This is a genomic window from Psychrobacter sp. T6-6 (assembly GCF_052258185.1).
Classification (GTDB): Bacteria; Pseudomonadota; Gammaproteobacteria; order Pseudomonadales; family Moraxellaceae; genus Psychrobacter.
Window position 1 is genome coordinate 1 of sequence record NZ_JBQQEX010000002.1, and the last position, 57,671, is coordinate 57,671.

At 41.9% G+C, this 57,671-nt stretch carries 47 protein-coding genes, 1 tRNA gene, 1 rRNA gene and 2 pseudogenes (1 of these 51 running past the window's edge); 33 read left to right on the plus strand and 18 right to left on the minus strand.

What is annotated here, in order from left to right; genetic code table 11:
* Positions 1–285: ribosomal RNA gene (locus ACTXGL_RS03200) — 16S ribosomal RNA — on the minus strand; the annotation flags it as partial.
* A gap of 1,160 nt (positions 286–1,445) precedes the next feature.
* On the opposite strand from ACTXGL_RS03200, the gene thrS reads away from it, so the two are divergent.
* The 4 genes from thrS to rnr all read left to right on the plus strand — a co-directional run bounded on the left by thrS (position 1,446) and on the right by rnr (position 7,917).
* Positions 1,446–3,380, plus strand: a complete 1,935-nt coding sequence (gene thrS, locus ACTXGL_RS03205; protein WP_443524851.1) for a threonine--tRNA ligase — start codon at positions 1,446–1,448, stop codon at positions 3,378–3,380.
* A gap of 23 nt (positions 3,381–3,403) precedes the next feature.
* Complete coding sequence (gene infC, locus ACTXGL_RS03210) at positions 3,404–3,907, plus strand: translation initiation factor IF-3 (RefSeq protein WP_057762155.1); 504 nt, start codon at positions 3,404–3,406, stop codon at positions 3,905–3,907.
* A gap of 350 nt (positions 3,908–4,257) precedes the next feature.
* Positions 4,258–5,502, plus strand: coding sequence for a toxic anion resistance protein (locus ACTXGL_RS03215; protein ID WP_443524853.1), 1,245 nt, complete (start codon positions 4,258–4,260; stop codon positions 5,500–5,502).
* A 138-nt stretch (positions 5,503–5,640) separates the two neighbouring features.
* A complete protein-coding gene (gene rnr, locus ACTXGL_RS03220) occupies positions 5,641–7,917 on the plus strand; it encodes a ribonuclease R (protein ID WP_443524855.1) in 2,277 nt (758 codons plus the stop codon).
* 97 nt (positions 7,918–8,014) lie between these two features.
* Here the strand turns inward: rnr and ACTXGL_RS03225 are convergent, their stop codons facing one another.
* Positions 8,015–8,302 carry a hypothetical protein gene (locus ACTXGL_RS03225; RefSeq protein ID WP_443524856.1) on the minus strand — a complete coding sequence of 96 codons (288 nt, stop codon included), beginning with the start codon at positions 8,300–8,302 and terminating at the stop codon, positions 8,015–8,017.
* A 294-nt stretch (positions 8,303–8,596) separates the two neighbouring features.
* On the opposite strand from ACTXGL_RS03225, the gene ACTXGL_RS03230 reads away from it, so the two are divergent.
* A complete protein-coding gene (locus ACTXGL_RS03230) occupies positions 8,597–9,097 on the plus strand; it encodes a 2-thiouracil desulfurase family protein (protein WP_443524857.1) in 501 nt (166 codons plus the stop codon).
* A gap of 22 nt (positions 9,098–9,119) precedes the next feature.
* Here ACTXGL_RS03230 and ACTXGL_RS03235 read toward each other — a convergent pair whose 3' ends face one another.
* Positions 9,120–10,730 carry a mechanosensitive ion channel domain-containing protein gene (locus ACTXGL_RS03235; protein WP_443524858.1) on the minus strand — a complete coding sequence of 537 codons (1,611 nt, stop codon included), beginning with the start codon at positions 10,728–10,730 and terminating at the stop codon, positions 9,120–9,122.
* A gap of 56 nt (positions 10,731–10,786) precedes the next feature.
* Positions 10,787–11,524, minus strand: coding sequence for a 1-(5-phosphoribosyl)-5-[(5-phosphoribosylamino)methylideneamino]imidazole-4-carboxamide isomerase (gene hisA, locus ACTXGL_RS03240; RefSeq protein ID WP_201547583.1), 738 nt, complete (start codon positions 11,522–11,524; stop codon positions 10,787–10,789).
* Positions 11,525–12,601: 1,077 nt separating this feature from the next.
* Here hisA and ACTXGL_RS03245 point away from each other — a divergent pair.
* The 14 genes from ACTXGL_RS03245 (at position 12,602) to ACTXGL_RS03310 (ending at position 27,402) form a co-directional block, all read left to right on the plus strand.
* The gene (locus ACTXGL_RS03245) at positions 12,602–13,954 is read left to right on the plus strand and encodes a Na(+)-translocating NADH-quinone reductase subunit A (RefSeq protein WP_443524859.1); all 1,353 of its coding nucleotides are present in this window, start codon (positions 12,602–12,604) and stop codon (positions 13,952–13,954) included.
* A 5-nt stretch (positions 13,955–13,959) separates the two neighbouring features.
* Complete coding sequence (locus tag ACTXGL_RS03250; protein WP_443524861.1) at positions 13,960–15,195, plus strand: NADH:ubiquinone reductase (Na(+)-transporting) subunit B; 1,236 nt, start codon at positions 13,960–13,962, stop codon at positions 15,193–15,195.
* Positions 15,176–16,078 carry a Na(+)-translocating NADH-quinone reductase subunit C gene (locus tag ACTXGL_RS03255; RefSeq protein WP_443524862.1) on the plus strand — a complete coding sequence of 301 codons (903 nt, stop codon included), beginning with the start codon at positions 15,176–15,178 and terminating at the stop codon, positions 16,076–16,078. Before ACTXGL_RS03250 ends, ACTXGL_RS03255 begins: the two co-directional genes overlap by 20 nt.
* A 1-nt stretch (position 16,079) precedes the next feature.
* Complete coding sequence (locus tag ACTXGL_RS03260) at positions 16,080–16,751, plus strand: NADH:ubiquinone reductase (Na(+)-transporting) subunit D (protein ID WP_201602231.1); 672 nt, start codon at positions 16,080–16,082, stop codon at positions 16,749–16,751.
* Positions 16,751–17,359 carry an NADH:ubiquinone reductase (Na(+)-transporting) subunit E gene (nqrE, locus tag ACTXGL_RS03265; protein ID WP_075107228.1) on the plus strand — a complete coding sequence of 203 codons (609 nt, stop codon included), beginning with the start codon at positions 16,751–16,753 and terminating at the stop codon, positions 17,357–17,359. The genes ACTXGL_RS03260 and nqrE overlap by 1 nt, the downstream gene beginning before the upstream one ends.
* Positions 17,360–17,481: 122 nt before the next feature.
* Positions 17,482–18,717, plus strand: coding sequence for an NADH:ubiquinone reductase (Na(+)-transporting) subunit F (gene nqrF, locus ACTXGL_RS03270; protein WP_443524864.1), 1,236 nt, complete (start codon positions 17,482–17,484; stop codon positions 18,715–18,717).
* A gap of 147 nt (positions 18,718–18,864) precedes the next feature.
* Complete coding sequence (locus ACTXGL_RS03275; protein WP_443524865.1) at positions 18,865–19,665, plus strand: SDR family NAD(P)-dependent oxidoreductase; 801 nt, start codon at positions 18,865–18,867, stop codon at positions 19,663–19,665.
* A 122-nt stretch (positions 19,666–19,787) separates the two neighbouring features.
* Positions 19,788–20,954: an FAD:protein FMN transferase gene (locus tag ACTXGL_RS03280; RefSeq protein WP_443525524.1), complete on the plus strand. Its 1,167-nt coding sequence runs from the start codon at positions 19,788–19,790 to the stop codon at positions 20,952–20,954.
* Positions 20,955–21,136: 182 nt separating this feature from the next.
* The gene (gene nqrM / locus ACTXGL_RS03285; RefSeq protein ID WP_443524867.1) at positions 21,137–21,382 is read left to right on the plus strand and encodes a (Na+)-NQR maturation NqrM; all 246 of its coding nucleotides are present in this window, start codon (positions 21,137–21,139) and stop codon (positions 21,380–21,382) included.
* A 344-nt stretch (positions 21,383–21,726) separates the two neighbouring features.
* A complete protein-coding gene (locus ACTXGL_RS03290) occupies positions 21,727–22,941 on the plus strand; it encodes an MFS transporter (RefSeq protein ID WP_443524869.1) in 1,215 nt (404 codons plus the stop codon).
* A 150-nt stretch (positions 22,942–23,091) separates the two neighbouring features.
* Positions 23,092–23,880 (plus strand): arylesterase, encoded by a 789-nt coding sequence (locus ACTXGL_RS03295; RefSeq protein WP_443524871.1) that lies wholly within the window; start codon positions 23,092–23,094, stop codon positions 23,878–23,880.
* Positions 23,881–23,931: 51 nt separating this feature from the next.
* Positions 23,932–24,645, plus strand: coding sequence for an ABC transporter ATP-binding protein (locus tag ACTXGL_RS03300; protein ID WP_443524873.1), 714 nt, complete (start codon positions 23,932–23,934; stop codon positions 24,643–24,645).
* A complete protein-coding gene (locus ACTXGL_RS03305; protein ID WP_443524874.1) occupies positions 24,645–27,239 on the plus strand; it encodes an ABC transporter permease in 2,595 nt (864 codons plus the stop codon). The genes ACTXGL_RS03300 and ACTXGL_RS03305 overlap by 1 nt, the downstream gene beginning before the upstream one ends.
* Positions 27,240–27,249: 10 nt before the next feature.
* On the plus strand, positions 27,250–27,402 hold the full coding sequence (locus ACTXGL_RS03310) for a hypothetical protein (RefSeq protein WP_443524876.1): 153 nt from the start codon (positions 27,250–27,252) through the stop codon (positions 27,400–27,402).
* Between the two features lie 336 nt (positions 27,403–27,738).
* On the opposite strand, the gene ACTXGL_RS03315 is transcribed toward ACTXGL_RS03310, so the two are convergent.
* Complete coding sequence (locus tag ACTXGL_RS03315; RefSeq protein ID WP_443524877.1) at positions 27,739–28,599, minus strand: DUF4760 domain-containing protein; 861 nt, start codon at positions 28,597–28,599, stop codon at positions 27,739–27,741.
* 491 nt (positions 28,600–29,090) lie between these two features.
* On the opposite strand from ACTXGL_RS03315, the gene ACTXGL_RS03320 reads away from it, so the two are divergent.
* Positions 29,091–30,416, plus strand: coding sequence for a valine--pyruvate transaminase (locus ACTXGL_RS03320; protein WP_443524878.1), 1,326 nt, complete (start codon positions 29,091–29,093; stop codon positions 30,414–30,416).
* Between the two features lie 103 nt (positions 30,417–30,519).
* Here ACTXGL_RS03320 and hchA read toward each other — a convergent pair whose 3' ends face one another.
* The 4 genes from hchA to hisB form a co-directional block, all read right to left on the minus strand.
* On the minus strand, positions 30,520–31,425 hold the full coding sequence (gene hchA, locus ACTXGL_RS03325) for a glyoxalase III HchA (RefSeq protein WP_443524879.1): 906 nt from the start codon (positions 31,423–31,425) through the stop codon (positions 30,520–30,522).
* A gap of 406 nt (positions 31,426–31,831) precedes the next feature.
* Positions 31,832–32,221, minus strand: coding sequence for a hypothetical protein (locus ACTXGL_RS03330; protein WP_443524880.1), 390 nt, complete (start codon positions 32,219–32,221; stop codon positions 31,832–31,834).
* Positions 32,222–32,392: 171 nt separating this feature from the next.
* Entirely contained in the window at positions 32,393–33,028 is a 636-nt protein-coding gene (gene hisH / locus ACTXGL_RS03335) for an imidazole glycerol phosphate synthase subunit HisH (RefSeq protein WP_443525526.1), read from the minus strand.
* Between the two features lie 8 nt (positions 33,029–33,036).
* Entirely contained in the window at positions 33,037–33,684 is a 648-nt protein-coding gene (gene hisB, locus ACTXGL_RS03340; RefSeq protein WP_443524882.1) for an imidazoleglycerol-phosphate dehydratase HisB, read from the minus strand.
* A 413-nt stretch (positions 33,685–34,097) separates the two neighbouring features.
* On the opposite strand from hisB, the gene ACTXGL_RS03345 reads away from it, so the two are divergent.
* The 4 genes from ACTXGL_RS03345 to ACTXGL_RS03360 all read left to right on the plus strand — a co-directional run bounded on the left by ACTXGL_RS03345 (position 34,098) and on the right by ACTXGL_RS03360 (position 36,162).
* Positions 34,098–34,520, plus strand: a complete 423-nt coding sequence (locus ACTXGL_RS03345; RefSeq protein ID WP_319050843.1) for a hypothetical protein — start codon at positions 34,098–34,100, stop codon at positions 34,518–34,520.
* Between the two features lie 123 nt (positions 34,521–34,643).
* Positions 34,644–34,719, plus strand: a tRNA-Phe gene (locus ACTXGL_RS03350).
* A gap of 192 nt (positions 34,720–34,911) precedes the next feature.
* Positions 34,912–35,412, plus strand: a complete 501-nt coding sequence (locus tag ACTXGL_RS03355) for a DUF4385 domain-containing protein (RefSeq protein WP_443524884.1) — start codon at positions 34,912–34,914, stop codon at positions 35,410–35,412.
* Positions 35,413–35,454: 42 nt separating this feature from the next.
* The gene (locus ACTXGL_RS03360) at positions 35,455–36,162 is read left to right on the plus strand and encodes a phosphoglycolate phosphatase (RefSeq protein WP_443524886.1); all 708 of its coding nucleotides are present in this window, start codon (positions 35,455–35,457) and stop codon (positions 36,160–36,162) included.
* A 61-nt stretch (positions 36,163–36,223) separates the two neighbouring features.
* Here ACTXGL_RS03360 and ACTXGL_RS03365 read toward each other — a convergent pair.
* Positions 36,224–36,670, minus strand: a pseudogene (locus tag ACTXGL_RS03365) (magnesium chelatase subunit ChlI family protein); the annotation flags it as partial.
* A 140-nt stretch (positions 36,671–36,810) separates the two neighbouring features.
* Here ACTXGL_RS03365 and ACTXGL_RS03370 point away from each other — a divergent pair.
* The 6 genes from ACTXGL_RS03370 to ACTXGL_RS03395 are packed head-to-tail and all read left to right on the plus strand — an operon-like array spanning position 36,811 to position 42,599.
* Positions 36,811–37,455, plus strand: a complete 645-nt coding sequence (locus ACTXGL_RS03370; RefSeq protein WP_443524888.1) for a TnsA endonuclease N-terminal domain-containing protein — start codon at positions 36,811–36,813, stop codon at positions 37,453–37,455.
* The gene (locus ACTXGL_RS03375; protein WP_443524890.1) at positions 37,448–39,601 is read left to right on the plus strand and encodes a Mu transposase C-terminal domain-containing protein; all 2,154 of its coding nucleotides are present in this window, start codon (positions 37,448–37,450) and stop codon (positions 39,599–39,601) included. Before ACTXGL_RS03370 ends, ACTXGL_RS03375 begins: the two co-directional genes overlap by 8 nt.
* Positions 39,601–40,500, plus strand: coding sequence for a TniB family NTP-binding protein (locus ACTXGL_RS03380; RefSeq protein WP_443524892.1), 900 nt, complete (start codon positions 39,601–39,603; stop codon positions 40,498–40,500). The genes ACTXGL_RS03375 and ACTXGL_RS03380 overlap by 1 nt, the downstream gene beginning before the upstream one ends.
* Positions 40,500–41,663: a TniQ family protein gene (locus ACTXGL_RS03385; RefSeq protein ID WP_443524893.1), complete on the plus strand. Its 1,164-nt coding sequence runs from the start codon at positions 40,500–40,502 to the stop codon at positions 41,661–41,663. Before ACTXGL_RS03380 ends, ACTXGL_RS03385 begins: the two co-directional genes overlap by 1 nt.
* Positions 41,614–42,495, plus strand: coding sequence for a hypothetical protein (locus ACTXGL_RS03390; RefSeq protein WP_443524895.1), 882 nt, complete (start codon positions 41,614–41,616; stop codon positions 42,493–42,495). The genes ACTXGL_RS03385 and ACTXGL_RS03390 overlap by 50 nt, the downstream gene beginning before the upstream one ends.
* 26 nt (positions 42,496–42,521) lie before the next feature.
* On the plus strand, positions 42,522–42,599 hold the full coding sequence (locus ACTXGL_RS03395) for an IS3 family transposase (protein ID WP_443525528.1): 78 nt from the start codon (positions 42,522–42,524) through the stop codon (positions 42,597–42,599).
* 126 nt (positions 42,600–42,725) lie between these two features.
* Here the strand turns inward: ACTXGL_RS03395 and ACTXGL_RS03400 are convergent, their stop codons facing one another.
* Complete coding sequence (locus ACTXGL_RS03400) at positions 42,726–44,183, minus strand: L-lactate permease (RefSeq protein ID WP_443524896.1); 1,458 nt, start codon at positions 44,181–44,183, stop codon at positions 42,726–42,728.
* Between the two features lie 1,665 nt (positions 44,184–45,848).
* On the opposite strand from ACTXGL_RS03400, the gene ACTXGL_RS03405 reads away from it, so the two are divergent.
* The gene (locus ACTXGL_RS03405) at positions 45,849–46,502 is read left to right on the plus strand and encodes a LysE family translocator (RefSeq protein ID WP_443524898.1); all 654 of its coding nucleotides are present in this window, start codon (positions 45,849–45,851) and stop codon (positions 46,500–46,502) included.
* 5 nt (positions 46,503–46,507) lie between these two features.
* Here the strand turns inward: ACTXGL_RS03405 and ACTXGL_RS03410 are convergent, their stop codons facing one another.
* The 3 genes and pseudogenes from ACTXGL_RS03410 to ACTXGL_RS03420 form a co-directional block, all read right to left on the minus strand.
* The gene (locus ACTXGL_RS03410; protein ID WP_443524899.1) at positions 46,508–47,056 is read right to left on the minus strand and encodes a TetR/AcrR family transcriptional regulator; all 549 of its coding nucleotides are present in this window, start codon (positions 47,054–47,056) and stop codon (positions 46,508–46,510) included.
* 689 nt (positions 47,057–47,745) lie between these two features.
* Positions 47,746–49,536: a hypothetical protein gene (locus tag ACTXGL_RS03415; RefSeq protein ID WP_443524900.1), complete on the minus strand. Its 1,791-nt coding sequence runs from the start codon at positions 49,534–49,536 to the stop codon at positions 47,746–47,748.
* A gap of 78 nt (positions 49,537–49,614) precedes the next feature.
* A pseudogene (locus ACTXGL_RS03420) lies at positions 49,615–50,313 on the minus strand (magnesium chelatase domain-containing protein); the annotation flags it as partial.
* Between the two features lie 315 nt (positions 50,314–50,628).
* Here ACTXGL_RS03420 and ACTXGL_RS03425 point away from each other — a divergent pair.
* Positions 50,629–53,079 (plus strand): penicillin acylase family protein, encoded by a 2,451-nt coding sequence (locus ACTXGL_RS03425; protein WP_443524901.1) that lies wholly within the window; start codon positions 50,629–50,631, stop codon positions 53,077–53,079.
* A gap of 396 nt (positions 53,080–53,475) precedes the next feature.
* Positions 53,476–54,954, plus strand: a complete 1,479-nt coding sequence (gene hemN / locus ACTXGL_RS03430) for an oxygen-independent coproporphyrinogen III oxidase (protein ID WP_443525530.1) — start codon at positions 53,476–53,478, stop codon at positions 54,952–54,954.
* 73 nt (positions 54,955–55,027) lie between these two features.
* On the opposite strand, the gene ACTXGL_RS03435 is transcribed toward hemN, so the two are convergent.
* The 4 genes from ACTXGL_RS03435 to ACTXGL_RS03450 all read right to left on the minus strand — a co-directional run.
* On the minus strand, positions 55,028–55,909 hold the full coding sequence (locus tag ACTXGL_RS03435) for an SPFH domain-containing protein (RefSeq protein ID WP_319050837.1): 882 nt from the start codon (positions 55,907–55,909) through the stop codon (positions 55,028–55,030).
* A 90-nt stretch (positions 55,910–55,999) separates the two neighbouring features.
* Complete coding sequence (locus ACTXGL_RS03440; RefSeq protein ID WP_443524903.1) at positions 56,000–56,596, minus strand: NfeD family protein; 597 nt, start codon at positions 56,594–56,596, stop codon at positions 56,000–56,002.
* A gap of 196 nt (positions 56,597–56,792) precedes the next feature.
* Positions 56,793–57,344 carry an outer membrane protein gene (locus tag ACTXGL_RS03445; RefSeq protein WP_443524904.1) on the minus strand — a complete coding sequence of 184 codons (552 nt, stop codon included), beginning with the start codon at positions 57,342–57,344 and terminating at the stop codon, positions 56,793–56,795.
* A 219-nt stretch (positions 57,345–57,563) separates the two neighbouring features.
* A protein-coding gene (locus tag ACTXGL_RS03450; RefSeq protein WP_443524905.1) for a porin family protein crosses the window boundary here: on the minus strand, positions 57,564–57,671 show its end. Its footprint extends 429 nt past the window's final position; the window shows 108 of its 537 coding nt (coding positions 430–537); the start codon falls outside the window, past its right edge; the stop codon is at positions 57,564–57,566.

Genomic DNA, 57,671 nt, shown 5'->3' on the forward strand with positions numbered 1-57,671 from the left:
CTACAGATCGTCGCCATGGTAGGCCTTTACCCCACCATCTAGCTAATCCGACTTAGGCTCATCTAATAGCGAGAGCAACAAGTTGCCCCCTTTCTCCCGTAGGACGTATGCGGTATTAATACGAGTTTCCCCGTGCTATCCCCCACTACTAGGTAGATTCCTAAGTATTACTCACCCGTCCGCCGCTCGACGCCTGATAGCAAGCTACCATCGTTTCCGCTCGACTTGCATGTGTTAAGCCTGCCGCCAGCGTTCAATCTGAGCCATGATCAAACTCTTCAGTTTAATCTTGCTATGAAGCTCTTTAAAGAAGCTTCTAAACTTGGCTCATCTAATCTGGCAAAATCGCTAAAAATTATGTTCGTAATGAATTAACTTTGAGTTTTTCTGCTGTCTTAAATGATAATTTTTATAGTTAATAATCTTTCCGAAAAGAAAAGATAGTCAACTTTATTTTTTAGCATTCTGAATCAGCAAAAATCCACACAAGTTGTTCTTTAGTTATGCTTTTAAATAGTCTCAATCACTGTCGTCCAGTCATCGATATATAAGGTATTTCTTTTGCCATCTAGCTAATCCGTCTCCGGTTAAGCTATCTAGCGAGCCGACTATCTTATCATAGTGATATGAATTGTCAAGACTTTTTATAATTTGTTTCACCAGGTTAACTGCGTTATTAATATGTAATTTACATATTAGCTGCCGCTAGTCCGTCCGATGAGGGCGTATTATAGAGAGTTTAATAACTGTGTCAACCAATTTTATACATGTTTTTAAACTTATTTTACAGCTATTAAAAATAATAAATAGTTTCAATAGGTTATGAATTGGTCGATTGGTTGATGTAGTAGAGGAATAGGTACGTTCTCCAATAAGCGAGCTTTTATGGCTACTTTTGGCTTTTATTAGTATAGATAATATTTGGGTTTTCTACCTATCTAATATTCGCTCTACTTGAGCACTTTATCGATTCTACCTTTTATATTGATATTTTCACAAATGATACTATACAGGAGAACCACGATAATCATTTATAGAGTACTAGCGATACTTTGACCCACAGAACTGGATTTATAGAATTGCGTGTTCAAAACCGTTTCTTCTTATCTATTAGCTTTTGTACCTCTTTCTAACTACCTCTCTATCCTTTGATATCTAGTGTTGTTAGAGGGTTTTTGCTATAATCGTCGGTCTATTGCATTATTTGTTTTTGCGCCGCACTAGCATTGCTCTGACAACGAAGTATTACTTACTGTATTAATAGTGGTGAATCTCCTTGAAGAATAATTGAGCTTCGCAATATGCAGTATTGGACAGCTTATAGAATAATGTATACCTCCCACTACATATCACAATGATTAGATATAATTGATGCGGTCTCACGGTTACATGATTGATGGTTGCAGTCATCACTGCCAACGGACCCAATAACAGGCGAATAGATTATGGTAGCGATTACTTTACCCGATGGTAGCGTAAAAGATTTCGAAGGTAATACAACAGTCATGGAAGTGGCGCAGAGTATTGGGACGGGACTCGCTAAAGCGACGGTTGCTGGACGTGTAAATGGTCAATTAGTCGATGCGCACGACCCTATCATCGCTGACGCCAATGTCGAAATCGTAACGCCGAAAGATGATGATGGTGTCGATATTATTCGTCATTCATGTGCTCATCTATTAGGGCATGCGGTTAAGCAGCTTTATCCTGACGTCAAAATGGTAATTGGTCCTGTTATTGACGATGGCTTTTATTATGACATTTTTAGTGAGACACCGTTCACACCTGAGCATATGGAAGCGATTGAAAAGCGCATGATGGCGCTGATCAAGCAGGACTATGACGTTATCAAAAAGATGACGCCACGTGCTGAAGCGATCGAGATATTCGAGTCACGCAATGAAGACTATAAGTTAAAGCTGATCAATGATATGCCAGGCGAAGAAGCATTTGGTTTGTATCATCATCAAGAATATGTCGATATGTGCCGTGGGCCGCACGTGCCGAACACGCGATTTTTGAAAGTATTTAAATTGACTAAAATGTCAGGTGCTTATTGGCGCGGTGATGCGAAAAACGAACAGCTACAGCGTATCTACGGTACGGCTTGGGCAGATAAGAAACAGCTAAAAGCTTATATACAGCGTATTGAGGAAGCTGAAAAACGTGACCATCGTAAAATCGGTAAAGCGTTAAATTTATTCCATATGCAAGAGCAAGCGCCAGGTATGGTGTTCTGGCATGCGAATGGCTGGACAATTTACCAAGTACTTGAGCAATATATGCGTAAAGTGCAATACGATAACGGCTATGAAGAGATCAAAACGCCACAAATTGTTGATCGTAGTCTGTGGGAACGCTCGGGCCATTGGGGCAATTATGCAACCAATATGTTCACGACTGCTAGTGAAAACCGTGATTATGCGGTAAAACCGATGAATTGCCCTTGCCACGTGCAGGTCTTTAACCAAGGTCTAAAGTCTTACCGTGACTTGCCACTACGTATGGCTGAGTTTGGTTCTTGCCATCGCAATGAGCCATCAGGTTCATTACATGGTTTGATGCGCGTACGCGGTTTTACGCAAGATGATGCACATATTTTCTGTACTCAGGCACAGATTCAGCAAGAAGTGGCTGACTTTATTAAGCTAACGCTCGCTGTTTATGAAGATTTCGGCTTTGATAATATTATTATGAAGCTCTCTACCCGTCCTGAAAAACGTGTTGGTAGTGATGAGTCTTGGGATTTTGCAGAAAAGGCTTTAGCAGATGCGCTTGATAGCTCAGGGCTAGACTGGGATTACCTACCTGGTGAAGGTGCATTCTATGGTCCAAAGATTGAGTTTAGTCTAAAGGATTCATTAGGTCGTATTTGGCAGTGCGGCACCATTCAGGTTGATCCAAACATGCCTGAGCGTCTCGATGCAGAGTTCGTCAATGAGCAAAATGATCGTGAAGTCCCTATTATGTTGCACCGTGCAATCTTAGGTTCGTTTGAGCGTTTCATTGGTATTTTGATCGAAAACTATGCCGGTTGGATGCCAGTATGGTTAGCACCGCAACAAGTTGTGGTGATGAATATCACTGATAAACAAGCTGATGCCTGTGAAAGCGTCGTTAGCGAGCTCAAAAATGCAGGTTTGCGCGCTATTAGCGACTTGCGTAACGAAAAGATTGGATTTAAGATACGAGAGAAAACATTAGAACGTATTCCCTATATGCTAGTATTAGGGGATAAAGAAGTCGAATCGGGCAGCGTTAACGTCCGAACTCGCGAAGGTGAGAACCTTGGCGTCATGAGTATTTCTGAATTTATTACATTAGTACAGACCGCTGTCAGTAAAAAAGGCCGACAGCCCCCAAAAACAGATGAGGAGTAATACCTATTAAACAGTCAAACCGTTTGAACATCAACGAAGATATCAACGTCAAAGAAGTCCGCCTCGTCAAAGAAGATGGCGAGCAAATGGGCGTGGTTGATATCGCAACCGCGATGAAAGCGGCACGTGATGAAAACCTAGATTTGGTTGAACTAGTTCCTGAAGCTAAGCCACCAGTATGTAAGATTATGGATTATAAGCATTTCCTCTATGATCAAAAACAAAAGGCTAAAGAAGCTAAGAAAAACCAAAAGCAGACTCAGCTAAAAGAGATGAAGCTACGTCCTAGTACCGAAGAAGCTGATTATCAGGTTAAACTGAGAAAAATCGTAAGCTTCTTGGAAGATCAAGACAAAGTTAAAATTAGCATCCGTTTCCGCGGACGTGAAATGGCGCACCAAGATATTGGTCGCAAACAACTTGATCGTATCATTGAAGATACTGCTGATATCTCAAACGTCGAACAATACCCTAAGATGGAAGGTCGTCAAATGGGTATGCTGCTCGGACCTACTAAGAAAAAGTAATCTGTTTGTAGGACTACTTTGAGTAGTGGCTGTTAGTCGATATAGCTATTTATAACTCTGACCATCAATATGCTGCGGGATATTGATGGTTTTTTATTACCTATGCTGATGCAGACCTCCTTGAAATGATGGCAGGGAAATGTGTGTAGCCAGATATAATTGGCTGACGCTATTTTACAAAACCCACCTTCTCAACTATTTGATTACGCGGTAATCTAAAGGTCTGTTTTATATTTGCTAATCAGCATTTATTCGAACGTTTTAGGTAAGTGTATAAAAATAACGTACATCATGACCATCAGAGTCATTGACAACAAACACTACTTTTATCAGACATCAAAGGAAATTTCATGCAAGAATTGACACCGCCAGAAAACGCCGCAACTCCTACTATATCTCTCACAGCGCCTGAGCCTGTCAAAGAAATACAGAAAAGTGAAGCCGATCAGATGGTCAAGTTGGATGAAAGCCAAATTCCAGAACTCGATGCCAAAGTTGATGCATTTGTCGATCATGTGATTACCAATTCAGTGCATAGTCCAGAGTTTCAGCAAAACGTTCAATCTATTCATAATCTAGGGACAAAAGAGATTCGTGAATCGGCACAAGTCTCTAATCGTATGCTGGATCTACCAGCAAAAAGTCTTAATGACAGTTTGTTTGATAACTCCCCTATTGCAAAGTCTTTAACTGAGCTACGCGGTATTGTGGAAGATTTAGACCCAAGTAAAAAAGAGCTGACTAACTCACGTAAGCTATTCGGTCTGATTCCATTCGGTAATAAAGTACAGGACTATTTCCGTCAGTATGAGTCCGCCCAGTCTCACATTAATGCTGTTGTGACCAGTCTATACAATGGCAAAGACGAGCTGCTCAAAGACAATGCGATGATTGAGCAAGAAAAAGTCAATATGTGGGAGCTGATGCAATCTATTCGTCAATATGTCTATGTTGGCAAAAAAATTGATGAACAGTTGGAGCAAAAGGTCTACGCGATAGAAGCAACAGATCCAGAAAAAGCGCGCATCATTAAAGAAGAGATGCTGTTTTATGTCCGTCAAAAAAACACCGACTTTTTGACCCAGTTAGCAGTGAATGTACAAGGCTATCTGGCACTGGATACCATTCGCCGTAATAATCTAGAACTAATTAAAGGCGTTGATCGTGCAACCACGACCACCGTTTCAGCGCTGCGTACGGCTGTTGTCGTTGCCCAAGCAATGACCAATCAAAAACTGGTACTAGATCAAATCACAGCATTGAACAAGACAACCAGTAGCTTGATTGAGTCAACCTCGGCGATGCTCAAGCGTCAGTCAGGCGAGATCCATGAGCAAGCGACCAGCAGTAGTATTGAACTTGATAAACTGCAAAACGCCTTCAATAATGTCTATGACACTATGGACATGATCAGTAACTATAAAATTGAAGCGCTAGAAAATATGAAGCAAACGGTCAATACCTTGACCACTGAAGTAGATAAAGCACAAAAATATTTGGATAAATCAAATCAAACTACGGTGCTCGAAGTTTCAAAAGAGCTGGATAGCAAAAAAATCACTAACCAATCAAACAGTGTCGATATTGATATTTGATTTATCTATATAGCAGTCACTAAAAGTTGGCTGCTTCCTGCTATCGAATACACATAAGAAAATTGACGCAAGATATTGCGCCGTCGTTCGTGTTAAGATAGCCCCTATTAATAGTCTTAAAAATAGATACGGTAATTTATGAGTTGGAATGATCCAAACGCCTCGAGTGAGGCAAAAAAATACGACAACCCGATTCCTAGTCGCGAACTGATACTCAGTACGATTAATGAACATGGGGAAGTCACACATCAACAATTGGCAAAAGCCTTTAATATTGATGATCCCGACCAATTCGATGCTCTAGGCAATCGCCTAAAAGCAATGGCACGTGATGGACAAGTAAACCGTGAAGGCCGTCCTTATCGCTATCGCACAGTCACTAAGCAAGATATCGTCACAGGTATGGTGTCTGCACATCCAAAGGGTTTTGGGTTTGTGGTATTGAGTGATATGCCAGATTTGTTTTTGCATGAAAAGCAAATGCGCTGGGTATTCAATGGCGATACGGTAGCAGCAGTCGGTACATCAACAGACAATCGTGGTCGCACTGAAGGTCGCATCGTCGATGTGGTTAAACGTCGCCAAAACAACTTCATTGGAACGCTTGCACGTGATGAAGACGGCTACTGCGTGGAGCTTGGTAGTCCAAACAACCATCAGCCAATTACCGTTACTGATGAAAATGTACAAGCGCTAAATGCTAAGCAAGGCGCACCTGTCAAAGTCGATATTATTGACTGGCCAAACCAGCATGAGTTTGGTACAGGTAAAATCACTGAAGTCCTATCTGACGATAATGATCGTGAACTGATCATCGAAACAACCCTTCTTAACTATGATATTCCATCAGAGTTTAGTGAGGCGGCTCTTAAGCAAGCTGGTGACTATCAAGAACCAACTGAAAATGATATCAAAGGTCGTAAAGACTTGCGCCATCTACCGCTTGTCACTATCGATGGCGAAGATGCTCGTGATTTCGATGATGCTGTATTTGCCGAGAAGCGCTCAGGTGGTAACTACCGTGTGGTGGTTGCAATTGCTGATGTTAGCTACTATGTCACGCCAAATTCACCACTAGACCAAGATGCTTATGAGCGCGGTACGTCCGTATACTTCCCACATCGCGTGATTCCGATGCTACCTGAAGTGCTCTCTAATGGTCTGTGTTCACTGAATCCTAATCTAGATCGTCTATGTATGGTCGCTGATATTAAGATATCGCGTGCTGGTAAAGTGACCGGATATGAGTTTTATCCATCAGTCATGCATTCACAAGCCCGTCTAACCTATAATCAAGTGAACGATTATTTGGTGAACCCGAATGATAAGAGACTACCTAAATCGTTAACGGGTAATAAAGACGTTAAAAAGTCTGTTGATACCCTACATCAGTTGTATGAACTACTGCTCAAAAAGCGTGAAGAACGTCATGCAATGGAATTTGAAACGGTTGAAACGTACATCAAGTTCAACGAAAAAGGTGGCATCGAAGCGATTTTGCCACGCACTCGTGGTGACTCTCAAAAGCTAATCGAAGAGTGCATGCTCCTTGCTAACACCTGTGCGGCTAACTTTGCGCTTAAACACGAGTTACCAGTCTTATATCGTAACCATGATAAGCCTGATAACGAGAAGTCGATGCGTATCCATGAATATGCAAAAAACTTCGGTTTACCTTTCCCAGAAGAGAACCCAACGCAAGCGGATTATCAGCGGATTATTGAAGCGACCAAAGACAGACCAGATGCAATCAGTATTCATAGCATGCTACTACGTTCGATGATGCAAGCAAGCTATGCACCTGACAATATTGGTCACTTTGGCTTGGCTTATGACGAATATAGCCACTTTACTTCGCCTATCCGCCGTTACCCAGATCTGATGCTGCATCGTGGTATCAAAGCACAAGTAACGAACAGCAAGCAGCCTTTTATGGACTTCTCGCTTGAAGGTGCTGGTACGCAGACCTCAGACACAGAACGCCGTGCAGAAAAGGCGTCACGATTTGTAGAGTCATGGCTCAAGTGTCATTACATGACTGACCATGTTGGTGAAGAGTTTGAAGGTGTAGTGACTACGGTTACTAGTTTTGGTCTGTTTGTTACATTGACTGACTTATACATCGATGGTTTGGTACATATCTCAAACGTCGGTGATGACTTCTTTGTCTATGATGAGCAGCAGCAACAGCTTATCGGTAAAGACAAAGGTACATTATTTGGGCTTGGTGACTCGGTCAAAGTACAAGTTGCTGGCGTGAACATGGACCTACTGCAAATTGATTTTGATCTAAAAGAAAAGTTGCAGTCGAGTGCCATGAACCAGTCAAAGAAACAGCCTGCTAAAAAAGATCAGCCTAAAAAGAGTCCTGCGAAAAGAAGTAATAATCGCAGAGGGTCTAGCAAAAAAAGCTAATCCGTAACTGAGATTGCAATACTACAAATAAAAAGGGCTAACGTTATCGTTGGCCCTTTTTATTTATGTGCACTTCAACTATAAGATAAGTCGATGATTACTGTGTATTATTCATTTGATCCAAACGATCTTGCTCAGATTGCTGCGCTTGATTGATTTTATTAGTGGCATCGTCTAGCATAACTTTTGGCTGTTCGCCAAGTGGCTTACTAGTAATAGCTGCCGCGTTGTCCTGAGTACTATCTGCATCAGTAGCTGAATCAGTAGCGACAGTACTGACGGCAACCTCCCTATTTTTCTCGCGACTGTTACCGTTTATGATATTAAAGCCCAACAGTGCGACTATGCCAATCACTGCAAATATAATGACATGTTTCATTTCCATAAAAAACCCCGTGTTTGACTCACCATCAAATACGGGTTTCGTTGCACTTTTTGTGCCTATCTTGTGAAGCAGTAGCTGAATATCAGTAATAGTAAATAAAATGAAAAACAACATGCAGATCGCCATAGTTACTTATGCGGACGAAAGCTTAATAGATATCGCTTGTTAAACAACATGTTAGAGCAGTAACCTCAAAATGTGATAAACACAAATAACATTAATAAGAGTGGTCTGATACTATCAATCAACGCCTCTCAAAAAACAAAGCAACTGAAAATGAGATAAGGAACATTTATGGAAAAGGTACTGGTCAGCGCTTGTCTGTTGGGCAAACCTGTACAATATAATGGCAAGGGATTAGCAGCAGCCAGTGACATTCTGACACGGTGGCAAATAGAAGGACGACTGGTTTTAGTGTGTCCAGAGGTCGACGCAGGTATGAGCATACCAAGAGCGCCTGCAGAGATCGTACGCGGTGATGGTACTGATGTCTGGCTGGGTAAATCGGAGGTTATAGAAGAGACAGGCACTGATGTAAGCGTGTATTTCAAAAAAAGGGCTCAGTTGGCATTGGCACTGTGTCAAAAACATCATATTAAAGTAGCAGTGCTGACTGAAAGCAGCCCTTCTTGTGGTAGTAATACCATATACAACGGCCATTTTAGCAATAATAAGATAGCAGGTATGGGCGTGACGGCAGCGCTACTGAGAAAGCATGGTATTGAGGTTTTTAGTCAATATGATCTTGTTGCTGCTGATAGCGCATTACAGTCCGTCATGCCCACAGGGGATTAGACTGTCTACTATCTAATAGGGTTTACTCTTGCGGACTATTGTTATTGAGTAAATCCGTCTCATCTGAGCTCTGGGCAATCTCCTGCTCGACTTTTTCCATTAGCTTGTCATCAGGGCGAGCATCGAGAACATCATTAGCGCTCTGACCTTGTAAAATAACTTTGGCTCGTGCTTTTGCCTGCTTCTTATCCTTATCATCAATATCACGCTCATCATTTGCTGGTGCATCAGGCATAGTAGGCGTAATTGTCAGGTCAGATTTGTCACTACTCGCACCACTCTGCATATGCTCAAAGGCTTTTTCTAATTTGTTGTTAAACCTCAGACGATAAATAGGTTCAGGCAAGCTAAAGCCCTCGTTTTCTAACGCATGCTTGGTTTCGCGAATGGCAATACTACGTGCTTTTAAAAAGTCCGTTTCGGATTGATCAACCCACACTTGAAATTCAAGCACGATATTAGAATCACCTACATTGGTAATAATCGCAATTGCTTTTGGCTCTTCTAATACAAATGCTAATGTATGTATCGCATCCAGCCCTACTTTGATTGCAGCCAATGGATCATCATTGGCATCCACACCCAACTCAAAGGTGAAGCGACGCTCGGGATTTTTGGTATAGTTTAGGATCGTACCTTTAAACACTTCAGCATTGGGGATACGTAGCTGATTGCCATCTAGCGTCATTAATATCGTCGCACGTGACGTCAGACGAACCACAATCCCCTCTTGACCATTAATCACCACTTGATCACGTGCACGAAAGGGCTGACGGATACTGAGCATTAAAGAAGCTATATAATTTTCGATAGTGTCTTTGACTGCAAAACCGACCGCGATACCAATGACACCAGCACCGCCGAGCAACGTGCCCAATACTGTTTCTGCACCGATCAAGCTCAGTGCCAGAATAAGACCAAAAATAATAAAGATAACTTTAATGGTCTGCGACAAGAGCTCAGCGACAAAAGGATTGGGCGTGAGGCGCTGCCACATTTTTTTGCGTCTAGATAACCAACTACCAAACCATGTCACGAGTGCAAATATGACGATACCAACCAGCAATAAAGGCAGCGCCTTTACTAGGTTTTCCAGTTGCGCTTTTAGACCCTGATAAACTGTCGATACGTTTTCTTGAACATCTAGTGTACGGTTGATGTTGTCATCAACCGTCACGACGTCTGTCAAACGGTTGGTCAAATTGATAGCTTGTTGTGCCTTTTTTTCGTTGGCAGTTTCTCCCGCTAAGGTGACGACACCTTGAGTAACATTAACAGTAACGGCTTGTAATCCTTCTATTTCAGAAAAGATTCCATTGATTCGCTGACGGATGTCGTTGTCTTTTTGGAGGGTGGGTGTAGTTTCAATTTGACCATTATTGGTACTTTCGCCATTGATTGCGGGTGGCGGGGCAGGAGTCGGTGTGGAAATGTTGGTTTCTGACGTGTCGTCATCTGCTGTCGTTGTATTATCAGGTATTGCGTCCTCTACACCCAATGCCGCTGCAATACCAGAAACCTCTTCACCAGCAGCATAGGCTGGCAACGTACAAAAGATGCTTAGTAGCAACACCATTTGACCCCACGCTCTTAGAAGATGACGTATCCTTGGGCGGTCAAGATAAGTGTCCATAAGCATCCTTTGCTGTTATAGAGTTTGTACCATTACGTTTTTACTAACTTTGAGCGTTAGCTGTCTAGATAGCGCTGCGCCTCACTCAAGTTCAATGTGCCTTCGTAGATAGCACGGCCAGTGATAATACCTTCTATACAGTCGCCATAAGGCTTCAATAGCTCAATGTCTTTCATATCAGTAACGCCACCTGATGCAATCACTGGTAATCCGCCTTCACGTGCCAAATTGACGGTTTGCTCTACATTAACGCCTTGCATCATGCCATCACGGGCAATATCAGTATACACAATAGAGGAGACACCCACATCAGCAAAACGCTTGGCTAGCTCAGTTGCCTTAGTATCAGTAACATTGGCCCAGCCATGTGTAGCCACCATACCGTCTTTGGCATCGATACCAACGATAATGTGTCCTGCAAACTCACGACAAGCTTCTGCGACAAAATCAGGATCTTCGACAGCTTTTGTCCCAATGATAATATAAGTCAAACCCGCAGTGATGTACTGCTCAATGGTATTCATATTACGCACACCGCCGCCCAACTGAATAGGCAGGTTCGGATACGCTTTGGTAATATCGTTGACCACTTGTCTGTGCACGGGTACGCCATCAAAAGCCCCATTCAAATCGACCAAATGCAGACGACGTGCGCCTTCATCTACCCAGCGTGCTGCCATCGCAACCGGATCATCAGAGAATACCGTATCATCTTCCATACGGCCTTGTTTTAAACGTACACATTTACCATCTTTTAAATCAATAGCCGGGATAATGACAGGTACAGCACACATATAGCATTCCTTATAAAGCACAGTATTGGTAATAAATTTAGACAAGCATATTTTTGGAAATCAAACGATATCAGAGCATTACACAATAATAGAAAACGTCACTCAACAGCGGTATAAATCATAGACAGATTATAAACCAGATAAAAAAGTCAAAATCTGCTCAGATAGAAATAGGAAATGAGGGAAACCAAACAGTCATAACCATAAGTTTTCGTATTTGGAATCACCACCAACATTCGTTAAATTCCATTACTGACTGGCAATTTTAGGTCAATTTAGCGTATAATCCTAGGTAAATTTTTATTTGTTTCTATGTGATGGTAACCAGGTGTTACGCTTTTTGTTGAGTCATTATTACTTAGTCGTAATTAAAGAGGACTCAGACACAAAGAGCAATAGCTGAATGTATCCGTATGATATTGACTGATATATTGCCCAAAAAGGTTATAATAGAAATCTAATCTGGTAGTCTGTATACCACCGATTCTGCAGTATTAAGCCCCATTGGATACCTTTTAAATTCCTGTCACTAGCCAACAATATCAGAACCGTTAAACCTAGCGTTGTAGCAGCTCATCACAACGATGTGATCCTGCTGACCTAGATTATCTTTTAGCCAGTTTATCATCTACTCAATAGATCGTTATGTGGTCACACTTCTAACCAATCAGGTATGTTTGACTGATAATGATTGGATAAAGGTGGTCCCTATACTGGTGTTACAAGTTTTAAATTTCAATGAAACGTGTGATAGGGCTGTTATTTTCAAAATAGTTTCTCTTAGCAATGTGCTTTAGAGGATTAATTTGGCTTAATAGTTTTAGCATACACCTTGGTAGCCAGTCGCCACTTTGGTAATTCGAATAAGACATTAACGTGTTGTTAAGGAGTCTAAGGTCAGCGTTAATACTCTTAATAGTAGTTATGATTATGTATTGTCCCAACAGAGCTTTCATCCCTATTTCGATATAGAAATAGACGATTGAAGGCTCTATTGAGTGATACAGGTTTTCATACTACCGATGTGCCAAACAGGATGTCTGGTATCGTTTTAGACTATGGACTAAGTTTTCGCTTATGATTACCATCAAAAAAGGTTTGGATTTGCCCATTACCGGTGAACCCTCCCGCGAGATATCTGAGCACCAACCGACACATGTAGCACTTGTCGGCTATGACTATGTGGGTATGAAACCTACAATGAATGTCAAAGAAGGTGACATTGTAGCCAAAGGTCAGCCCGTTTTTGAAGATAAAAAACGTGTCGGCGTCATCTACACTGCCCCTGCTGCCGGTAAGGTCGTCGCTGTTAAACGTGGCGAGCGTCGAGTGTTTGAGAGTCTTGTGATTGCGGTCGACCCAAATGGTGAAGAAGTAGACTTTGAGCGCTATGACTCACAGCAGCTTGCTGACCTAGACTCTGAAGTCGTTGAAACCCAACTGATTGCCTCTGGCGAATGGACAGCGTTTCGCACGCGTCCCTATAGCCGCGCACCAGAAATCGGTGCTCGTCCACACGCTATCTTTGTCACAGCGACAGATACCAACCCATTGGCGCTTGACCCAATGCTGGTGATCAATGAGCAGCTACAAGCGTTCAATGATGGCCTTGCTGTACTGTCTACGCTCACGCCAAAGACCTTTGTCTGTCATCATGGTGATGCCAAACTGACGCCAGTTGCAAAAACTGCTGCGGATAATGTCACTGAGTATCATGGTTTTGCTGGAAAACATCCAGCTGGTCTTGCTGGTACGCACATTCACTTTTTGCATCCGATTATGCGCGGTGTGACCGTGTGGACAGTTGGCTATCAAGACGTGATCGCGATTGGTAAGCTGTTTACGACAGGTCGTCTATATACTCGCCGTATGCTGAGCCTAGCTGGTCCTGCGGTTACCAACCCGCATTTGGTTGCAACCGAGCGCGGTGCTGATATTACGGCATTAACCAAAGGCAAGCTTGCTGCTGGCGAGAACCGAGTTATTTCAGGTTCAGTGTTGTCCGGTCGCAAAGTGTTTGACAATGTGGCTTATCTTGGTCGTTTTCACAACCAGATCAGTGTACTGACTGAAGGTCATGAGCGCCCAGCGTTTCATTTCTTTAGCCCAGGTAAAAACCGCTTTTCAAAACTGCCTATCTATATTTCGCAGTTCTTTGGTGGCAAAAAATACAACTTCACCACGACAAGTAATGGCTCACCGCGAGCGATGGTACCCATCGGTGTCTATGAAGAAGTCATGCCACAAGATTACCTACCCACTCAACTACTACGTGCATTGATTGTCGAAGACATTATTAGTGCTGTAGATTTGGGCGTTCTTGAATTGGATGAAGAAGATTTGGCACTATGCACCTTTGTATCTCCTGGCAAATATGAGTTTGGTGATATTTTGCGTGATAATTTAACGCGCATTGAGCTGGAGGGCTAACCACGATGAAATTTTTACACAATATGTTCGATCGTATGGAGCCATCTTTCACCAAAGGCGGCAAACACGAAAAGTACTATGCCATTTTTGAGATGTTTGATACGTTTCTGCGTCAACCAGGTACAACGACATTTGCCTCATCACATGTACGCGACGGGATCGACCTAAAGCGTATTATGATTACCGTATGGCTATGTACGTTCCCAGCGATGTTTTGGGGTATGTACAACATCGGTCATCAAGCACTGACGGCTATCGCCCAGCTTGGTCTACAGCCCGACGGCTGGCGTACTGTCATCACTAGCATGGCAGGCTATAACCCAGACAGTATCTGGGCAAGCTTCGTTTACGGGGCCATGCAGTTTTTACCTATTTATATCGTGACTTTTGCTGTTGGTATTCTCTGTGAGATTATCTTCGCGGTCGTACGCGGGCATGAAGTTAACGAAGGTTTCTTTGTGACCTCAGTTCTGTTTGCGCTATGTCTACCACCAGATATTCCTTTATGGCAAGTTGCCTTGGGTATTATCTTTGGTGTAGTCGTCGCAAAAGAAGTGTTCGGTGGTACCGGTAAAAACTTCCTGAACCCTGCCCTATCAGGTCGTGCGTTCTTGTACTTTGCTTATCCAGCCTATATGTCTGGTGACTCAGTATGGACAGCTGTAGATGGATTCTCAGGTGCAACCCCTCTCGGTCTTGCCGCGCTTGGTGTGGTTCCTCAAGACTTCGTTGATGTCTATGGCAATGCGATCACGTGGAGTGATGCGTTCTTAGGCAACATGCAAGGCAGTATCGGTGAAGTATCAACGCTGGCAATCTTGTTGGGTGCTGCAGTACTGCTATGGACACGTATTGCCTCTTGGCGCATCATGGCAGGTTGTGTGGTTGGTCTGATTGCGACCTCTCTTGTATTCAATATGATCGGCTCTGATGACAATATGATGATGAGCTTGCCATTCTACTGGCATCTGGTCATTGGTGGCTTTGCATTCGGTGCGGTCTTTATGGCGACCGACCCTGTTTCAGCTGCACATACCAATAAAGGCCGCTGGGCTTATGGTATTTTGATTGGTTTTATGACCGTATTGATTCGTGTCATTAACCCAGCTTTCCCAGAAGGCATCATGCTGGCCATCTTATTTGCCAACTTATTTGCCCCATTGTTTGATTATTTTGTGACTCAAGCAAACATCAAACGCCAAACTGCTCGGAGGGTTCGTTATGTCCAAGCCCAAAAGTAATAACGCAAAAACCATCAGCGTGGCGTTGACGCTATGCTTGGTGTGCTCAGTATTGGTCTCAGCGGTCGCTGTTGGTCTAAAGCCTGCACAAGTCGAAAACGCACGCTTAGACCGCAACAAAAACATCTTGGTTGCTGCTGATCTATATGATGCTGAATCTGATACCGCCGATGATGTTGCTGAACGTTTTAAAGACTTTGATGTGAAAATCATTGATCTAAACGAAGGCACTTATCTCGATGACGATGCGCTAAAAACTGCTGGTATTCCTGATCGTAATGCCTATGACGCCAGTCAAGCGACAAAGAACCAAGCCTTGAGCGAAGACTTGGGTGACAACGATCCTGCTGGTATCGGCCGTAAGCCAAAGTATGCCAAAGTCTATGTCAAAGAAGACGATGCTGGTCAACCAGAAGCGATTGTACTACCTATTCAGGGCTACGGTCTGTGGGGTACGATTTATGGTTTCTTAACGCTTGAGAGCGATATGAACACCATCAAAGGTATCAGCTTTTATGAGCATAAAGAAACCCCAGGTCTGGGCGCTCGTATCGAAGAGCCAGCATGGCGTGCAAAGTGGAGCGGTATCGAGTCTTATGACGAAAACGGTGACGTTGCTACTGGTGTAACCAAAGCGGGTAATCCAAAAGAAAACTGGGTCGATGGCATTAGCGGTGCAACACTGACTAGCCGCGGCGTCAGCAACATGATTCAGTTTTGGTTAGGTGAGCAAGGCTATAAGCCTTATCTAGATATGCTACGTGAAGAGAGCGGTCAAACGATTGATGATGCAGAAGCGCAAGCCAATCAATCAAAACCGGCCGCTCAACCTAAAACCGAATTGGCAGCCAAGCTACCAGTAGCAAACGGCAAGGAGGCATAACATGGCTGATACTAAAAGTATTTTAACCACGCCTATTTTTGACAATAACCCCATTGGCCTACAGATCCTCGGTATCTGTTCGGCGCTGGCGGTCACCACAAGTATGGCAAACGCCATGGTTATGTGTGTGGCATTGACATTGGTGACGGCGTTCTCAAGCTTCTTTATCTCCGTGATTCGTAAAAAGATTCCATCAAGTATTCGTATCATTGTACAGATGACGATTATTGCGTCATTGGTTATCTTGGTTGATCAGGTGCTAAAAGCTGTCGCTTATGATGTGAGTAAAGGTCTGTCGGTTTTCGTTGGTCTGATCATCACCAACTGTATCGTTATGGGCCGTGCTGAAGCGTTTGCCATGAGCAACCCACCAATTCCAAGCTTTTTAGACGGTATTGGTAACGGTCTTGGTTATTCGGCGGTCTTGCTGTTCGTTGCTACTATTCGCGAACTATTGGGCGCGGGCACTTGGTTTGGTATCACTATCCTACAGCCAGTTACTGATGGCGGTTGGTATATACCGAATGGTCTGTTGCTATTGCCACCATCAGCGTTCTTCATTATTGCTTTGTTTATCGCGATCGTGCGTATCTGGAAACCAGAACAAGTGGAAGAAGCTGAGTTTGTAATGAAGCCGCAGTCTAAAGGCATGGCACATGGAGGCGGTCACTAATGGGACATTATATTAGTTTATTTATAACCTCAGTCTTTATTGAGAACATGGCACTTGCCTACTTCTTAGGCATGTGTACTTTTTTGGCCGTATCCAAAAAAGTCTCAACTGCTATCGGACTTGGTGTTGCCGTTATCGTCGTTATGGCCATCACGGTTCCGCTAAACAACTTGCTATTCCAGTTCATCCTAAAAGATGGTGCACTGGCATGGGCAGGCTTCCCTGATATCGACTTGAGCTTCCTAGGATTGCTCAGTTATATCGGTTTGATTGCGGCTACCGTACAGATCCTAGAGATGTTCTTGGACAAGTTTGTACCCAGTCTTTACAACGCGCTTGGGGTATTCTTACCATTAATCACTGTAAACTGTGCCATCTTAGGTGGTGTACTATTTATGGTAGAGCGTGATTATAACTTTGGTGAGTCTGTTGTCTATGGTGTGGGTGCAGGCTTCGGTTGGGCACTTGCTATTACTGCATTGGCAGGTATTCGTGAAAAGCTTAAATACTCAGACATTCCAGCGCCATTGCGCGGTCTTGGTATTACCTTTCTCACGGTTGGTCTGATGTCGCTCGGCTTTATGTCGTTCGGTGGTATGTCCATCTAAACTGCTAAGCTCAAAGCTCTCATTAGCTGTTTGACTTATTTAATTCATTTATTCGGTAAGGGTTCGGATACAGCATAAAACATGCCTCCGCTCCCCTACCCCATAGATTAAGGATACCTACCATGGATTACGCTACGGCGATTGGTGGCGTTGCTATGTTTACCTTGATCATCATGGGCCTTGTCGCTATTATTTTGGCGGCACGCTCAAGACTGGTCAGTTCAGGCGATGTTACTATCCATATCAATGATAATCCCGATAATGACGTGGTGACACCAGCAGGCGGTAAGCTACTGCAAACCCTAGCAGGCGAAGGTATATTTTTGTCTTCAGCGTGTGGTGGTGGTGGTACTTGTGCGCAGTGCCGTTGCCGCGTTATTGAAGGTGGTGGTTCTATTTTGCCCACCGAAGAAGGCTATTTTACTCAAGGCGAAATCCGCAATCACATGCGCTTGGCCTGTCAGGTAGCTGTTAAGCAAGACATGAAGATTGAGATCGATCCTGAGTTCTTTGATGTACAAAAGTGGGAATGTGAAGTTATCTCTAATGATAACGTGGCTACTTTCATCAAAGAGCTGGTACTAAAAATCCCAGAAGGCGAAGAAGTAAACTTCCGCGCTGGTGGTTATGTACAGCTCGAAGCGCCGCCGCATGAAGTACATTACAAAGACTTTGCGATTGATGAAGAATATAGAGAAGATTGGGAAAAATTTGGTATCTTCGACTATGTGTCAAAAGTTGATGAGCCTGTTATCCGTGCTTACTCGATGGCCAACTATCCTGAAGAAAGAGGCCTGATCAAGTTCAACATTCGTATCGCAAGTCCACCGCCACGTGGCGGTGAAGGTATTCCGCCAGGCAAAATGTCTTCATGGGTATTTAGTCTCGTCCCTGGTGACAAAGTGACGGTTTCAGGTCCTTATGGTGAATTCTTTGCCAAAAAGACTGAAGCTGAAATGATCTTTGTTGGTGGTGGTGCTGGTATGGCTCCGATGCGCTCGCATATTTTTGATCAGTTGAAGCGCTTAGACACTGATCGTAAAATCAGTTTCTGGTATGGTGCTCGCTCGATTCGTGAGATGTTCTATGTTGAAGATTATGATCAACTAGAAGAAGAGTTTGATAACTTTGAGTGGCACGTTGCACTGTCTGACCCATTACCAGAAGATAACTGGGAAGGTCCAACTGGCTTTATCCATAATGTATTGCTCGAAAACTATCTGAAAGATCATCCAAACCCAGAAGATTGTGAGTATTACATGTGTGGGCCACCGATGATGAACGCTGCCGTCATCGACATGCTACACAGCATGGGCGTAGAAGACGAAAACATCATGCTTGATGACTTCGGTGGTTAAACCAGTTAGCTGAATTTAGAAGCATATAAAAAAAGAGTCTCAATTGAGGCTCTTTTTTTATGCCAAAATTTTAACTACAAATCTAATTGGTAGAGTAGCTTTGCTATCCTATATTATGGATGCTCTACACACTAAGAAAGGACTCTTATGAAAACAAAGTACAAAGATCTGACCATCTGGATCACGGGTGCTTCTAGTGGCATAGGTGAAGCCCTCGCTATTGCTTTTGCCAAACGTGGCGCTCGAATTGTTCTAAGTGGACGTGATAGTGGAAAACTAGAAACCGTCAAAAAAAGCTGCAAGCGTGCTAGCAAGCATATTGTTGTACCATTTGATATCAGTGATGCCAGTCAAACAAAAGCCGCTTATGACACTGCTAGAGCTCAAGCAGGAAAGATCGATTGGCTCATCAACAATGCTGGTATTAGTCAACGCTCGCTCATCATGGAGACAGATGAAGAGGTCGAGCGTCAGATTATGGAGATTGACTACTTTGCACAAACGCGTCTAACGAGATTGATATTACCTGACATGATTGCACAAGGCGGCGGTAAGGTTGTTATGGTATCGAGTGTGGCAGGTTTGTTGGGCACGCAATATCGCGGTGCGTACGGGGCAGCCAAAGCAGCACTTCATATGTGGGCAAACAGCTTACGTGCTGAACTATATGATCAAGGCATAGAAGTGGCGACAATATTCCCAGGGTTTATCCAGACCAACATCTCTATCAATGCTTTGACAGGCGATGGTAGTGCTCAAGGCACTATGGATGAGGCAACCAGTAACGGTCTGACTGCAACTGAGTTTGCCAAACAAGTTATGAAGGCGCTCATAAAGGGCGAAGAATATATCATTGTCGCTGGTAGTAAAGAAAAGCTGGCAACCAGAGTCAATCGAGTATCGCCGCCAAAGCTGTATAAGCTGATACGTGAGTCACAAGTAAAATAATCGAGCAGCCAAACAAACGATCATTGAGTATTACCATCGTTAGTATTTTGGGGCTTAAGGGGTGTAAAATGAGCATGACTTGTTTTACACCCTATTTATTTGTGCATCATACCGAAGATATTATGAAAAATAACACGTACCGCCCAGCTTCCAGAAACCTTTTGAACAACACGCTACTTAGCATCGTCGGTCTTGGTAGTATTATAAGCCTCAGCGCCTGCCAGCAGACACCAGATTATAACTATCTGACTGGTGAAACTATGGGGACGAGCTATCATATCAGTTACCAGCTGCCTGACAATGTAGACAGTGCAGACGAAGCTGCCATACAAGCATCGATTGATGAGCGATTAAAACAAATCAATGACAGCATGTCGACCTACCAGAGTGACTCGACCATATCTAAGTTCAATCAGTTGGGTGCAAATACCCCTATTGTCATTGACGCTGATTTTAGTCGGGTGCTAGATATCTCACAGGTTGTTTACGGACAATCTGGCGGCGCGTTTGATCCTACTGTGATGCCATTAGTAGAAACTTGGGGCTTTGGCAGTACCATGACCGTTGAGCGTTTGCAGAGTCCCCCAACAGCACTTGAGATTGCTCAAGCAAAAGCGCTGGTAGACTTTGAAAGCATTATAAAAAAAGACCAAACCCTCTATAAGACGAAAGACGGTGTCGAGCTTGATTTTTCTGCGGTTGCTAAAGGATATGGCGTTGATGTGATTGCTGACGTACTCAGAGATGAGTATCAGATTCGTAATTACATGGTTGAGATTGGCGGTGAGATTGCTACTTCTGGTGTGAATAGCCAACAGCAGCCATGGCAGATTGCGATTGACGCGCCTATCGAAGGCAGTACTGTCAGCGAACGCCAAACCATATCTGCCATTCGCCAACCAACAACTACCGCCACCCAAATGCACTTGGCAACCTCGGGCAACTATCGCAATTCTGTCATATTCGATGGTAAACGCTATAGTCATACCATTGATCCAACCACAGGCGAACCCATTGCAGGTGGCGCGCCTTCAGTAACGGTCGCCGCTGACTCTGTTGCACTGGCCGATGCATGGGCGACTGCTCTTACGGCAATGCCTTATCAAAAAGCACTAGATGTGGCTACCACGCAAGATTTAGCCGCCATGTTTGTAATATTGGCTGATGATGTAGAGGTAGGTGGCGCTGATAGTAATACTTTGGATGACGCTACCAACGACAGTATCGACAACTGGCAAGTGGTGCAGACTCCGGCGATGCAAGCATTACGTACAGACAAAAAACGCTAAACCTATGCTGAGCTCAGGATCACACAGTAGATTTATAGATGTGAAACAAGAGAATACGTTAATGCAAAACGAGCAGCGCCAAAATTTGTTATAATACAGCTATAGTTGCGAGCAAATTTATTTATGAAAATCATTCATTAATGTCTAGCGCGACTGCCCTATTTTAAAACGAGGTTACTTCTATGCTTAGCCAACTACTCCCGATGCTTGCCATTACCTTCACTGTTTTTGTCCTGTTCTTTATTTTTATGGGTATTGGCTATATGGTCAAGAAAAAACCGCTTAAAGGATCTTGTGGTGGTGTTGCTAAGCTCATGGGTGATGAGCAGTGCTCATTCTGCGGTGACGATCCCAATAAATGTGACTCATTGATCGCTGAACAGCAAGAGAACGCATTAAGAGCGGCTCAACTGGGCAAGTCAGTATAAGTTTCTTTGATTACCTTATGCGGGTAGCATTTACCTGACATCTGTTCGTATAATAGCGTCAAGTCTTCTATAGGAGGCTTGACGCTATTTTTATTGCGCAATGCTATCTTCTGGCTATAGATGCCTTTTATTTGGATGCTTTCTATATAGAAATATTAGCCAGCAGATTTGTCTGTATTGCTTCCTGCAAAATTTTCGAATGCTGATCGATACTATCAATGATCGTCTCGGTCTGTTTCTAGGTATCAGTTTCTAGATAAATGCTCTCTGGTGTTGTTTTGCGGACGACGATATGTCGTCTCTGTCTTACAACAGTTCTTTTCTATTATCATCGTTGTATTGCTATGTCCACCTCCTCCCATCTACCGTCACCGCGTTTTACATTTTGGCTAGTCCTATGTGCCATGGTCTTGCTGGCGACCAATATGCGCGCGCCTATCGTTGCACTCGGCGCTATCGCTCCCGTGGTACAAGAGGCATTAGATATCTCCGAGTTTCAGATTGGCTGGCTAGGCGCTGTCCCTATGCTGAGCTTCGCCGTTGGGGCGCTGATCTCGCCAGCAATTGCTAAGCGCTTCGGGCTTGAGAATACGCTGATTATGATGATTGGGCTACTGACCACAGGTATGATGATTCGTACCGTGATCCCAACGTGGACGGGATTTTTGGTAGGTACGTTGTTACTAACACTAGCTATTGGCTTTGCCAACACGCTGGCCGCGCCTATCATTAAGCAACGTACGCCTAGGCATATCCCGCTGATTACAGGTTTGTTCAGTTTAACCATGACCGTGACCGCGGGGATAGTCTCAGGGGTAGTTCTGCCTTTATCTGAGCGAGTAGGCTGGCAATGGGCGCTAGGCGGTTGGACGATTTTAGGGGTTTTTGCCTTGTTAATTTGGCTGCTTTTGCGTGTGCGTCTTGGCTCATCAAACCATCAACCCATAGTCTCGACAGACCCAGACGCCTCTGATATTTCGATGTGGCGCACGGCCTTTGCGTGGCAGATTGCTATTTTTATGGGACTACAATCATTATTGTTTTACACTGTTGCTAGTTTTTTGCCGTCTATTTGGGTCAGTAAAGGATTATCTGCTGTGAGCGCTGGACAAATGGGTTCTGTGTTTCAGTTTATGGCGCCCATCTCTATTTTGAGTCTCACATGGCTAATTAATCGCGGTCGTCCGATTCAAGCACTCGCTGTGTTTGCCGCTGTGCTCAATGTCGTTGGGGTGCTGGGCGTCAGCTATCTATCCACGGAGTTGGCGTGGCTCTGGTCAGCCCTGATGGGGATTGGGTGCTCAGCGATTTTTACCTTAAGTATGATGCTGTTCTCCCTACGAACCTATACCACCAATCAATCAAGTGAGCTGTCTGGTATGGCGCAAGCCGTCGGTTATTTGATTGCATTTTTTGGCCCGCTAGGCACAGGTTGGCTTCATGAAGCGACTGGTAGCTGGAGTGTACCGCTTTTTATTATGCTGATACTGATGATTGCAAACGTGGTGATTGCGTGGCTCGTGAGTCGTCCAGTGATGGTCGATGGCAAATATATTTGATTATAAAACATTAAATGCTCTAAATAGTACTCTCTATAATTCTTTAATTTCTAAAGCGCAATAAACCTGTCTCTAAATTAACCTTAGGGCAATATTGGTTGCTGTCTTATTTTGCTACACTGGTTTGATTGCTTATAGGACACAACTCCCATGATGAACTCCCCCTTACGTTTCTTGCCTGCTATCGTCACGCTCGCGGCTGTCATGGCTATCAGTGGCTGTCAAAAAGAGACGGAGCCTACTGAATCTACCAACACCACTGAAACACAGAGTACGAGTACTGAGACGACTACTAGTCCAGCCAATACGACGTCTGTAGACACTAATGCCGACGTATCCACCGATATCCAAGTCAACGACGCGCCCCTGACTATTTTGGCGCTTGGTGATTCATTGACAGAAGGTCTTGGGGTGGATAAAGATGACAACTACCCTGCGCAGTTAGAAGATCGTCTGCAAGCCATGGGGTATAAGAATACCGAGGTCATCAACTCAGGGCTGAGTGGTGAAACCAGTACTGGACTGGTCAATCGTCTTGACTGGGTGCTACAAACCAAACCTGATGTGACGATTTTGACCATTGGTGCAAACGATGCTATACGCGGTATCGATGTAGCAACGATTGAAGCGAATATTCGTACGGCAGTTAAACGATTACAAGACAATGGCAGTGTCGTCATCTTGGGCGGGATGTCAATCTATGACAACTTAGGCGATGACTATGTTGCCGCGTTCTCAGATATCTATCCTCGCGTAGCAAAAGACATGAACGTCACCCTTATTCCGTTTTTCTTAGAGGGTGTGGGCGGTGACCGCGCGCTCAACCAAGCGGATGCGATTCATCCGACGAAGGAAGGCTACACCATCATCGTCAATGACAATATCTTGCCTGTCTTAGCACCCACGCTAGAAGAAGTCACAGCAGCCGAAACCCCTTAGGCCGAAATGACCGAAAACACGACAAACGAGACCACTTAACGAGACACTGTAATGACATCACCTTCGACTGCCACATCAACACCGCCAGTAGATACTAAAAAAGCTGTCCTACTCACCGCCTCCCAGTTAAACAAAACCGTGCAAGTCGGCGAGCAAAGCCTGTCTATCATCAAAGACGTCGATATCCACGTCAACGCTGGCGAGTTTGTGGTCATCATGGGCAAATCAGGCTCAGGCAAATCGACCTTGCTAGGACTACTTGCCGCATTGGACTACCCCGATAGCGGCACGGTTACTTTGGCAGATCAAACGCTCAGCAGTTTGGACGAAGACGCGCTTGCCGTTATCCGCCAACAGGATATGGGCTTTGTCTTTCAGTCATTTCATCTACTGCCCACCCTAACCGTCGCCGAAAACATCGCCTTCCCATTAGATATTGCACGGCGCTCAAACCCAGCGCGAGTAGACGAGCTGATTGACGCGGTCGACTTAGGTCATCGCCGTCACAGCTTACCCAATCAGTTATCAGGCGGTGAGCAGCAGCGTACAGCGGTGGCAAGGGCATTGGTGTCGCACCCAAAGATTGTGTTCGCCGATGAGCCAACAGGTAACCTCGATGAGCAAAATGCCGATCAGGTCATGCAGCTATTATTGGATTTGCGCCAGCAGGTTGGCTCGGCATTGGTCGTGGTGACTCACGATCCTGCGCTTGCCGAGATGGCGGATCGCGTCATTACCATGCATGATGGTCGGATTGTAACCTAATGAATCAACGCACAGAAAACCAATCAACTGATGTTAAAAATACTGATACTAGTATGCTCAATCAACTGTTTACCAAGACGCTAGGCTCGCAAGCACTCAGCCGTAGCTGGTGGCAACGCTGGGTCTATCCAGTATTGTTTTTGCTGACGCTCACCCTATCGCTTGCCACCTATCTGACCCTCGACTCGGTGCAGCAATCTGTTGATCGCTATATCAATGACAATCAGCGTGCACTCGTTGGTGGCGATTTGATTTTGAACGGCAAGCAGGATTGGTCAAGCGACGTATTGACACAAGTAGACACAATCCCTGACACGCAGGTCGTATACGATTATCAGTTTAGCGCCATGCTGGTCACTGATGAGCAAACCTTGCTTGCCCGCGTCAAAGCCGTCTCACCGTCCTACCCTTTATACGGCGATGTTGAACTGGCCTCAGGACAGCCGCTATGGGATCAGCTGACCTCTGACAATGTCGTCGTTGCACCAGAAGTGCTTAGTAGCCTAAACGCTAGTGTCGGTGACCGTATAGCTATTGGCGATGCGCAGTTTACCATCAGTGATGTGCTGACCAAAGAACCTGACCGACCTTTGACCGCGTTTGGTTTTGGTGGGCGGGTGTTGATGAAACAAGATGCCTTGGCAGCGACCAACCTACTCGGTCAGCGTAGCCGCGTCAATTACCGTATTGAGATAGCAGGTGATCCTGAGCTGATAACGACGCAGCGTGATGCGTTCACAGATATCCTGACCAATTATCCTGATATCGAGCTGTCTGAAGCCGAGTCCGAAGACACCTCTGTGTCCCGTATCTCTGACAATGTATTGATGTTCTTAAAACTGCTGGTCATCGCCGTATTGCTACTCTCGGCCGTCGCCATGTATGGCGTCATTAGCGCGTTTGTCACCAAGCAACAATCCAATAATGCGATTCGCTTGGCATTAGGTGAACCGCTTGGCTCACTTAAGCGCAGCTATTATCAACTGCTTATCGTCACCACCGCCATTGCTTGTGTCGCCGCGATTATCCTGAGTTTAGGTTTGCTTAAAATCGGTCAGCCGTATCTCGTGGCTATCTTGCCTGCTGACGTGGGTCTCGCCATCAATCCAATCAGTGCGATCAAGACCATATTCATTGCATTAGCTCTGACCCTACTGATAGCGCAGCGTGGATTAAGTACGTTAAATACCACCAAACCCGCCACCCTACTCAATCAAGGGGCGAGTACGCAGGCGCAAAACCTACCGTGGTATCGACGCACGCCGTTACTATGGTATGGCATCGTGCTGGCAGGACTCTATGCCTTCTTCGCTTATGAAGTTGGCTCGCTGTCATTAGGCGCGCAGTTATTGGGCGGATTGATCGGCTTTGTAGCGATATTTTGGCTACTGGCGCGTGGGTGGCTATGGCTGCTTAATAAGTTAGCGAGCAATACCAAGGTCAGTTGGATGCAGCGTATCGCCATTCATAATCTGGCGCGTAAAGGCAATCAATCAGCATTATTCTTTGTCACCTTATCGCTATCGGTCGCGGTGCTGACGCTCATCACCACCCTCAATCACAGTATCAACGCGCAGTTTATCAATGCCTATCCTGAAGACGCGCCCAATCTGTTTTTGCTCGATGTGCAGAGCGATCAACACGATGAGATTGATACGATCATTGACGCACCTGTCACCTATTACCCAGTCATTCGCGCCCGTGTGGAGACGGCGAACGATGTACCAGCAAAAGATATCGAGCCTGAAGATGGCTTTGATGATCCTACGCGGGTGTTTAACTTAAGCTACGCAGATACGGTGATGGATACCGAGTATATCGTTGACTCGCTCACAGACGATGCGCTCTATACGCCTATCGATGATGCCGATCAGCAAGTCAAACCCTTATCCATCTTGGACACTGCCGCCAGTATGCTCAATGTCGGTATGGGTGATCAGGTACGCTTTAATATTCAAGGTATCGAAATCGTCGGGCAGATTACCAGTATCCGCACGCGCTATGAGCGTGGCCCCAGCCCGTATTTTTACTTCTTGTTTGAGCCGTCGGTGCTGTCCGCTGCGCCGCAGATTCAGTTTGCTACTGCGCACGTATCAGAAGATGCCATTCCAGAGCTACAAGGCAAACTGGTACGCGAGTTCCCTGCTGTCACGACGATTGATGGGACTGCTATTGCGAAGCAAATCCAAGAGCTGGTGGTACAAATGAGCCGCTTGGTCTATGTGTTCACTTTGCTTGCCCTACTCACTGGGGTCATGGTACTGATCAGCTCGCTACTGTCTACGTCACAAGATCGTATGAAAGACAGCGCGTCATTTAGACTGCTCGGTATGCAAAAGCGCGACTTGTATATGCTCAATATCTTGGAGCTGGGCGTGCTTGGTATTAGCGCGGCGACATTTGCGGTGGTCATCGCCAGCGTTGGCGCATGGGCGGCTATTACGCAGTGGTTTAATCTACAGTTTAGTGTGCCGTGGATGAGCTTGGCTATTGGCGGTGCAGCGTTAATCGTATTGCTGTTTGCCATTGCCATTATTTATGTAAGATTGGTGATTGGGCGCGGGATTATGGCTAGAGTCAGGGCGATGATTTAGGAGATGTGCTATGAATTCAAATGATCTAATAGTGAGTACTTTTCTGATAGGGGTTATTCGACTTTTACGCCTTGGTGAAATTAGCATCGACCAAGCTCATTTTTTGATTTTCAGCCCTGGTGGATTATCGAGAATTGAAGGTAATGATGACTTAAAAGGGTAGCGCCTATTATTCATTATGCGCTTGAACTCGAAGATATATTGTCTACATTAGGTATCGAAAAGTATCAGCAAGAACTGACACAGCTTGAACAACTTTTGGTCAAGCATCTAACGTTTGGTAGTCATGAGAAACTGTGTGGCACATCAAAAGTGATAATTTCACTAAAGTCTGATGGATAGGGCTTATTTAAAATTTCGCAATTATAAGTTGTATCTAACTTAAAATAAGCACTTTATTCCCGACTGGAATACTATACTAATATCTGGACAAAGAGTGATAGGAACAGGAATAATTTCATTTATATAAAACAGCTTATCTTCCTAATATGTAAATATTTCAATTGATTTTCTCATCATCAATTATTTCTACGCTAAGAGAGTGCATCTTTATGGGTTCATTATCCCACCTTCTTGCTAAATACTCTATTTCTTGATAGATAGTCTTTTTGCCACTTATGGCTCGAATCCGAATAATTAACGGATGAGCATATTTCCATAGTTTCATAAAACTAGAATAGTGTAGATTCTTAAAAAGCTCTTCTTCAAAAGCTTTTACACGTATACCTAGAGCGATGTGTTCATAATAATTTAATACATAATGGATATCATCTTTTAACTTTTCATCCTCTAATATTCTCTTATACCTTTTCTTTTTCTCTTCTTCGACATCTACTTTTCTTTTCTTTTCATTTTTTAGAAGATTTTTGTTTATCTTTATATGTTCAAATATTGTAAAATCTTCTTTATGTCTAATTTCTTTTGATATTTCCTCATCGGATTTGTTTTTGTACTTATGATTGTCTAGCTGACTATAATATTGGGGTAGATCGTTTCCTTTAACAAAAATCAAGTTCTTAGTATTTTGCAGTCTCTTATTTTCATTAAGCTCTGTCACAAGTTGTATTGTTAGTTGTTTCCTACTAGTAGACTTACTACTTTGTATGGACTGATAAGTTAAGTATAAACCTATTGTAGCTACAGCCACTAAAAGATAGCTAGGAAAAGATCCAAGAACCACTCTATATACGCTATCCTGGAAGCTTCGTACCGTTGCTCCACCTGAAGCGGACGTTACAGCATCTGAATAATTTATCTGATAGTGCCACCACAACCAAATAACCCCTAATGTAAACAATACAATAGGGGTTATTATAGGTAATTTGATTTTTCTTGTTAGTTTAACCATCCCATCCTTCATGAGCGACCTTTTTGAACATATTAAATTTTACCATTTAAACTCTCCTAGTTAAGTAGAATTGTAAGCTTAATTTCACTTCCCTATTAATTTGATTTACAGATAAAAAATACAATACATAGTATAAAAGTTTTATGCACGACAATGTGGTGTCAGTATTAGTTCACGTAAATAGAAACGAATATTAGTTTACTTTTCTGCCTCTGCTTAGCCAGCCGTTATTATCAAAATAATAACGGCTGGCTAAGCAGAGGCTTAATTATACACAAAATACTCTGTTTTGTCAATAGATAATTTTTAGAATACACGACAGGTTAGGGATGAACAAGACTTCTATATGATAATTATATTAATAATATGTATAAACTAAACTCTTTTCAATCCACATCTACTCCTGAACACCTCTACCCTCATCACCACCTTTTGCTATACTAGCCCAACTTTATCGGTTAAATACCCACTTATAACACCCTCCCAAACAGCATGGTAGCCTTATGAAATTCTCAAAGTTCGGTCAAAAATTTACCCAGCCCACTGGCATCTCGCAATTGATGGATGATCTCGGCGATGCGCTAAAAAGCGATCAGCCAGTCAACATGCTGGGCGGTGGTAACCCTGCCAAAATTGATGCCGTCAATGAGCTGTTTTTGGAGACCTATAAGGCGCTAGGTGTTGATAACGATGCGGGCGTACCCAATAGTAGCGCGATTATCAGCATGGCGAACTACTCCAATCCGCAAGGCGATGCTGCCTTTATCGATGCGTTGGTTGGCTTCTTTAACCGTCATTATGACTGGAACCTCACAGCGGACAACATCGCCCTGACCAATGGCTCACAAAATGCGTTTTTCTACCTGTTTAATCTGTTTGGCGGTGCGTTCACAAACGAGCAGAGCGAATCTGTCGACAAGTCCATTCTACTGCCATTGACCCCTGAGTATATCGGCTATAGCGATGTGCATGTGGAAGGTCAGCATTTCACCGCCGTATTGCCGCATATCGATGAAGTGACGCATGATGGCGAGGAAGGCTTCTTTAAATATCGTGTCGATTTTGATGCGTTAGAGAACTTATCAGCGCTAAAAGAAGGTCGTATCGGCGCAATTTGCTGCTCACGCCCGACCAATCCAACGGGTAACGTGCTGACCGATGACGAAATGGCGCATCTCGCCGAGATTGCCAAACGCTATGACATACCACTGATCATCGATAACGCCTACGGTATGCCTTTCCCAAATATCATCTATTCTGATGTCACTTTAAATTGGGATAACAATACGATTCTGTGTTTTAGCCTGTCCAAAATTGGCTTGCCCGGTATGCGTACGGGTATTATCGTGGCTGATGCCGAAGTGATTAAAGCGGTCAGCGCGATGAATGCGGTAGTCAATCTAGCACCGACACGCTTTGGTGCAGCAATTGCCACGCCATTGGTAGAAAACGATCGTATCAAACAGCTATCCGATAATGAGATTAAACCGTTTTATCAACAGCAAGCGACACTCGCGGTGAAGCTGTTAAAAGACGCATTGGGCGACTATCCGCTAATGATTCATAAGCCTGAAGGCGCGATATTCTTTTGGTTATGGTTTAAAGACTTGCCGATTAGCACCCTTGAGCTGTATGAGCGTCTCAAAGAAAAAGGCACGTTGATTGTACCAAGCGAGTACTTCTTCCCCGGTGTTGACGTGACCAATTATCAGCATGCCCATGAGTGTATCCGCATGAGTATCGCCGCCGATGAGCAGACACTGACGGATGGTATTAGAGTGATTGGGGATGTGGTGCGTGAGCTGTATGATGAAGCACAGAACAAGTAGTCATAGACTCAAACGAGCGAATAAAAAACGGACTGATTAATAGTCCGTTTTTTTATGCTCTGAAATGGTCTATTTTATTTTAGGTGAACGGTTTGCCACCCTTTTAGCTAAGCGCTTTTAGTAATTCATTAGCGCTTAGTTTACCAAACTCATTGGCAGCTAATGGTCCATCTCCTGAGATCAGTTTTCTATCTTGATGAGTGCTACCGGTGGCCAGTTTATTGCTAATAGTGACGCCTAGGTCTTCAAGCTTTTCACCAAAGTACCATGGCATCGTACCGGGCAGATAGCCAATTTTTGGCATTTGCTTATCCATACCAGTGGGGAACGCTACCATCTCATAGCCTTTAAAGATAAAGTCGCGCTCGGACTTATCATCTGCCTTATCAGAACCGTTTAGATTGACGGACAATAAAGCGGCAGGTCCATGGCAAATCGCTAAGGTAAACAAGTTATTTTCATGGCCCCAGCGTAGCAATTCGCCAAGGTTCTTGTCCTCAGGCAAGTCTAGCATCGCGCCATGACCACCTGGAATAAAAATCGCTGCATAGTCGTCGCTATCGGCCATGTCATTTTTGACAAAGTCAGCAATACTGTTCGGACTCTCAAGCTTTGACCGATACTCAGCGTATAATTGTTTAACGTCGTCATCATCTTCTGGCATCGCCCATTGCTCAACTTTGACAGACGCTCCTGTTGGCGTAAAGACGTCCACGTCAAAACCCGCTTTTTTAAAATGCAATAAGGGCACCATCATTTCAACAGGGTGATTGCCGGTATCAAACTTTTTACCGTTTTCCATAGTCATGTATTGCTGCTCGGTACAGACCATGAGGATTTTTTTATTGCCCGTATACGGCGTGTCATACTCTGTATTGTCATAATTAGTTTTACTTGGGGCCGCCAATTTCAAAGATGACTTGGAAGGAATATATACTCCCGCTTCGGTTTCTTGTGCTTGCAACCCTAACGTTTCTTTTGCATTGTCTAGTATTTCTTGGATATTCATAGTGCTTCCTAGTTATTATTAATTATGGAGGATCGATACCGAGTCAGGCGATATCTAAAGGCAGTATCTAAAGACAATATGCTTAAGATATACGCCGATACCGCTACCCTTTTATCTTAAGATAACAAACTGAGAAAGGGTTAAATAGACAAGACTTTTTATATTTCGTAAGCTTTGTAAAGAGAGCGTGTTTGATCTGTCAAATCACAACCGCTGCAATAGCGACCGATTTAGGTAAAAGCTATTTTAGAAGTCATTTGTGTGATGTTCTTATAGGAGTACTGCTCTTGACAAACAAATGCAAAAGCATGGTATCAAAGCGATTGTCGGAAGTGTTTCGTGAGCTTTATAATTAAGCACAAAGCAAATAGTCGTAAGTTCAAACGAACAAATAAAAACGGACTGATTAATAGTCCGTTTTTTTATGGCGTTTGGTTATTGAAGTAGATTTATTGGTTGGGTGAAAGACCGTCGTCCATTTATTGAGCGCAAAGAGCACATAGGGTAGCAAACACGTATTCATTAGATCGTGCAGGCTGGCCTTTATATCCACCATTTCTAAAGCTAGGAGCCCTTTGGGTATGATGATATGGCGATTGTCCAAGTATTCACCAGATAACGCCACGCCAGTCACAACAATCAAAGCGATAAATGCTCTGATATTTTGGCTTTTGATGATAGGACGCAGTAAGAATAGACAAAGCAGGTAGACACCAATACCGACATAGATATGTAAAGCATCTTTGGCAAGACCCGTAATCTCAACCATATTGAGTTTAAAATCGGTAAATTCCAATAGAGTATTCCAAATATAAGCGAGCAAGAAGTAATTGAGCGTATCACCAAACAATAATAACTGAGAATCAACAACTAAGAATGAAAATAATAGAGAACAAAAAAGGTAGATTATACAATTGATAATCTACCCTTTGCTAAATTAAATATTCAATTTATATTTATCGTTTATCTATATATTCCACTCTACAAAATTCTTGAGCAGTTGCAAGCCAGCAGTATGGCTTTTTTCTGGATGGAACTGGGTGGCGAATAGATTGTCTTTGATAACACTGGCACAGAACGGTTGACCATAGTCACATACCGCCGCGACTTGCGCACTATCAGCAGGCTCGCAGTAATAGCTATGTACAAAATAAAAATGCGCGTTGTCCTCAATACCGTGCCACAGCGGATGATCGGTATCCATCTCATTGATAGTATTCCAGCCCATATGCGGTACTTTTATCGTAGCGCCTTGCTGGTCAGTCCACGTCGGATCGAATGCTTCTACCGTGCCGTTTAAGATGCCAAGGCAATCTGTGCCGCCATTTTCAGCGGATTGCTCAAACAACGCCTGCATACCCACACAGATAGCCATGACGGGCTTGTTGAACACTGCTTGGCGTATGACCTCATCGATGCCAGCCTCTCTCATACCAGCGATACAATCGCGCATGGCACCGACCCCAGGGAAGACGATCTTATCTGCTGCCGCTACGATTTTTGGGTCATTGGTGATAGAGACGTCTGCGCCAACGACTGACAACGCTTTGCCAGCTGAGTGCAGATTGCCCATGCCATAATCTAGTAATGCTACTTTAGTCACTTTAGCCATTAAAACGCCTCTTTGGTCGATGGCAAGGTGTTCAATGCACGCTCATCATATTCACAGGCCATACGTAGCGCACGCGCAAAGGCTTTGAAGGTTGATTCGATCTGATGATGGCTGTTTTTACCTTTGAGATTATCCAAATGTACGGTCATCCATGAGTGATTGACGAACCCATAGAAGAACTCACTGAATAGGTCAACGTCGAAGCGGCCAACGTGCGAGCGGGTGAATGGAATATCCATGTGCAGCCCTGGACGACCTGATAGATCAACCACTGCGCGGGTCAGCGCTTCGTCTAGCGGCGCATAAAAATGTCCGTAACGACGGATGCCTTTCTTATCGCCCAATGCTTTGTTGAATGCTTGACCCAGCGTAATACCCGTATCTTCGACACTATGGTGGTCATCGATAAAGGTGTCGCCAACACATTTGATATCTAGATCAAACAAACCGTGACGCTTAATTTGATCAATCATATGATCCAAAAATGGCACACCCGTGTCTACCACACCTTTACCAGTCCCATCGAGGTTGACGGTACAGGTGATTTGCGTTTCGGCGGTGATGCGCTCGACAGTCGCAATACGCTCAGGGCGACCATGTAGATTTAGGTTTGTTGCTTGATTTTGCTCAGTTGCATTGGCTGTCATGGCTACTCTCTATCGGTTCTTTATCAGTGAAAAGCGGTCAATAAGTAGTGCAAAAAATACCCATTACTTTATATTATGTTTTCTGCCAGCACTCTAATCAGCACTAGCAATACAAGTATTAAAAAATGATATATACAAAAGATATCAATATATTAGGGTTTATACGTACTTAATATTATGTAGCCTCATCATAGCAAACCCTAACATTTACTGCCACGCTCAAGGGCCAAACCATGCACAAAATCACCTCATTCTGCTAAAATAGTGTGTTGAGTATTATCAATCATGACTTGCACCAACTTTTAGATACTCTATTCTGTAGCCTACCCTTTAACGTTGTGCCGTATTATGACTTTGTGCTGTGCCGTACTATACCCTTATACTATAAAAACCCTTTATTTATAGGAACCACTATGCCTTTAGAAGCGATTGCCATCAATAGTTTGGATGCACCACTCATCAAAAAACCATCTCGCGACAATGAGCTAGCAGAGCGTTTGCAGGCATTGTACGATAGCGATGATACGCAGCCTAATGGTACTGAGGTGTTAAATATCGTTGAGCAAGGGTTTAAACGCGGACAGACCCTATATGTCGGTATGTTCAATGACAAACCTATCGCTGCGGTTGGGTGTTTTGATGATGGACAGACCGATGCCAAACGTTTGCAATATCTCACAGTACACCCAGAGAACCGCAAACGCGCCATCGATGCCAAATTTATCAAATTGGTCTATGATGCGGAAGTCAAAAAAGGCGTCCGTGAGTTTGTCCCGGCTGATACTGATATTCACCGTATCATGAGCGAGTACGAACTGCTGCGCGTAAAAGACTAAACTGAGCGCTAAAACTGTTAATTCTGCCCATATCTAGTTATTTATCGTCTTTTATCAGATATAATTCAAAAACAGCTTGACAGCGACGCGTATATTTAGTTTAATAGCGACCTCAACGAAGACGGCTCGATAGCTCAGTCGGTAGAGCAACGGATTGAAAATCCGTGTGTCGGCAGTTCGAACCTGCCTCGAGCCACCATTCGTTAATAGAATTCTAAAAAGCCCCGAACAGCGATGTTTGGGGCTTTTTTTATGCCTGTTATTCATGCTTGTCGCACACCGTCACTATTGCATAACATTTCTATCCTGTTTTCTAAACAGCTTGGCTCAGTATACTCAATAACCATATGTGAGTAGATACCAATTATAATAAAGAGCAAGGGTAGCCATTATGAGAGAATTTGATTACGACTTAGATTACAAAAACTTAGATTTGCGCGCTCAGCCTGAATTGTATCGTGTGGGCCGCGGTGAGCAAGGGGTGCTACTGGTAGAACCTTATAAGTCTGAAATCTTACCGCACTGGCGCTTTGCCACGCCTGATATCGCCACCGAGAGTAGTGAGACTATTTATCAGATGTTTTTGGACTACTTGGCCGACGATGATTTTGTTGGTGCGGATATGGCGCGTAAGTTTATACAAATGGGCTATACCCGCGCTCGTCGCTATGCCAATCATAAAGGCGGCAAAAAGTATAAAGGCGCGGTCCCTGATGATAAAAAAGGTCAAAGCGGTGCTCATGGTCGCGAAGAATTGCCAAGGCAAATCGAGGATCCTATCAAAGCAGAGTCTGCGCGAATCTTTAAGGTCAAATGGGACGAGTGCCGAGAGAATAAGGATTATTTAAGGATGAAAAAAGAGCATCGCGAGCTTTATAAAGATGTCGAGTAACTACAAGAGCAAACGCAAACCCTTTAACCAGTAGGCAAAGCAATGAGTAAAAAAGAAATGAACAATAACGACAAGCAACTTTTGATCTTTGATTTTGATGGCACACTCATTGATAGCGTGCCCGATTTAGCTGATGCGACCAATGCTATGCTGACCAGCCTTGGTAAGGAAACCTACCCTATCGAAACGATACGCAATTGGATAGGCAATGGTTCACGGTTGCTGGTAGAGCGCGCGCTGGTGGGTAGAGTAGAAGTAGCAGACAGCGAGTTAACGGTTGAGGAAGCCAATCACGCAGAACGCGTATTTCTTGATGCATATAACGAGCTAAGCGGTAGTAAAACTGTCGCCTATCCCGATGTCGACGAAGGACTCAAAAAACTCCATGCCGCTGGCTATACGCTTGCCTTGGTGACTAACAAACCCATTCGTTTTGTCCCAAAAATACTACAGTCATTTGGCTGGCATGATTTGTTCAGTGAAGTGATGGGCGGTGACAGTCTACCTGTCAAAAAACCAGACCCAGCGCCCCTACTACACGTCTGCAAAAATCTTGATATTGATGCTGCTCAAGCAATAATGATTGGCGACTCTAGAAACGATATATTGGCTGGACAAAACGCCAATATGGATACGCTTGGACTGTCTTATGGCTATAATTACGGACAAGATATTCGTGAGCTAAACCCGACCGCAGCATTTGATAATTTTGCCGACTTGGTGGCTTGGGTTATGGCAGATAGCATTTAATCCGTAACAATATCTGCCTAGTGTTCAGAAGAACTTGCCAAAAAATCTGCTAAAACCAAGGTTACGCTTTGCTGCGATAGCTCAGTGCCTCAGACACATGGGCGCTATTAATATCAGTACTATTGGCCAGATCAGCGATGGTGCGAGCAACTCGCAGTACCCGATGATAACCACGAGCAGAGAGGTTCAAACGCTGCTGGGCAAGCTGCAATAGTTGCTTTTCACTATCACCCAGCTCAATGTACTGATCGATCTCACTAGGACTAAGCTCATTATTGACTTTTTGTTGCCGTTTTAACTGCTGCTGATGCGCAGTCGCTACTCGAGTACGCACTTGCTTAGACGTCTCACCTGCCTGCGTGTTTTGCAAGTCAGCAATAGGCAGCGCTGGTACGGTGATATGCAGATCAATACGATCTAATAGCGGCCCTGATAATTTGTCTTGGTAGCGTTTGATTTGTTCTGGTCGACAACGACAACGCCCTGAGGTATCGCCATCATAACCGCACGTGTAATAACTTCCAATTACTGGCACAATACCCTTCAATATCACCTCTTTTCTATTCCAATACCTACCAATTAAATGACAAAGATACACCAAATAGCTGTCATAAATTTTAATAAGTACTAAATAAGCGACAAATTATTATGAAACAAATGCGTAAAATAAAACCGACTAGAATGAGCGTATCAGGAAGAATTCCATATAAAGGTAGATCATTGCCTTATGAATCAACTTTAGAGCGTGATTTAATTATAGTCCATGCCTTTCGAGAAGATGTGGAGGATATAATTGCTCAACCAATTACTATACCCTTCGTCAAGAATGGCATTACTTATAAATATACCCCTGACTTTTTTATCAAGTTCGCAGAATATGCTGGTAAGCCAAATATGATTATTGAGGTTAAACCACATGATCTATGGCAAGCGAACTGGAGAGACTGGTCGGATAAGTGGAAGACGATGCAGTGCTATTGTAAAGACAATGGTTATGTATTTCATATCTATGATGAGAGTCGTATCAAGAATACAGCTTTGAACAATATTAATCTCTTAATGAAGTTCAAAAACTCTGCAATCGAAGAAGAGGATAAGGAAGCGGTTTTAGAGCAGGTTAGGCTTATGGGTACAACTACCATAGATTACCTATTAACCCGTTTTTACCTAGGCTCTTTTTTGCGCAATCACGGATTAAGAATAATTTATCATTTACTTGCTACTAAACAATTAAAGTTTAATTTATTCCTTGAAATTAATGACTTAACAGAGGTATGGGTGGATTATGAATAATAATAGTAGAATTATAGAAGCTAATGCATCTATCTTTGACAGGCATTTAGATGATTTTCAAGAACTAGGTATTGATGTAGATACAATAGATGAGTCAATACCAACAACGAAAGGATATGGTTTCATGATTGACCATGATGATGAGGGTTTAGATAGGTTTGAAATCAGGCGTGGACGTATTGATTTGCGTAAAGGAAAAACCTATCTAAATAAGTCTGATAATAAACACTATGAGCTAGTCGAGTACTTAAACGAGAGTACAGAGGTCGTAGTTCGTAGTGTTGAAACGAGTAAAACCAGTATCGTTAACATACAAAGTTTGTCAAACATTAAAGATCAGAATAATGATCATATTAATGTCGATATTAGTGCTATTGGCGATGAAGAATGGCAAAAAGCACAGTCAAAGTTTGAGGCAATTAAACCTATTATCAATACTGAGCATAGCTATAATCATCGAAAATTGATCATGAAACGCTCAAAGGAGATTAATGTCTCAATTCGTTCATTATACCGCTGGATTAAGCAGTATCAGGCTGTCGGTTCTATTGCAGGACTGGTAGAGAAAAAGCGGGGTTGGAAGGAAGGTGACTCACGTCTAACCAAGGCTCAGGACGATGTTATTCAAAGAGCTATAAAAGCATTTTATTTGACCAAGCAAAGGGCTAGTTTAGAGCAGACTTATCGCGAAGTTTTTCGCATTTGCTCCATGGAAAAGATCGACAAACCAAGTAAAAAAGCTATCAAATTACGTATTGATCAAATTTCAGAGTATGAACAGCTTAAAAAGCGTGGCCAAATAGAGCAAGCTAGAAAAAAATTCAAACCCACACCCCATTCCTTTCCTAACGCAGATTATCCATTAAGCGTGATTCAAATAGACCATACACCTGTTGATTTAATGCTAGTCGATAACGAACACCGAAAATCTATTGGTAGACCATATTTAACACTAGCTATCGATGTCTATAGCCGAATGATTACGGGATATTACTTATCATTAGATCCACCATCAGCGACTTCAGTTGCAATGTGTGTCGCAAGAAGTATCTTACAAAAAGAGAGTCTTTTACTTGAACATGGTATTGACCATACAGAATGGCAAGTGTATGGCTATCCTCAAAAGATACACGTTGATAATGGTGCTGACTTTCGATCAAACACCTTGGCTCGTTCGTGCGAAATTCATGGGATTAACCTTGAATTTAGACCAGTAGCAAGACCTCAGTTTGGTGGACATATTGAACGTCTCATTGGTACGTTTATGAAAGAGGTTCATGGCATCAACGGTACAACATTTTCTAATATTAAGGAAAAAGACAATTATGACTCTGAAAAAGAAGCGACACTTACCTTAGATGAGTTCGAGGTTTGGCTTCTTACCTTTATAACCAAGGTTTATCACAAGCGAATCCATAGCACTTTAGGACGAAGTCCTACGGAACAATGGTATCTAGGTATTCATGGTGATGGTGAAAGCATTGGTACAGGCTTACCATCATTACCAGAAGACTCAAAAACCTTACTATTAGACTTCATGCCAAGTTTTGAGCGAACCATCCAGCATTTTGGCGTGACTATAGACTCCTTACGCTATTACGACCCCTGCTTAAATATTTTTATTAACGCCAAAAATAAAGATGGAAGTAAGAAACACTTCTTATTCAGACGTGATCCAAGAGACATTAGTAAAATTTGGTTCTACGATCCAAGTTTACACCAGTACTTTACAGTCCCCTTTGCTAACCAGCAGCTACCAAGTATGAGTCTGTGGGAATATAAACAGATTCGTAAGCAGATTTCTGATAAAGGGAATGAGTATATAAATGAACATCAAATTTATGAAGCTTTAACCGAGATGCGAGACTTAATCGAAGATTCTTCTAAAAAAACGAAGTCTGCTCGTAGACAAGCGCAACGTCAAAAGACACATGCAAAAAGTCAAACTATCGTAGCCAAAACAATAATGGCGAGTAAAAGAAACAATGCCAATACTAGCAGCGATCTAGAACCGACTAACAGTGATGATATTCAAACAAACTTACAGCCATCAATACAAGCTTCTAAAAAACCTGAAAAGAGTGTCGTTGAACAAAATGGTCTACTTCTAGATACGACTGATTTTGATTTTGGAGATATTGAATAATGAATGAAATTATCACTGATAACAAAACGTCTTACCTCCATGTATATAAAGATTTCCGTCATCTTGTAGAATATTCTGATGACGATCGATTAGATTTTATTAACGAAGCTCGCTGGGTCAATTATGAGGTAGCAGACAATATAATTTTAGAGCTAAACGGGCTTTTGAGGTTCCCAAAAAGACTAAGAATGCCTAACCTTTTAATAGTCGGTGATTCAAATAACGGCAAAACCAGTATTGCTCATCGTTTTTTTAGAAAACATGGCATGCCAATCGAAGAGAATGGCATTTTAGTCAAGCCTGTTATTTTTGCAAATGCTCCTTCAAGCACTAATGAAAAAGACCTCTATATGTCTATTCTAGAGGCACTCCATATGCCCTATAGAACGAAAGATTCAGCATCTTCATTGCTCTATCAAGTACTTCATTTATGCCGCGAGTATCAAGTCAAAATGATCATGGTTGATGAGCTTCATTCATTACTTACAGGTACACCAAGACAGCAACGTCAGGTAATGAATGCTTTGAAGACATTATGCAATGAATTACAGATACCGATTGTCGGTATTGGAACGCAGGATGCGAAACGTGTACTACACACTGATCCTCAGCATGCTAGTCGATTCGATATTGTAGAAGTCCCTCTTTGGAAATTAGATAAAAGATTTCAAGAATTACTTTTTCGACTCGAAAGTGTTTTTCCGCTTAAGAATCCATCAGAATTGCATCAACCCAAAACTGCTGCCCTTATTCATGCCGTTTCAAAAGGAAATTTAGGCAATATTCATAGGCTTCTGTCAGTTTGCGCCAAAGATGCCATTCTTAGTGGCACAGAACAAATTACCGAAGACATTCTGACTAAAAATAAAGATGTTCGCTCAACCGAAGGACTCAGGTAATGGTTAGCGTAAAACCATTACCCGTTGCTACGCCTCTTTTAGATGATGAAAGCATAAGCTCATGGTTACTACGGGTATCTTTAAATCAAGGCTGCGATCTTTCTACAATTCTTTTTTATCACTGGTCTAAATACAATTTGCGTCATCATGATTTTGATAAAGGCTTTCATCATATTAACAAGCAAATACATCAAGATATGGCTGTACTTGCTCAAACTGATACTAAATTTTTTGATAATAGAAGCTTGATACAGTTCAATGAAGATATTGGATTAGAGTATCGACCAAATATTAGCCTTACTTGGGTGTTACCTATTCCCAAATTTCATTCTAAAACGATGGTAGGCCATCAATATTGCGCTCAATGTATGCAAGAGGACAAAAGTGCGTATTTGAGATTAAAGTGGCGATTTAGTTGGATAGTTTACTGTGAACAGCACTTAATTTCACTACAAAGTTCGTGTTCTAGCTGCGGATTGCCGTATCAACCACATTTGATCAAAGCGAATCACCGATTTATCAATAGATGTCCTCATTGTCGAGAAAAGCTAAGCGCTGAAGCAGTAAATCAACTTTTATGTACAGATGCTTATGAGTTTCAATTGAAGGCTGAACAAGTATTGAGCGCTAATCAAGCAATAGTTTTTGGACATTCAATAACCTCTGGTGACTGGTTTGAGCTGACATTATTTTTCATCAACCTCATAAGAAAGAGTACTTTAGAAAAAGAATTAATCTATAAAAATTTAGTAGAAACCCTTGGTATATGTGGTATCGATGGTCTTAGGCTAAGCAAAACTAGAACGGGGCTAAAGTTTGATTACTTATCCTACGAGGAAAGAGTAATGCTTATCGCCTACGCCAACCAGATGCTCAAAATCAAATTTGATGACTGGCTATTAGCTTGTAAGAAAAATAATTTAACGCAAAATAGCTTTAGGTTGGGTAAGCGACCTATCATACCAAAAGCCTTTTTACCTATCTACAATGAGCTTCCTTCAGCTGTAAAGCGTCAAATTAAAGCAAACAGGATATCTGCTAAACCTAAGTCAGCAAGGGCGGTTAATAATTCTTGGGAAAGAATGCAATTACGAATTGAGAAGTTGAAAATATATGATAAATCAAAACCCAACAAGAGAGCTAGAAGAGCAACTAAGTCATAGTATATTCCAAAGCTACACTGATTTTAGTAAATTTCTTCGTAGTCGGACGGGCAAAAGAAACTTCGTTGCCCCTGCATACAGGTTTGATGAGTTTTTCAAAGAATGCGACTTACAATGGGGCAAGATACCCTCCTATAAGATTATAACTCACACCTTTGATAATCACTTTGTCCAAAAAAATATGCCTGTACTTGGATGGCTTTTAAAAACTCGTCAAATCTTTGTCGATGATACAACAGAGCAAATTATTATTTCACAAGCAGCTATCCAAGAAATGTTCGTCGCCTTTAATGATGATCCACCAAGCATACTGCAAGAATACTTACTTTTTTTGAATCAAAGACAGAAGCGTCGTCAGAGTAAGCCAAGTTCTGTTAGAACGGTCTTTCAACCCATAATTAGTTTATACCACCACTATGGCTTACAAGGCTGCCAAACGCCGTCACAAGCTCAAATAGATAGGTACTTGATCAAGAATAAGGGACATATAACGGCTATGATTTCTTTTGTTCAATACTTAAACGGTCATCACCAATTTAATCTCGTTTGTAAACGATCATCTAAGAAAATACCAATTAAGCCAGCTTATAGAATAGTTGGAGATAAGGATCGGCAAAAATTTGAGAGGCGATTTATAGCACTAGCTATGTTAACCAGACCGATAAACGATAAGGAAAAGATCCAATGGATCAATTATGGTATTAGGTACTTTCATCGATTTTTTATCAGCATAAAAACGCTATCAGATGTAGATATCAAGCCATGTAATGAGTATGAAAATTTAATGTTAGTTCAATATGATAATAAACAGTTTGCGTTACCCAAATTTTAATTAGCTTTTAATATTTTGTATTTTGTATACAGGTCTATAATAATGAGAGACATCATGTTTCACTTGATAATATGACACCCGCTGAGTACAGACGGGTGGCTTAGTTATTCTATAATGAGGTTATATTAAGAATGGGGTATTTACATATTGACAACCTTCAAGCCATATTTTCAAGCTTTCCATATACATGGCTATCTTAATTTGAGATTATTAATTAAACGACTACCATGTTAAAAAGAGAGGTTACCGATAATAAATACAGCGAGAACAATACTAAAATAAATAGGAACGAGACATTTTAAGCCAAACCTGAGCATCACTTGCTCCATACTGGAAGAGCTTTTTTGCGTGTTTTTTGCGAGAGTCAGTATCAAGACAATAATAGGTACTGAAGTAAAGACTGCAAATCCCGCACTGGCATTTTGTATCGCCGAAAATAGAAGCTCTCTATTATAAACTACCCCTAAGCTACTTTGCATATCCATCAATAAAGCATTCCCGCCAAGATTAGACCCTGTTATGAAGCCACTTAGCATACCTATCAAAGGTGAAGAAACATGGTATAAAAATGAGTTTTCATTACTATTTAAAATAACTACAATTTCATCTATGAATTGTGAAAAGTTCATTAACTGAGATAATAATATAAACACAAATAGAGTTGAACAAGCTTTGATTGTTTTATTAATAGGAATACTGATTTTAGTTGATTTGTTTTTGCTCATGATCAGTAGTATGGCTATCACGATAGCTAAAAAAGGACTTTTGATGAAAACTAAATCGACACCAACTCCATGAAAGGTAGTTGACTCTATTAAATAAGGAAAAAGAGATACTATAATTTTAAGAATAACAAGAATGATTATCACTAGAATATATGGAGATATATTCATCAATATGTTCTTATACTCAGAAGTTAGACTAGAATTATTCTTAACTAACAAGAAGCTAAAGAAGATTAGAAAAGTTATCAGTCCAGAGAGTACTCCAGCAATCTCCACTTGTCCCATATAATTAAAAATCATTAATAATATTGAAATCGTTGAAGCAATAGAGATGCCAAAGATAAAATTTTTGTATTTTATTTCATTTTCATTGAGGACGAATGAGCAGATTCCTCCTAAAACAATAAATACAAATAAACTCATACATGCTGTGAGAAAACCTAAAGATTCAATAGGTTGACTGGAAATTTTGGAACCAACAACCGTTGCTAAACCCAAGGTTCCCCAAGGCATGATATTCATACTTAACATAGAAACTTTCAAAGCAGTCTCTTGCTTCAAAAGAGAGATAAAAACAGGCACGGCTAGTATTAGAGATACACCGAAGCCAGTAATAGACTCTAGTGCAGGCAAAAGACCAAAGACCAGAAGCATAACCTTATGGTTTCTATCAATAGGCATTTCTTTTAAGTAGCCTTGCAAGCTCCTGTTGTACCCATGATCTTCAAGTATATTATTCAGAGTTAAGCCAGGTAAGATAACTAAGAATGCACTTAATGTAAGAATGATAGTATTCAATAAAGAATTGTAAAGGACTCCTAAGTCCAGTTGTAAGGACTCCATCATGTAACTAATAACGAGGGTAGAACACACGCCTATTAGTCCTGATACAAAACCACTTTTCTTAAATCCTATGATAAGCAAAAGGCTTAGGATTAACGGCAGTAATAATAGAAATATCATTAAAATCCTTTGTAATATTTATACATATATACAGCTAACTTACTTTTATGGAATCTATCAATGATAATCCTTCTGTTTTTAGATAAATGTAATGGTTCGACTCTTAATCTAGAATATCTAAATTTAAGAGAACATCATCAAACATTAAATTAATCAGACTATCATATATAGTCATTCCACTTTAAAACTGCAAAGGCAGACATTATTGAAAAAAAGTTTTAATTCTTGTTATGAGCACCCCATCTTAACTTTTTTACCCGTGCCCATTTCTATTTAATAGGGTTTAGTCAGAGCTGTAAGGTGGTAACCAAAGAATAAGATGGCCCGCCTGTTTAGTAATTTTTAGATGCGTTTGCTCTTGTAGAAGCTTGCGCGATCAATTACGTGATGCATTTACGGTTGAGCTTCAAGATTAGAGTCTCTTTATATCTAAAGGACTTAACAATAAATAAAGTCTTGCCATATAAAGAACCAATCATATTGGTTTTACTCTTTTGTCACCAATTGTGTTTGCCTATGTCAGATTTATCTACTAGGGTAGGGCTGTATAGCTAGAGGCTTTAAGTGTCGCTACTGCGAGGCTTAGTATTTGGTTAATAACTAATGTTAGTTGTTCTAACCTAGTCATGTTGACAGTCCAGACTCCTATCTAAGAAGCTAATAGCACTCAAATCCGCTTGCCTTCGTACAATGTGACGTATGAGATTTCCGTAGGCTAAATATAAATGACCTAAGAGAAGAATAGATAATTAAGAATTATACAGACCTGTCTGTATAATTTATACCTAACAGCTGTTCGGAAGTCAACAAAGTATTTCAGACAAATTGTAATTATATTTTATTTTAAGAAAGGTCTAATATTTAGAGGAGCTATGGTAGATAAGTACTATGCTAGACCACTAAAATAAAGATAGCTCGTTGTAAACTAATTAAAAGATTACAGTTGAGGGTGTTAGAGCTTTCTATAGCTGAAATAACTACTAGAAGAGCAGCTAACTTAATCAATATTCAACCGAGTACAGCAGCACCTTCCCATCATAAAATAATATTTGTTATAGAGTATTATTTATCTCTTGAAGTAGATGATCTCTGTGACGGTGAAGTCGAATTAAATGAGATTTACTTTGGTGATGTACGTAAAGACGAAAGATGTTGAGGTGCTACTGGTAAAACAGCGGTGTTCGGCATTTCACTATGGCACATCATATACTACAGATTCTATATTTTATAAAGATACAGACAAGTCTGTATACAAAGGAAAAATTCTAGTCTATACTTTTGTCTGTAACGAAGATATCCGATATCAGGCTTTGTTACTGCTTTGAAAAAATGAGACTAGAGCGTGTCCTAAATTTAATCGACCGCAATCTAAATAGATAAATCTTACTAAACAGCGTCAAATAGCTGTTTGAGTACTATTTTATTAAATGATGACTATTCCTAGAAAAAGTAAATGATATAAGAAATATACAATTGACTTAACAATTAAAAATAGTAAGTAACGTTTACCAACCAAAAACTTAATTTGGTTTAAGACCTTATGCCTGAAGGCTTATCTCAATTTTAAATAACCCTATCATTCAATAAACTAAAACTAGACAAGCTGAATACTTACATTCTTAAAAGCTTTTCAAACTAAAAATATCTAGATGGTAATAATCTTTTATGAACAATATTGTCATATATATTCTTATAGCGTCAGCTACTATAGCAAGTCCAGGACCAGGTGTTATCCTCAGTATTACAAACTCACTCACCTACGATAGAAAGAGAACTACTTACGGCATACTAGGATTATCTCTAGGCATGCTGGCAGTAGCTATAGTTTCAGCTACAAGCATCGGTCTACTAATAGCTACATCTAAAAAAGCATTTCTAACAGTGCAGATAATTGGAGCGATTTATATTCTTTATATGGGTGCTAAAATGCTCCTTGGAAAAAGGAACTCTCTAAAAATAACATCTACAACAGATAATGTAGAAACTATAAAAACTTATAATGGTTGGAATCTATTTAAGCAAGGATTATTTACATCTTCTTCTAATCCAAAACCTATTTTATTCTTTATGGCAGTATTTCCTCAATTTATTGATTCTAACCAAGCCTACTTGCCGCAGTTTCTACTACTTGCTTTGACATTCTGCCTCTTAGTAATAATTATCCACTCTTGTTATGCTGAATTATTTTCAGTCGCCAGTAAATACCTTTGGAAAGCTCAGGATAAACTGTATTTAATTACAAAAACAGGCGGCGTTGTTTTAATAATACTGGCATTAATTTTAGTTATAAATGCAGGGAAAACTCTACTAGGTGTTTGAGAAGACTATATTTTCAACATGGTTTTGATAATGAGCCATGAATTTACAATAGACTTTCCATCTCTAAAAGTAGTTTCATTAATTATAGCGCCATCTAAAATAATTCTAATTTGATCAGCCATAAGTTCTGGGTTTTCTATAGGACATTCTTTTAAGATGTTCTTAATAGTATTAGTAATCCACATCTTATGGTTGATTATTATGGAGTTAAGCTTAACATCATGCATAAATTCGTCTGTAGCTTTAATGAACATACAACCGAAAAAATCTTTCTGGTTGAACCAACTCTCATACCATTTTAAGAAAATTTCAAGCTTCTCTATCCCTTTTTTTTTACTTAAACTTAAAGTTTGTGTGATACTGTTTCTTATGAGTTCATCACGATTTATCAAACATTCTTGTATTAGATTATTTTTAGATGGAAAGTACTTATAAAAAGTCATCTTAGACACACTTGATTCGCGTATGATCCTGTCTACACCAACACTGACATATCCATGTTCATTAAACAGTTCACTAGCAGTTTTCAAAATATCTAGTTTCTTTTTTGACATAAAATAACTCTTTAATCCTTAACCTGCTTTAAGTATCGTCAAGCCCAAATAAACCCACTAAATATAGCTTAATACAATGAACTATATCTTATTTTTTATTGATAGTAATAGACAGAAAGGTCTGTTCATACTCAAGAAAGGATATAATTTATATGACAAGATAGCTAGGGAAAATACAATAATCCTACTTAGTAAAGCATTTCAGAATCCTATGGAATACTAACCAAAGCAAAGTGCTAGATCTTAAGGCAGCCCCCTATGGCAGAGTTGTCACCTCAAGAGATAACACCGAAGGAGTAGAGCAGAAAGCAGAAAGTAGTAACTAATATATCCTACTCGCCTCTTTGCGAAAACTACCATTCGTAGAGACCTGTTAACCCATTTTAATACTGTTTCCTACAATAGGAAGAACTAGATACAAACATTGAAATTATTTCAACTCTGGAATAGATAGAGCATCAATATCTAGATTTTAGCGTTTATATTACCTTTACGAGTGTATTATTCTTGAAAATCAGTTCTTAACTAAAATTGGTCACCACTGTTTATTATTGCTGCCTAAAAGTGAACTGCATGAGCTAGACTGGGCAGATGCAGATATACCTATCGCGAAATTACTTCAAATATAACTATAAGTCTTTCTATAAGAAAGGTATTCTCGTTGTTCTAACAAAATAAAGTATGTCAATCTATAAAAGATTATCTATTGCATTTTTGACCCAATCACTACTCTCTTTATCATGATGTCTAAACAAAGCTAACTTACCTTCGTAAGGGTCTGGGAATTCATGAGTTAAAGTTCCATTTAGTAAAGCGACCCTCATGAGTATTTGGAGCAAAAGTCCTTCTCTACTGGCAAAATTCTCATCATTATCAGCCTTATACACTATTCCGTTGAAACCTTTTAATTTATCACTATTCTTAAACTTCACTTGTCCAAACTCTAGTAAGTAATACTTATCTTCGCCTGTTTTTATTTCTATAACTAAAACTCTATTAGGCAAACGACTTCTTTCAGACTGTTCATGAAAGCTGGTCAATGACATCAGGCTAAACTCATCTACTGATTTAAACCCTTGATCAAAGGTAAACCACTGAGCATTACCTTGATACTCTTCTGCATATGCTTTAGCATTTTCCCAAATTCTAGCAAATCGAGACTGATATTTAGGGCTTCCTACAACTTCAAAACGAGTATTTGCTAAGCCCGTGGAACCATTTCCATGCTTATCCCCCAAACTAAATGATTGAGGCGATTCAGCTTTAATAAATTTAGTGTTTCTATCAATAGACCTAACTTTCGTATCACCTACGTCTATAATTTTATTAATTGTTACGAGTCTACCTTGACTCTCTATTTTTTCAACTATTAACACAGTCCCTAAATTATCTACTTGGTCGTCAGTGAAATCTAAATCTTCAACGTTATCTGGGACTATATATTGCCTAACATTCAAGACATTCTCACTTTCTGTCGAACCCCCAATACTCATTTTACGTCTAGGTTTAACGACAAAATTGATAGGATCAATATCTGGTTCGTCAATGTTAATGATATTTGCACATAAAACCTTACTTCCTATACATATACCTTTTAAACGCATAGTTAATGGTTTATGCCAAAAATCAATCTTTATAGTAGCTTCACCGCTAGTTTTATCCAACTGCACAGCATTATGTATCTCTTTTACTTTTTTTCTTACATCATCGTTGTATTTTAATTGGTGTAAAAATACTGAGTCTCTTTGAGTGAAGTTTAAAGGCAAAATTACATATTCCTCAATTCCTCTCGCTTTCATTCTTAGATCAACACCTTTATCTTCAATAATTAATTTTTTAAGAATATCTTTAAAACTATATTTAGTAATTATACGTTTAATATCTGTAGAATACCCATAATGGATTATGAACAGCGACAAAGGATGGATTACGAAATCTTGATTATTATTTGTTATATTTATCAGCTGGCTTTTGTCATAAGGAATAACTTTATCGAAATACTGTTCAGCGTCAAATGGTAGCTCACGGATTCTATCTTCTTCCTGACTATATTTTATATCGCGATTTGCTTTAGAATATGAATGAATTTCGTAGTTGTTATTTACTAGAATCTCATAGGTATCTAGAGAAAAGCGCTCTTTTGATTTGCCATTTTTCCATATGCTACCAAAAGGTAATTTATGAATATAGTTGATAGGAATGCTTACAGTCAAATAACTAGTGGACTCCTTTGGACCATCTTCTGTTTCTTTTAGATAAGTTGGCTGAGTTAAGTTAGCAAATATTACATCAACATAGACAATAGCATCATCAGCATTAGAGAATGTAGTGAACTCCCTTTTATACCACACGACAACATATTCGAAATCATTTTCAAAATGCTTTATCGTTGAGTTACAAGAACGTTTGATATGGTATTTTATCTTAAAAGAGTTCTTATATTTTTCTCTATGATTATCAATTTTAAAAAATTGAGCCATACGGTTTTCCTGTTTTTGACACCTATACCGTATCTTGCCATCAATTTCGCACTTTTGCCATTAATTTCGTACTATTACACCAGTAAACAACAACGAATGACCACCAGCTGCTGCAATCTCTAGCGCGCGTCTGGCATGATGCTGTCCTTTGACATCCGCTAAATCTACTTGATACCCGACATGCTTTGGCGTGGGACTGGGCTGCACCACTTCCAAGCAGTCATAAGTTGCGCTTGGGTCAGTCAGGGATTGCAAATGATCGCAAACTGCCTTTAGACTCTGCGCGGCCAGTATCGTCACGCCATCGACGCGACTGGCCTCACCCCCATTATCAACGGGTACGATAAGTTGCGGTGTCTGCGATAGTTTTGATGCTAGCCCTTCCGCTTTGATCGCGCGAGCAACTGCCAAACTGCCAGTGACCTGCCGCAGCTCACCGTTGAGTGCCAGCTCTCCTATAAACTCAAACTTCGATAGCACCTCTGGCTCAAGCTGTCCGCTTGCCGCCAATATACCTATGGCTATTGGTAAATCTAAACGTGCACCATCTTTAGGTAGATCAGCCGGAGCTAAATTAATCGTGAGACGCCGATTGGGAAACTGAAATCCTGAATTAAGAATAGCAGAGCGCACTCTGTCTTTGCTCTCGCGTACAGCCGCTTCAGGCAGACCGACGATGGTCAACGCAGGTAATCCTTGCGACAGATGAACTTCAATGATGACTTTGGGAGCATGCAAACCGACGACTGAGCGGGTATAGACTTGGGCAAACGACATCAGTGTTTTCCTAATATTAGGGGATGATTGATGATAGATTATTCTTTATCAGTGCGCAAATGTCGTGTTTTATCACTGGTATAGTGAGTAAATAGTGTTATATGATGAGCAAATGTTCGTTTTAATTTTGATCCTACTGGCTAAATACTGAGGCGTGTTTGATACCACTCTTGTTTGCTGATCAGCAAATATCAAGCCACTACTAGCGTTCAAAATCAATCAGAGCATGGATGATAAACGGATTTTATTGTCTATATAAAGCGGCTTTTTGCTATCCGCTTTATACACACCAACTAACCATGGATGGATAAGCTTATGAGCATTGATATGCTTCCTCAGCGTGTGCCTAGGCTCGCGCTACTCACAGTGGCTGTTTCTGTAGGACTGTCTGGTTGTTTCACAGATGGCGATAACGATCCTTTTGGTTCTGAGACTACCTACGTTGCAGATATTCAGCGCACTGAATTTGGCATCCCACATATTACCGCACAGGATTATAAAGGGCTCGGTTACGGCGTAGGTTACGCTTTTGCGGAGGACAACATCTGTTCACTAGCACGTGAGGTCGTCGTAGCCAGCGGACAGAGCATGCGCTACCTCGGTGACGACGGTGACGTAGACAGCGACGTTTTTTATACTTGGTATAACTCTCCAGAGAGACGCGCTAGTTTCTTGGCCGCTCAGGATCCCGAGACTATTGATGCTGTCACAGGTTACGCTGCTGGCTATAGCCGGTATCTACGTGATACAGGGGTTGATAACATCAATCCTGACTGCGCTGGCGCCGAATGGGTACGTGAGATTACGATTGATGATTTGCTGACTGTCTACGGCAAAGCAAACTTGCGCGGCGGCTTGTCTAACTTTGTCAGATCTATCGTCGCAGCAGCACCGCCTGATCAAGATATGACTATGGACAGCAGTAGAATGCGTACTGTCAGCCCAGAGCCAGTAGCTGATTTCGATAATTCAACAATCAATGCGATGAAAGGTGGTAGTAACGCCTACGCATTTGGCAGCGAGGTAACCGGTACTGATAGCGGTATCTTGTACGGCAATCCACATGAGCCATGGGAGGGCGTACAGCGCTTCTATGAGTTTCATTTGACCTTGCCAGGCGAGCTCGATGTGATGGGCGCCGCTCAACAAGGCCAGCCCTTTATTAATATTGGTTTTAATAAAGATGTGGCGTGGAGTCATACGGTCTCTACCGCCAAACGCTTTACCCTTTATCAGCTTAGCTTGGTAAATGGCAATCCTATGAAATACAATTATCAAAATAGTGACGGTGTATTTGAGCAGCGTGATATCGAAGAAGTCGAGGTAACGATTCAGTTGCCAGATGGTGGGGAGCGTGTTGAATCCTTATATCTATCTCAATATGGACCGATGCTGAATGTAAAAGCACTAAACGATCAGCTGCCTAACTGGGGTGATAACAATCTCGCTTATACCATTCGCGATGCGGCATCTGAGAATCCGCGTGCCCTCAATCAATGGCGTAGTATGAATAAAGCCACGAGCGTCGAAGACCTAGTCGATAGAATGCAAGATACCCTTGGTCTTGGGTTCGTTAATACCATTGCCACTGATCGCTACGGCAAGGCCTTGTACGCCGATATTTCAACCGTACCGCATGTCACCAAAGATAAGCTTGAAGCTTGTAGTGCCAATGCTGGTCCATTCCTTGGCGCATTGATTGCAGCAGACTTGCCAGCACTAAACGGAGCCACAGCTGCCTGTGAATGGGGTAATGATGCTGACTCGCCGCAAGCAGGTATTTTTGGACGCTCAAACCTTCCTTTCTTAATTCGTGATGATTACGTCGCCAACTCAAACGACAGTTACTGGTTGAGCAATCCTCAGCAGCCACTGACTGGGTTCTCACCGCTCCTACGTCGTCGTCTAACGCCATTCTTAGGACCCAATGCAGTAGAAGGCGTACCGTTACTGATGCGTTCGCGTATGGGACTGACACAGATCTCAGATCGACTGAGCAATACAGACCAACTTGGTGGCTCCACCTTTAATCTGGATAATATGCAAGACGTGGTCTATGGCAACCGCAGCTATGTTGCTGAGCTCGTACTCGATGATGTATTGGCAGACTGTACAACCAACCCTATGATGCCACTGACTAGCGGTGGTACTATCGATGCCACTCAAGCTTGTAATATTCTGAGCAATTGGGATCGCCGTAACAACCTAGATAGCAAAGGTGCTCATGTATTTAGAGAGTTTTGGCGCAGCGTCGACTTTACTGAAACTACAGATGATGCCTTCAATGTGAAGTTCGATGTCAATGACCCTGTCAATACGCCACGTGACCTGATTATCAATGATAATACGCGTCAGGCATTGGGAGATGCCATTAGCTACTTCAATGACAAAAATATCGCCCTTGATGCCTCTTTGGCAGACTTACAGTACGTCATCGATGCAGGTAGTAATAACGAAAAAATCTCTATGCATGGCGGACTTGGACGCGAAGGTATCTTCAACGTCGCTCAAGGCCCAGGACTCAATGAAGATGGTACTTATAAGCCAATCACTACTGGTCCTACCTATATGCAGACCGTAACTTTTGATAGTAATGGCCCTGTCGTAGAAGCATTGCTGGCATATTCACAAGCCTCAGACAGTACGCGACCGTACCACCGTGATCAGACACGCCGTTACTCAGCCAAAGACTGGATACGCTTGCCTTTTAGTAAAACTGAAGTCAATGACCAAGCGGTTGGTGGTACCATTCAACTGAGAGAGTAGCATTGGCAAAATGAAGTAGATAAGTAAAGCAGAAATATAAAAACCTCAGCCCAGTGCTGGGGTTTTTTTTATTCAAAGTGCTGGGGTTTTCTGTGTCAAAGTAACCGCTGTATTTTAATAGCTGAGCACACTGACCAACCACCCCACTGGCAATAAGGATTTGTTATACTAGCCATCATAAATTCGGTGATAAATACAGCTACCAATAACCTGCTCAAATATTCTTATCAGCTTTCTAAAAATGAGACTAGCATTCACTTACTGAACGACTAACCATATAAGAATCCGTATGTTCGGCGTCAAAACGAGGAATATCGCATGACAGACTACTCAGAACAACACACTCAACAGCCTTACAACCGTGCGGACGACTCGCCCACCACGGTGCGCCCTGTTATGCAACCAGACAACCCTTATGCCAGCACCCGCGGTAGCATCACCAGTAAGCAATTACCACCGTTCGATGAGACCATCATCAACAAGTATAATCGTTCGGGCCCACGTTATACCTCATACCCAACGGCGTTAGAGTTCACGCCGATACCGGACAGACTCGAGACGACTGCTCTTGAGACAAAAATTCTTCAAAATCGCGAGTCTCGTGCGCCCCTATCTTTGTATTTTCATATTCCGTTTTGTCGTCACCTTTGCTATTACTGCGCGTGCAATAAGATCATTACCAAAAAAAACAGCGACTCTGGTGACTATCTACAGTATCTAATCGCTGAGATTGCTCTGAAACGTCGTTTGCTATCTGCGCCAGATGGCAGCGAAAAACCACTGGTCAAGCAGCTCCATCTAGGCGGTGGTACACCAACGTTTTTGCGTGATGAGGAAATAGTAAAACTGTGGGCATTCTTGCAAACTCAGTTTGAGTTTTTACCTGAAGATGAAGGTGATTACTCTATCGAGATTGATCCCCGTGAACTGGGTGACAATACCCTACAAACGCTGCGCAACCTGGGTTTCAATCGTATCAGCTTGGGTGTACAGGATTTGGATGAAATGGTACAAATCGCCGTCAATCGCGTGCACTCAGCAGAAATGATTGAAAATGTGTTAAATGAAGCGCGTAAGCTTGGTTTTGGCTCTATTAATATTGACCTCATTTACGGTTTACCGCATCAAACGCCTGATACTTTGGGCAACACTGTACAGCGTATTATCGAGATGTCACCAGATCGTCTGTCAGTCTTTAACTATGCTCACCTGCCCGAGCGGTTTAAAGCTCAGTGTCAGATCAAAGATGAAGACCTACCAACTCCAGCTGACAAACTTGCCATGCTCGGCAATACTGTCAATACACTGACCGAAGCTGGTTATCAATACATTGGCATCGATCACTTTGCCAAGCCTGATGACGAGTTGGCTGTTGCCCAGCGCCAAGGTAAATTACATCGCAACTTTCAAGGCTATACCATCATGGGCGACTGTGATTTATTGGGCTTTGGTGTCTCATCTATCAGTCAGATTGCCAATAGCAACACCCGCTATATATCGCAAAACGATACCGATCTACACACCTATCAAGCTAGAATAGACAAGGCAAAGTCTAACCCTCTTGTTATGCCTGCTGTAAAATATATCAAGACATCTATCAGAGATCGATTGCGTGAATATGTCATTATGAATCTGCTCTGCCACGATTATCTCGACTTTAAAGATGTGAACCAAAAGTTTGGTATCGATGCCATTACTTACTTTATTGATGAAATTCAACAATTAGGGACGATGCAAAACGATAGACTGATCGATATGGATGCAGCAGGTATTCGTGTCTTACCAAGAGGACGCCTACTTGGTCGCAATGTCGCCATGGTGTTTGATGAGTACTTGAAAGATAAACATAACAGCCATTTCTCAAAAGTGATCTGAGCTTACGACTCAAAAACCACTTATCAGCTATAAAAAAAGACCTCATGTGAGGTCTTTTTTTATGACTGGCTATCTACACTTTTAATTTATCACCAACCATACCTTTTACAGTGCTTAAGATATCTGCTGGTAGTACCACCATTTTTGAGTTATCAGACTCTGCCAGTTGGCGAATAGACTTGATGTACTGCTCACCAAGTAAGTAGACAATCGGCATCTCTTCATCACCCATCGCCGCTGTGATAAGACGAATCGACTCCTCTGAACCTCTGGCCAGTACCACTTGCGCTTCAGCATCGCGACGTGACGCTTCAAGACGTCCATCTGCTTCCAATATAGCCGCTTGTTTTTGGCCGTCAGCACGGGTGACTGTCGCTCGGCGTAAACGCTCTGCTGCTGCCTGCTCTTCCATAGAGGCTTGCATGGTTTGCGAAGGATTAATGTCTTGAATTTCTACGGTTTTGAGCGTAATACCCCAATCAGCGATGTCTTCTGAAATCGCTTGTTTGAGCAATGCCTTGATCTCATCACGACTCGATAAAGCATTATCAAGATCCATCTCACCAATGATTGAGCGCAATGATGTCTGTACTAAATTACGGATACCATGCTCATAATCTTCAATACCATAGACCGCTTTGTCTGGGCGTAGGATATTGATATAAGCGACCGCATTAGCGATGATGACCACGTTATCGCGGGTGATAACCTCTTGCGATGGGATATCTAGTACGATGTCTTTGGTAGTAACTTTATAGGCGATTCTATCCACAAAAGGAATAATAAGGCTAAAGCCAGGTTCTAGGGTCTGCTGATATTTACCCAGCCGCTGCACGACCCACTTGTACCCCTGCGGGACAATACAGACACTCTTAAAGACAGTAAAAACCACCAAGGCTGCTAATACCAACATCACGATACCGCCGCCATTTAAAATACTTAAGATGCTACTCATACGATTCTCCTTGATCCTCGCCTTGTTTGCCAGCGACGTGATTTATGTCCTTTTTATCTTGATTTAAAAATATTCGGTATATCATGCGCGTCATTTGCTAGTGCCTGTCTTTGTGGGGTCAGGTTTGTGCAAGCTCAGTCTATTCCCGTTAGGTTTTTTGGTAGACACTTGAGTATTTGCAGGTACTTGGCTATTGAGTGTCGGTGTAATATTTGGGCGTATCGTTTTGGGTGCTTGGAGGCGCTGTGTGGGAGCAACCACCAGCTCATCGCCGACCACTTTTAAGACCACCACGCGATCGCCCATCTCCACCCTCGCACCTGCTGTGCGGCATGGCCACTCGTCTGCACCCCAAACAGGTACGTTAAAGCGTATCATACCAGGGATACCTTTTTGCGGTTTGACCACGATCATACCGGTCTCACCAATCACCAAATTACTGCTTTGCGCCGCCTTTTTGCGACTCATGGATAGGGGCTTGATGTATTTGACCCAAGCCAGCATAAAAAAAACCGAAAGCGTAAGCCAGATCAGCACCTGAAATAATAAAGGAATAGGGAGCAACCATGCTAAGGCCGCAATGATCACAGCGGCTACGCCAAACCACAAGCTGGCAAACGTCGGCACAAACATCTCAACGATCAATAGTAAGAAGCCCAATACCAGCCAATGCCAAGGTTCAATCATCAAAAACATCTCCATCCTTGCCACCATTCCTATCTTTATCATTCCAGTTTTTAATGTATCATATTTTTAAGGATAACAATGCTTTAACCGTATTTCTGATACACATTTACATACTGTGCGCCCAAAATATCTGTTACGAATTTTAGGCAAAAAAAACGACCACCTAAGTGATCATTTTTTAGCTAAGGTTTGAGACTTAGAATTTGTAATGTGCACCAAGAGTTAATAGCGTAAGGTCTTCAGCAACATAGTCATATTCAGCTTCAACACTCATGTTAGGGTTGAAGTTATACCCTAAACCAATACCACCAGCGACACCACTATCACTACCACTGTTATTTTCAAAGTTGCCAAAGTCGTCGCTTATAGAAGCATCAATCTCGGCTTTAGCATAGCCTAGTTTACCCTTGGCATATAGACCAGTGTTAGGGAATGCATAGCGGTAAGTACCATAAGCACCATAGGTTTTAAGGTCATACTCAGCGTCAACACCACTATTACCTGTATCGACATCAGTATCACTAGAGCCTACGTATTCAATCTCGGCACCAAAGTTAGAATCAAAATTATAGCCAGCATATACACCGTACGCCGTTGGATCATCTAGATCATCAACATCTATCATGAACTTACCGGCTTTAATACCAACATACGATTGACCAGCACCATAAGAGATTGCTGCTTGCGCACTCATTGTCATTACTGAACCGACGATTGCTGCGAGTAACGCTTTTTGTAGATTTTTCATAGACTATTCTCAACCTTGGATTTAATAAACAAATGATTTGTTTAACCTTGAATACTACTCAACTATATTTCACTTGTTTTTAGTAGTGCGACATCATACCAAATTATCCAATAAAGTAAACATATGTTTTATATAATTTTAGACGAAAAAAAACGACCACTTAGAGTGATCGTTTTTTATTGCAGTACTTAAGCTAAATGCTTAATCTAGGCTAAATGCTTAGAATTTTAGCTGTGCACCAACAGTCATAAGATCTACATCATCACCTAACATGTCGTATTCAGCTTCAACACTGAAGTCAGAGTTTACTGCGTAACCAAGACCTAC

Excerpts from the sequence above, each read along its gene's own strand:
- thrS (WP_443524851.1), top strand. The coding sequence starts at position 1,446 with ATGGTAGCGATTACTTTACCCGATGGTAGCGTAAAAGATTTCGAAGGT.
- ACTXGL_RS03215 (WP_443524853.1), top strand. The coding sequence starts at position 4,258 with ATGCAAGAATTGACACCGCCAGAAAACGCCGCAACTCCTACTATATCT.
- rnr (WP_443524855.1), top strand. The coding sequence starts at position 5,641 with ATGAGTTGGAATGATCCAAACGCCTCGAGTGAGGCAAAAAAATACGAC.
- ACTXGL_RS03225 (WP_443524856.1), bottom strand. The coding sequence starts at position 8,302 with ATGGAAATGAAACATGTCATTATATTTGCAGTGATTGGCATAGTCGCA.
- ACTXGL_RS03230 (WP_443524857.1), top strand. The coding sequence starts at position 8,597 with ATGGAAAAGGTACTGGTCAGCGCTTGTCTGTTGGGCAAACCTGTACAA.
- ACTXGL_RS03235 (WP_443524858.1), bottom strand. The coding sequence starts at position 10,730 with ATGGACACTTATCTTGACCGCCCAAGGATACGTCATCTTCTAAGAGCG.
- hisA (WP_201547583.1), bottom strand. The coding sequence starts at position 11,524 with ATGTGTGCTGTACCTGTCATTATCCCGGCTATTGATTTAAAAGATGGT.
- ACTXGL_RS03245 (WP_443524859.1), top strand. The coding sequence starts at position 12,602 with ATGATTACCATCAAAAAAGGTTTGGATTTGCCCATTACCGGTGAACCC.
- ACTXGL_RS03250 (WP_443524861.1), top strand. The coding sequence starts at position 13,960 with ATGAAATTTTTACACAATATGTTCGATCGTATGGAGCCATCTTTCACC.
- ACTXGL_RS03255 (WP_443524862.1), top strand. The coding sequence starts at position 15,176 with ATGTCCAAGCCCAAAAGTAATAACGCAAAAACCATCAGCGTGGCGTTG.
- ACTXGL_RS03260 (WP_201602231.1), top strand. The coding sequence starts at position 16,080 with ATGGCTGATACTAAAAGTATTTTAACCACGCCTATTTTTGACAATAAC.
- nqrE (WP_075107228.1), top strand. The coding sequence starts at position 16,751 with ATGGGACATTATATTAGTTTATTTATAACCTCAGTCTTTATTGAGAAC.
- nqrF (WP_443524864.1), top strand. The coding sequence starts at position 17,482 with ATGGATTACGCTACGGCGATTGGTGGCGTTGCTATGTTTACCTTGATC.
- ACTXGL_RS03275 (WP_443524865.1), top strand. The coding sequence starts at position 18,865 with ATGAAAACAAAGTACAAAGATCTGACCATCTGGATCACGGGTGCTTCT.
- ACTXGL_RS03280 (WP_443525524.1), top strand. The coding sequence starts at position 19,788 with ATGAAAAATAACACGTACCGCCCAGCTTCCAGAAACCTTTTGAACAAC.
- nqrM (WP_443524867.1), top strand. The coding sequence starts at position 21,137 with ATGCTTAGCCAACTACTCCCGATGCTTGCCATTACCTTCACTGTTTTT.
- ACTXGL_RS03290 (WP_443524869.1), top strand. The coding sequence starts at position 21,727 with ATGTCCACCTCCTCCCATCTACCGTCACCGCGTTTTACATTTTGGCTA.
- ACTXGL_RS03295 (WP_443524871.1), top strand. The coding sequence starts at position 23,092 with ATGATGAACTCCCCCTTACGTTTCTTGCCTGCTATCGTCACGCTCGCG.
- ACTXGL_RS03300 (WP_443524873.1), top strand. The coding sequence starts at position 23,932 with ATGACATCACCTTCGACTGCCACATCAACACCGCCAGTAGATACTAAA.
- ACTXGL_RS03305 (WP_443524874.1), top strand. The coding sequence starts at position 24,645 with ATGAATCAACGCACAGAAAACCAATCAACTGATGTTAAAAATACTGAT.
- ACTXGL_RS03310 (WP_443524876.1), top strand. The coding sequence starts at position 27,250 with ATGAATTCAAATGATCTAATAGTGAGTACTTTTCTGATAGGGGTTATT.
- ACTXGL_RS03315 (WP_443524877.1), bottom strand. The coding sequence starts at position 28,599 with ATGAAGGATGGGATGGTTAAACTAACAAGAAAAATCAAATTACCTATA.
- ACTXGL_RS03320 (WP_443524878.1), top strand. The coding sequence starts at position 29,091 with ATGAAATTCTCAAAGTTCGGTCAAAAATTTACCCAGCCCACTGGCATC.
- hchA (WP_443524879.1), bottom strand. The coding sequence starts at position 31,425 with ATGAATATCCAAGAAATACTAGACAATGCAAAAGAAACGTTAGGGTTG.
- hisB (WP_443524882.1), bottom strand. The coding sequence starts at position 33,684 with ATGACAGCCAATGCAACTGAGCAAAATCAAGCAACAAACCTAAATCTA.
- ACTXGL_RS03345 (WP_319050843.1), top strand. The coding sequence starts at position 34,098 with ATGCCTTTAGAAGCGATTGCCATCAATAGTTTGGATGCACCACTCATC.
- ACTXGL_RS03355 (WP_443524884.1), top strand. The coding sequence starts at position 34,912 with ATGAGAGAATTTGATTACGACTTAGATTACAAAAACTTAGATTTGCGC.
- ACTXGL_RS03360 (WP_443524886.1), top strand. The coding sequence starts at position 35,455 with ATGAGTAAAAAAGAAATGAACAATAACGACAAGCAACTTTTGATCTTT.
- ACTXGL_RS03370 (WP_443524888.1), top strand. The coding sequence starts at position 36,811 with ATGAAACAAATGCGTAAAATAAAACCGACTAGAATGAGCGTATCAGGA.
- ACTXGL_RS03375 (WP_443524890.1), top strand. The coding sequence starts at position 37,448 with ATGAATAATAATAGTAGAATTATAGAAGCTAATGCATCTATCTTTGAC.
- ACTXGL_RS03380 (WP_443524892.1), top strand. The coding sequence starts at position 39,601 with ATGAATGAAATTATCACTGATAACAAAACGTCTTACCTCCATGTATAT.
- ACTXGL_RS03385 (WP_443524893.1), top strand. The coding sequence starts at position 40,500 with ATGGTTAGCGTAAAACCATTACCCGTTGCTACGCCTCTTTTAGATGAT.
- ACTXGL_RS03390 (WP_443524895.1), top strand. The coding sequence starts at position 41,614 with ATGATAAATCAAAACCCAACAAGAGAGCTAGAAGAGCAACTAAGTCAT.
- ACTXGL_RS03400 (WP_443524896.1), bottom strand. The coding sequence starts at position 44,183 with ATGATATTTCTATTATTACTGCCGTTAATCCTAAGCCTTTTGCTTATC.
- ACTXGL_RS03405 (WP_443524898.1), top strand. The coding sequence starts at position 45,849 with ATGAACAATATTGTCATATATATTCTTATAGCGTCAGCTACTATAGCA.
- ACTXGL_RS03410 (WP_443524899.1), bottom strand. The coding sequence starts at position 47,056 with ATGTCAAAAAAGAAACTAGATATTTTGAAAACTGCTAGTGAACTGTTT.
- ACTXGL_RS03415 (WP_443524900.1), bottom strand. The coding sequence starts at position 49,536 with ATGGCTCAATTTTTTAAAATTGATAATCATAGAGAAAAATATAAGAAC.
- ACTXGL_RS03425 (WP_443524901.1), top strand. The coding sequence starts at position 50,629 with ATGAGCATTGATATGCTTCCTCAGCGTGTGCCTAGGCTCGCGCTACTC.
- hemN (WP_443525530.1), top strand. The coding sequence starts at position 53,476 with ATGCAACCAGACAACCCTTATGCCAGCACCCGCGGTAGCATCACCAGT.
- ACTXGL_RS03435 (WP_319050837.1), bottom strand. The coding sequence starts at position 55,909 with ATGAGTAGCATCTTAAGTATTTTAAATGGCGGCGGTATCGTGATGTTG.
- ACTXGL_RS03440 (WP_443524903.1), bottom strand. The coding sequence starts at position 56,596 with ATGATTGAACCTTGGCATTGGCTGGTATTGGGCTTCTTACTATTGATC.
- ACTXGL_RS03445 (WP_443524904.1), bottom strand. The coding sequence starts at position 57,344 with ATGAAAAATCTACAAAAAGCGTTACTCGCAGCAATCGTCGGTTCAGTA.